This window comes from Streptomyces sp. NBC_01288, assembly GCF_035982055.1.
Lineage (GTDB): Bacteria > Actinomycetota > Actinomycetes > Streptomycetales > Streptomycetaceae > Streptomyces.
Genome location: NZ_CP108427.1, coordinates 10393403 through 10451073, shown reverse-complemented (window position 1 = coordinate 10451073; position 57671 = coordinate 10393403). Strand labels below are relative to the sequence as shown.

The window sequence follows — 57671 nt, the reverse complement described above, 5'->3', positions numbered from 1 at the left end:
CCGTCACCACCGCCGCGTTGTTCGCCGGGCTGCCCGTCCTCGGCGAGAAGCCGATCGCCGACACCCTGGCCCAGGCCCTGTCCCTCGCCGCCGCGGCCGAGGTCAGCGGCGAGCTGTTCATGGTGAGCCAGTCACGGCGCTGGAACCCCCAACTCTTCGCTCTGCGCGGGATGTTGGGGGAACTCGGCGCGATCGGCACACTGACGACCGAGTTCTTCAAGGCGCCGCACATGGGCGGTTTCCGCGAGGAGATGGCGTATCCGCTGCTGATCGACATGGCGATCCACGCCTTCGACTCGGCGCGCTTCCTGCTCGGCGCGGACCCGGTCTCCGCCTACTGCCAGGCGTACAACCCACCGTGGAGCTGGTACGACGGCGACGCCGCCGCGAGCGCCGTCTTCGAGATGGAGGGCGGAACACGCTATGCCTACAACGGCAGTTGGTGCAGTCCGGGCGCCGAGACCTCGTGGAACGGCATTTGGCGGGCGAGCGGCGAGAAGGGCTCGGCGCAGTGGGACGGCGACACCGAGCCCGTGCTCGGCGCCGACGTAGAACCCGCCGAGCGGCCCCGCTCGCCGTACTCCGACATCGCAGGAGCGCTGCGGATCTTCGTCGACTCGCTGCGCACCGGCAGCACGCCCATGGGCGAGGTGCACGAGAACGCCATGAGCCTGGCGATGGTCGAGGCCGCGGTGGAATCGGCCCGGAGCGGGCAGCGCGTGCTCGTCGACGACGTGCTCGACCAGGCATACCGGGCGGCCCTGCGGGACGAGAAACGCCCCGCCGTCCGTGCCGCTCTTACCAGTTGGCCGTCGGTCCGCGGTGCCCTCGCCCCGCACCGGACACCACCCGCCGCCGCGTCCGCCTGACGCGCTACCGCTACGGAGACCCCGTGCCCCGCCCTTCGCCCGACCCCGTTTCCGGCCGCCCCCGCCTCGGGGTGGCGATGATCGGCCACTCGTTCATGGGAGCCGTGCACTCCCAGGCCTGGCGCACCGCGCCTCGGGTGTTCGACCTGCCCTTCGACGTCGACATGACCGTGGTCTGCGGCCGTGACCCGAAGGGCGTGGCACGGGCCGCCGAGCGGCTGGGGTGGGGCGACTGGGCGGCCGACTGGCAGGAGGTGGTACGCCGCGACGACGTGGACGTCGTAGACATCTGCACACCCGGCGACTCCCACGCCGACATCGCGATCGCGGCCCTGGCCGCCGGCAAACACGTGCTGTGCGAGAAGCCCCTCGCCAACACCGTCGAGGAGGCCGAACGGATGGCTGCGGCCGCGCAGGTCGCGGGCGAGTCCGGCGTCCGGTCGATGGTCGGCTTCAACAACCGGCGTGTGCCCGCCCTGGCACACGCCAGGCGCCTGATCGCCGAGGGCCGGATCGGCGAGGTGCGGCACGTCAGGGCCCAGTACCTCCAGGACTGGATCGTCGACCCCGAGTTCCCGCTGGTGTGGCGGCTGCGCAAGGAACGGGCCGGTACCGGCGCGCTCGGGGACCTCGGCTCGCACGTCATCGACCTGCTCCAGCACCTGACCGGAGAACGCCTCACCGGGGTGTCGGCGACGCAGGCCACGTTCGTCACCGAGCGCCCTCTGCCGACGGAGTCCAGCGGGCTCTCGGCGCAGGCCGGGGAGCAGCGCGGGCAGGTGACCGTCGATGACGCGACCGCGTTCACCGGCCGGCTGGAAGGGGGCGCACTCGTCGTGGTCGAGGCGACGCGCTTCGCCACGGGGCGCAAGAACGCGCTGCGGATCGAGGTCAACGGCTCACGCGGGTCGGTCGCCTTCGACTTCGAGTCGATGAACGAGCTTCTGCTGTACGACGCCGACGACCCGGAGACGGAGGCGGGATTCCGTCGGATCCTGGTCACCGAGCCCGGGCACCCCTACCTGGGCGCCTGGTGGCCGCCCGGTCACGGTCTGGGCTACGAGCACGCGTTCGTCCACCAGGTCCACGACTTCCTGACCGCGGTGGCGGAGGACGGGTGCGACCCGCGGCCGTCGTTCGCCGATGGCCTCCAGGTCCAGTACGTCCTGCGGGCCGTCGAACGCAGCGCCGCCGACTCCTCTCGCTGGACGAGCATCGGCTGACCACACGTCACCGCAAGGCAACCGTCACCACCACGCGCCCGCCCGGCCGATTCGACGCGTCCAGGGCCCACAAGGCACTCCCGTGATACTCCGTCACACGCTTCACACTCACAACATCCGAGGTCAGAGCGTTGCAGTGCTCTTCACCAGGGAGTTCACCGGAAGTCCTGCGCGCGGTCCGCCACCCGCATAGCGTGCGATGACCCGGACCATTCCCCGCCTTCTCGCGGTCCGCACCTCTTGGGGCCCACGACCCACTAGGAGATCTTGGAATGTCTTCCGACAGCTCCGAGTTACAGCCGCTCCAGTACCGGCCCGGACGGCATGCCTCCACCACCACGCCCACGTGGGCCTCGGCCCCGCAGGACGGCCGCCGACCGGCGGCCCTGCCCCGTTCGGCGACCGGACCGCACCGCGATCTGCGTCTCCTGCGCCGGGCCTGCCGCTGGCAGCGGCGCGTCGCCGCGTTCGCGGCGCTCGGCTACTTCGCCGCCTTCCTCACTCTCACCGTCGAATTCCCCTCGGTGATGGCCCGCCCCGCCCCGGGCGGCCTGCCCACCGGACTGTTCCTGGCCCTGGTGCAACTCCCCGTCACCTGGCTGGCCGTGCTCTTCTACGAGGGAATCGCGCGTCGGTACGTCGACCCCCTCGCCCGCAGGGTGCGTCGGGCCCATCACGCCCGCGACGGGGAGGTGCGGCCGTGACGGACTTCAAGGGCGCCGCGCAGTCCTGGTCGCTCGTGGCGTTCTTCAGTGTCGTGACCCTCACGCTGCTGCTGTGCGTGGTCACCGGCCCCGACCGTGACGACCTCGACGAGTTCTACACCGGCTACCGGTTGCTGTCGCCCCTGCGCAACGGCCTGGCCATCGCCGGCGACTACATCTCCGCGGCCACCGTCCTCACGGTCGGTGGCATCATCGCGTTATGCGGCTACGACGGTGTCGTGCTGGCCCTGAGCACCCTGCTCTCGCTGCTGCTCCTGATGTTCGTGCTGGCGGAACCCCTGCATCACACCGGCCGGTTCACGATGGGCGACGTGCTGGCCCGCCGTATGCCCGGCCGTGCGGTGCGGATCACCGCGTGCGCGGTCACCCTCGCGGCGCTGGTGCCCATGATGGTCGTACAACTCGCCGGTGTGGGACAGCTGTTGGCGTTCGTCCTCGGCTTCTCCGACAGCACGATGCGCACCGGCTGCGTCGTCGGGGCCGGAGGGCTGATGATCACGTACGCGGCCATCGGGGGTATGCGCGGCACCGCCCTGATCCAGATCCTCAAGACGGTCATCCTCCTCGGCTCCGGGCTCGTCGTGGCCGCGATCATCCTGCACACCTTCGGCTGGAGCCCGCAGACCCTGTTCCAGTCCGCCGCACAGAACAGCGGGGCAGGTCCGAACTACCTGCGCTACGGCCTGCAGTTCGCGGGCGGACAGCACCCCGCCCTGGACATGGTGAGCACCCAGTGCGCGATCGTGCTGGGCGGCGCCTGCCTGCCGCACGTCACCATGCGCATGTACACCGCAGGCAGCACCCGTCAGGTGCGCCGCGCGATGTCCTGGGCGGTCTCGGCGGTCGCCCTGTTCATCGCGGTCATCACCGTCGTCGCCGTCGGCGCCACCGCCCTCATCGGCGGCAAGACGATCGCCGCCGCGGACCCGCACGGCAGCACCGCGTATCTGCTCGGGGCGCGCGCCGCGTTCGGACCGAACCTCTCCCGCCCGGAGAGCCTGCTGTTCACCACCGTCACCACCGCCATCTTCCTGACCCTGCTGGCATCGGTCGCCAGCATGACGCTGGCCTGCGCCAACTCCCTGGCCCACGACGTCCTCGCCCGCTCGAACACACCGCCCCTGCGCGAGATGGCGCTGGCCCGCCTGGCCGCGCTGGCCGTGGGAGTACCGGTGATCGCACTGGCCGTACTCGCCCAGCACCGCAGTCTCCAACCGCTGGCCATCGTCTCCTTCTGTCTGGGTGCCTCGGCCATCGCCCCCGCGCTCGTCCTCGGCCTCTTCTGGCGGCGCTACACCCGTGCCGGTCTGCTGTGCACGCTCATCGGCGGCAGCCTCAGCGTCCTCGTCCTGATGACCGGCACCAACCTCGTCTCCGGCTCCCCCCAATCCGCCTTCCCCGACGCCGACTTCAACTGGTTCCCCTTCACGACCACCGCCCTGGTCTCGGTCCCGGCCGGCTTCCTCTTCGGGATCCTCGGCACTGTCCTGTCGGGCCGAAAGGCCACCGCACGCGAACGCCACCGCTACGAGGCGGTCGAACCCGTGCTGCTGGCCGGACCGCCGCATCCCAGAAGCGGATGACCTCGTAGCCCTCGGGCGGGAGGTGGCGGAGAAGCGCTGACGGCAGGCGCGCTGTGTTGGTCAGTTCCGCGCCGCAGTGGTCGAGCGGGCGTAGTCGGTCGGCGTCCGGCCGTAGCGCTTCTTGAAGGCCCGGATGAAGTGGCTGCTGTCCGCGAACTGCCAGTGGGCGGCGAGTTCCGAGACGCTCAGTCGGCCGGAGGGTGCCGTGAGGGCGAGTTGGGCTTCTTCCAGGCGCCGTTGGCGGATGTAGGCGGTGACCGACTCTCCCGCAGCGGCGAACGCCCGTTGCAGGCTGCGCACGGAGACATTGAGTTCGCGGGCCAGCATCGTGCCGGAGAGTTCGGGGTCGGTCAGGTGGTTGTCCGCGAGGTCCTTCGCGGCCTGGGCCAGCGCCAGGGCCAGTTGGGGTTCCGCGTCGTCGACGCGGCGTCTCGCCACCGCCTTCGCCAGCTCGATCAGCGCGCTGTGCGCGGCCTGTACTCCGGCCGGGCCGAGGTCTGCGGCCGTTTCGTAGATCATGTTGGAGTGGGCCACCAGGAGGCGCACCTCGGCGGAGTCCGCCGGTCCGCTGACGCTCTGCCGCTCGCCGAGCAGTGGTATGAGCGTGGCGGCGGGCAGGACGAGGACCTTCGCCCTCGTGTCGGGCACCGTCTCGAAGTGCAGGGGCCGGCCGATGTGACGGATGAGGAACTGCCCTGCCGGCACGGTCTGTTCGTCGCGGGCGAGCGGGGCGCCGAGGGACCAGGAGCCACTCCGTACGACGTACATCCGCACCTGGTCCTCGACCCCGTCGAGGGGGCCCTCGGTCCGGATGGCCGACGCACCGTGGAGGTCGGTGACAGCCACGTCGCCCACTTTGGTGGCGCGGCTCCTGACCCGGAAATCACGCATCGTGGCCGGACTGAACGTCGGCAACGGGAAACCGTCGCCGATCTCCGTCTCCCAGCCGTCGCGGAAGGCGTCGAACGCTCCCGGCCCGGCATCCGAAGAGCCGGGGTCCGTGGAGGGCACCGGGACCAAACCGTCGACTTCCACTCCAGTGCGGTCCATCTGCGGTCGTCCCCAGCCTTCGTCGCTCCGGCGCCATCTGGCGCGGATGTTCTGCCGGGATGGCGCTCTGGTTCAAGCCTGTGCTGCGGCGATCTTCCTAGGCTTCCTCGACAGAGACAACCCCCGGATCGGGCCCGGCAGTTGCGTAGGAGGAGCTGCCCCCTCCCGTAACACCGCCTGGTTCAGGGGTTGTTCACGGACCCTCGCACTGCCTCCGTCCGTACACATCCATTCAATGCATCTCAATACATGAGGAGTTGAAGTTCCCCGATGGCTGAGAACACATTCACCGGCAAGGTCGTCATCGTCACCGGCGGCGGATCGGGCATCGGCGCGGCCACCGCTCACCGGTTCGCCGCCGAGGGCGCCACGGTGGTGATCATCGGCCGTACGCAGGCCACGCTGGACAAGGTGGTGTCCGAGGCGCCGACCGGCTCGACACTGATCGCCCGGGTCGGCGACGTCTCCGACGAGGAGAACATCACCAGGCTGGTGAACGCCGTCGCCCACGACCACGGCAGACTGGACACGCTGGTCAACAATGCCGCGACCGTCGAGCCGTTGGGCACCGTGTCCGACATCGACGCGGCGGGCTGGCGACGCGTCATGTCCACCGACCTCGACGGAGTCTTCTACGCCTCCAGGGCCGCACTCCCCCACCTGCGCGCGGTGGGCGGCAGCATCGTCAACGTCGGTTCGGCGTCCGGGCTCGGCGGTGACTGGGGCCTGGCCGCCTACGACGCCGCCAAGGGCGCGGTGACCAACCTGACCAACGCGATGGCGCTCGACCACGGCGCGGAAGGCGTGCGGGTCAACGCCGTCCACCCCAGCATGATCACCACCGACATGACCGCGGGATTCCTGCAGAGCGAGGAGATCGCCGCCGCCGCACTCAACCGCGTACCGATGCGACGCTTCGGCGAGCCCGCCGAGGCGGCCTCCGTCATCGCGTTTCTGGCCGGTCCGGCGGCGAGTTACGTGAACGGGGCCCATATCCGCGTCGACGGAGGCCTCGGCGCGTCGAACGGCAATCCCCACATCGCCTGACACCACCCAACCACCCGAACGGCAACTCTCATCATGAGAGTTAACTTGCATAAAGAGGTCGACTCACCTACATTCATGAGAGTCAACCCCAACGAACACAGCTCGCTCTCTCAAACGGAGGCTCAGATGACAGACGTCTCGGTCGTCGGTCCGGACGCCGGTGAGTCGATCCAGCTCGGCCCCACCCGGATGCGGATCCTGGAGGACGGCACCACAACCGATCACCGCCTCGGCATCGGGGAGATCACGCTCGCCCCACACACCGACGGTCCGCCGCAGCACCGGCACGCCCGGCACGACGAGGGCTTCTACGTCGTGTCCGGCGCGGCCCGGTTCACCGTCGGCGAGACCGTGCACGACGCGCCCGCCGGAACGCTGGTCATGATCCCGCCCGGCGCCCCGCACACCTTCGCCAACCCGACCGACGGCACAACAGTCCTGCTCAACACGTTCACCCCGGACCTGTACGTCGACTACTTCCGGGACCTGCGCGACATGATCGCCGCCGGCCGCCCCCTGACACCCGAGGCGACGATCGAGGCCATGAGCCGGTACGCCACCGAGCCGTCCACCGACTTCGCCTGAACACCCGCGCCCAAAACCCGTCGGTCCGTCAGCCCACCCAACATCCGCCCCCATCAAGGAGAAGCCCATGACAACCACCACTCACCACACCGTCAGCCTCGACGGAGTCGACCCGGTCGAGGTGTCCGTGGCCGGATTCGGTGACGGACAGCCGTTCCTGCTGCTGCACGGCGGAGCCGGCCCGCAGTCGGTGACGGGGTTCGCCGAGAAGTTCGCCGCCGCTCACGGCGTGCGCGTACTGGTCCCGACCCACCCCGGCTTCGGCGGCACCGAGCGCCCCGAGGCACTGACCACCGTGTCCGGCCTGGCCATGCTCTACGGCGCGCTCCTGGACCAGTTGGCGCTGACCGACGTCACCGTCGTCGGCAACTCGATCGGCGGCTGGATCACCGCCGAGATCGCGCTGCTGAAGTCGCCGCGCGTCAGCGGCATCGTCCTGATCGACGCGGTCGGGATCGAGGTGCCCGGCCATCCGGTGGCCGACTTCTTCTCCCTGACCATGGATCAGGTCTTCGGGCTCACCTTCCACAACCCGGAGCCGTTCCGCGTCGACCCCACGACCCTGCCCCCGGCGGCCCAGGCGATCGCCGCGGGCAACCGGGCCGCGATCGCCGTCTACGCGGGCTCCGCCATGGCCGACCCCACCCTCGTCGGGCGTCTCGGGTCCCTGGAGATCCCCACCCTCGTGCTCTGGGGCGAGAGCGACGGGATCGTCGACGTCGACTACGGACGCGCCTACGCCGCCGCGATCCCCCTGGCCCAGTTCCAACTGCTCCCCGAGACCGGCCACTCCCCCCAACTGGAGACCCCCGACCAGGTCATCCACGCGATCTGGGACAGCGCCGACACGGACTTCACCGCCTTCGCCCGCTGAGCCTCGACCACCTCTCACTGCCCCTCGCCATCCACGGAGCCCCGACCATGCCCAAGACCGCGGTCACCCGCATCACCCACAGCTGCCACCTCATAGAAATCGGCGGCCGCACCTTCCTGACCGACCCCTGGTTCAGCACCCGCCCCGGGTACTACCAGGGCGAGCCGATCGCCGTCGGCATCCCCGACCTGCCACGGCTCGACGGCGTACTGATCAGCCACGAGCACTACGACCACTGCGACTTGGAGGCCTTCGCCGCCTACCGCGACCGCGACGTCCCGCTGTTCGTCGCCGAGACCGTCGTCGAAGCGGCACGCAAGCACGGCTTCACGAACGTCACGGCCCTCGCGCCATGGCAGGAGGCCGAGGTCTGCGGCGTCACCATCACCGCCACGCCCGCCAAGCACGGCGTCTACGAGGTCACCTTCGTCCTGCGCGCCGGCACCGACGCGGTGTACTTCGCCGGGGACACCATGCTCATCCCCGAACTCGCCGACATTCCCAAGCGGTTGGGGCACATCTCACTCGCCCTGCTCCCCACCAACGGCCTGCACATCCGACCGGCCGGCAACAAGCAGGTCGTCATGAACGCCGACGAGGCCGCAGAACTGACCGCCCTCCTCAAGCCCGAACTGGCCGTCCCGCACCACTACGCCTTCACCAAGGGCTTCCTGGGCGACCGGCTCATCACCCACAGCGACAAAAACCCGCTGCACTACCGGGACGCCTCCCGCGACCTGGCTCCGGAGACCAGCGTCCGCATCGTCGAACCCGGCATCAGGATCGAGCTCTGACGCGTGCCCCATGATCGCCGTCCTGGACGCCAGGCCCGGCCATGAGGACGTCTTCCGCACCGAGCACGTCCACCGCTTGATCCGGCTCAGGCAACCCGCCACCGCCACAGCGTCACCCCGCCGAAGTACGAGCGAGCGTCGGCCGGCCCGCCTCCCCGCGCCGCCTTCCGGCCCATTCCGCAACCCGGTGACCGCCACGAAGCACCGACTCCCACGCCACACCGCGCCGTTGACGACCCGGACCGCCGGACACGCCGTACGCCAGCAACGCGGAACGCACCACCCCTGACCGAGGAGAACGAACATGCCGACGCACACACCCCTCCCCGACGACACCCGTCGGCGGGCAGGGCTCGTCCTCGCGGTGTGCTGTCTGAGTCTGCTGATCACCGCCCTGGACACCACCGCCGTGAACGTGGCCCTCCCCGCAGTAGGCCACGAACTGCACGCCCCGGTGAGCGGACTGCAGTGGACCGTCGACGGCTACACCCTCGCCGTCGCCGCGTTCATGATGCTCGCCGGATCCACCGCCGACCGGATCGGACGGCGCCGGGTGTTCCAGGCCGGACTGGCCCTCTTCACCGTCGGCTCGCTTGCCTGCTCCCTCGCTCCGAGCCTCGGCTGGTTGATCGCCTTCCGGGTCGCCCAGGGCCTGGGCGCCAGCATGCTCAACCCGGTCGCCCTGTCGATCATCACGCACGCCTTCCCCGACCCTCGCGAGCGCGCCCGCGCGATCGGCCTGTGGGGCACCACGGTCGGCCTGTCCCTCGCCGCCGGCCCGGTGGTGGGCGGCCTACTCGTCGCCTCGGCCGGCTGGCGCTCGATCTTCTGGATCAACATCCCGATCGGGATGGCCGCCCTGGTGCTCGCCGCGTTGTTCGTCCCCGAATCCAGAGCCACCGCGCCCCGACGCCCGGACCCGGTCGGCCAGATCCTCGTCGTCACGATGCTGACCTCCCTGATCTTCGCGATCATCGAGGGCTCCCATCAGGGTTACGGCAGCACCCTCATCATCGCCCTGTTCACCCTGGCCGCCGCAGCTGCCGTAGCGCTGCCCGTCTACGAGCGGCGTCGCCAACAGCCGCTGGTGGACCCGGTGTTCTTCCGCTCGATCCCGTTCACCGGCTCCTTCGTCGCCGCTGTCACGGCGTTCGTCGTGCTGTCCGGGTTCCTGTTCCTCAACACCCTCTACCTGCAAGACGTACGCGGTTGCAGCGCGCTGCAAGCCGGTCTGCTGACCGTGCCGATGGCCGCCGGCACCGCGCTCGCCTCGCCGCTGTCCGGACGCCTCACCGCCACGCACGGCCCACGCCCTCCGCTGGTCGCCGCGGGCCTGCTGATCGCCGTCGCCGCACTGACGCTGACCACGCTCACCCCGACCACGCCGTGGGCGACCCTGCTCGCCGCCTACGTCCTCCTCGGCATCGGATTCGGCCTGGTCAACGCCCCGATCACCAGCACCGCCGTGGCCGGTATGCCGCGCGCCCAGGCCGGGGTCTCCGCCGCGATCACCACCACCGGCCGCCAGATCGGCAACAACCTCGGCGTCGCGGTCCTCGGCTCGATCGTCACCGCCCGCACCCGCGCCCCTGGCGGACCCGGCCTCGCCACCGCCAGCCACCCGGGGTGGTGGATCCTCGCCACCGGCGGACTCGTCATCACGGCGATCGGCATAGCGACCACCACAGCCCGCGCCACCGCCACCGCAGGCCGGGTCGCCGCACGCTTTCCGGCCGAGACGACCGTCACAGCCGTGAGTGCCGTGCCCGCCGTACACGGCAGCGCCCAGACCTGACACAACATCAGTGCTGCGCTACGGCGTCCAGGGCGGCCCCTGGCTCCTGGCTCCTGGCTCCTGGCCACGCCGGCCACAGCAAGGTGCCGAACACCAACGCGCCTACCGCAGCGCGGAGTTCGGCGCCAGGGAAGTCCACGCCGTTTCCTTCCCGCCCAGGAACCCGCCCCGGTGAACCGATACGCACAGGAACCCTCAGCCGCGAGGGTTGACAACGATGTCGGCCAGGAGCAGATTCCACCAGGCGCAAACGGGAAACGGCACACCTCCACCACGGGCCCACGTGGCCCCACTCCAGGACGGAGCTGCCCGTGAGAAGACGATCGGCGTCACGCACCACACACACCCCGCGAAGACACATCACGGTCCTCGCCCTCATCAGCACCCTGGCCGCCATGCTCGTGACCGGCACCGGAGCGGCCTCGGCGCATGTCGCGACCAACCATCGCACCGCGTCGGTGACTTCGGGCAATGCCCGCTTCCAGGTACTGTCCCCGACCCTGATCCGCACGGAGTACGCGCAGGACGGAAAGTTCACCGACAGCGCGACGTTCAACGCGATCGGCCGCACCGCGTTCACTCCGCCCCCGTACACATCGAGTACGTCCAACGGCTGGCTGACCATCACCACGAGCGCGGTCACGCTCAAGTACCAGGTGGATTCAGGGCCGTTCGACGCGCAGAACCTCTCCGTGCACCTGTCGGCCGGCGGGTCGGCGGTCGACGCCAGCCCCTGGCACCGGCTCACCTGCGGCCTGGGCGCCCTGTGCGAGGCCGAGCAACTGCCCCACAGCGGGGCCGGTGTCGCCACGGACCACACCGGCTTCACCGGGTCCGGGTTCCTCGCCGGTTTCGAGGGGACGGGCGACTCCGTGTCGGCCGACGTCGACGTCAGCGCGGCGGGAACGTACACGCTCGACGCGCGCTACGCCAACTCCGTCGGCGGGGACGGCCAGAACACCAGCCGCACCCTCACGCTGACGGTGGACGGCGGCGCGAGCCGGACAGTGAGCCTGCCGACCACCGCCAACTGGGACACCTGGGGCCTGGCGAGCAGCGCGGTCCAACTCGGCGCCGGGCACCACACGTTGACGCTGACGAGGACCGCCACCGACTCCGGCGACGTCAACCTCGACAGCGTCGCCCTGGTGAACCAGGGCAGCGGCTTCCCGTCCACCTCCACGACCGCGATCACGAGTTGCGGATACGGCGTCACCTGCGAGGCCGAGGCCGGTCGCGTCTCGGGTACGGCGATCACCGCCACCGATCACGCCGGGTACTCAGGCAGCGGTTTTCTCGCCGAACTGAACCAGGGCGCAAGCGCGTTGACCCACGTTGTCGGCGTACCGGCCGACGGCACCTACGCGTTGCAGGTCCGCTACGCCAACGCCACCGGCCGCGACGGGCTCTACCAGACCCGTACGGCGACGGTGTCCTCCGGCGGCACCACGCAGACGCTGTCGTTGCCCGTCACCGGCACCTGGGACACCTGGAGCACCGCCTCCGTCCCCGTCACTCTCAAGGCCGGGGCGAACGACATCACCGTCGGCTGCCCGGACGCCGCGAGCTGCCATGTCAACCTCGACACGGTCTCCGTCACGGCGGCCAACTCCCCTGCCCCGCAACCGCACTTGGCGCTCGGCGGCTACCGTCGCAGCCTCGACGGCGTCGACGGCAACAACGGGGCGCCGGCCACCACGCCCGGCCTGCTGTACAAGGACGGCTGGTACCTCCTCGACGACACCGCCTCGGCCTTGTACGACACAGGCACCCACCAGGTCACCCAACGCCCCTCCCGCGGCGGGGCGCCGTACCAGGACGGCTATGTCTTCGGATACGGCCACGACTACCAGCGGGCGCTGACCGACCTGGCCACCCTCACCGGTCCACCCGAACTGCTTCCCCAATGGGCGTACGGCGTCTGGTACTCGGAGTACATCGACCGAACCGCCGCCGACTACGAGAACAGGATCCTGCCCGCGTTCCGCGCCGAAGGCGTGCCGCTCGACGTGCTCGTCACCGACACGGACTTCAAGTCGCCCAACACATGGAGCGGTTGGGAGATCGACCAGTCCAAGTTCCCTGATCCGAAGGGGTTCTTCGACTGGGCCGCGTCCCAGGGGCTGCACAACACGCTCAACATCCATCCGAGCATCCTGAGCAGCGACCCGCAGTTCGCGCAGGCCCAGGCGACCGCCAAGGGCAAGCTGCACAAGGGGGGTTGCGCGCCCGCCGCGAGCAGTGGTGCCGGTGACTGCTACACCTTCGACTGGGGCGACCCCGACCAGCTCAAGGCGTACATGGACCTGCATCAGACCATGGACCAGCAGGGCAACGACTTCTGGTGGCTGGACTGGTGCTGCGACGCCTCCCAGTCCTCGCTGCCCGGTGTCACCCCGGACGCGTGGATCAACCAGCAGTACGCGACGGACGCCGACAAGACGATCGGCCGGGGCTTCGCCGTCTCCCGTGCCTACGGCTCGCTCCAGGCGGGCGGTTACAGCGGCCAGCAGGGGCTGCCCACCGGACCGTGGGCCGACAAGCGCACCACCGTCCATTTCACCGGCGACACCTCCTCCACGTGGGGCACCCTGAAGGCCGAGGTCGGCTACACGCCCGGTGAGGCGGCCGCCACCGGCATGTCGGCGATCAGCCATGACATCGGCGGCCACAACGACACGACGAACCTGACCGGTTCGGAGACCTACACCGCCGACGGCACGACCCACACCACGCACAAGCTCCCCGACGACATGTACGCCCGCTGGGTCCAGCTCGGCACCTTCCAGCCCATCGACCGCCTGCACAGCAACCACAGCGACCGCCTGCCCTGGCAGTACGGCACGGCGGCCCGCGCCTCGGCCGACAAGTTCCTCAACCTCCGCGAGAACCTGGTGCCTTACACCTACTCCCTCGCGCAGCAGGCGAACACGACCGGCGTCCCGGTCACCCGCCCGATGTACCTCCAGTACCCCAACGAGCCGCAGGCGTACGCCACTTCGGGCAGCGAGTACTTCTACGGCCCAGACATGCTCGTCGCCCCGGTCACCACGCCCGGCACGACGGCGACGACCTCGGTATGGTTCCCGCCGGGCAGCCAGTGGACCGACTACTTCACCGGGCAGACCTACGCCGGCGGCACCACCCAGAACATCACCAACGGCCTCGACACCATGCCGGTGTTCGTCAGGGCGGGCGCCGTCATCCCGACCCGCACGCACGACGTCACCAGCAACGACAAGGACCCGCTGACCAAGGTCACGCTCACCGTCGCGGCGGGCGCCTCCGGTTCCTCCACCCTCTACGAGGACGACGGGACCACCGGCACCGGGCGCGGCCACAGCGCCGTCACGAAGATCCGGTACCGGGAGAACGGCACCCGGTACACGGTGACGATCACCCCTCCGACCGGAACCTTCCACGGCCAGGTGAAGACGCGGCAGTGGACCGTCTCCCTCATCGGCGCCACCGCCCCGAGCACCGTCCGAGTGGGAGGGGCTCAACTCCCCGCCCACGCCTACCACTTCGACAGTTCGACCCGCACCTTGACCGTCACGCTCCCGGCGCGGAGCGCGCACACACCGATCACCGTGACGTGCGGTTGACCGGCTCCGGCAAGTCCCCATGACCCCGTGGGCATGACGTTGAACCCCGGCGAGTTCCTCTCGCCGGGGTTCAACGCATCGGTGTCAGCCTTGCGTTGAGGACTCGGTCAGGCTCTCCGGCACCGCGCGCCCCGGCCCTGAACCCGAAGCCGAAATGCCCGCGCCGGGAAGAACGCTCGGCCGGTCCCGGTCTCCGGGCTCGATCGACGCCAGGCGCTTGAGCAGCGTCGGAGTCAGTCGTCTGTAGGCGGCCGGATCGACCGGGCCGAGCCAATGGGCCGCGCGGACCAGCGGGTTGACGTTGAGATCCAGGTCGCCGAGCACCTCGTCGGCGTTGTGCATGGAGAACGGGATGATCTTGGTGCCACGGCAGTGATGGGTGTCGGTGGCGATGTCCATGAAGGCCAGTTGCTCGACGACCGCTCGGCGCATGGTCTCGGTGTCGGGTGTCTCCACCGCGCCGGCGAGGTCGGCGGCGATCCACAGGGCGGCGATCTCGGCGTTGAGCGGGCTGAAGAAGGAGGAGTTGTAGCCGTTGAAGTACAGGCCGGGGATCCCGAGGGGCAGGATCTGGCGGTAGAGCATGAAGTTGCCGCGCTCGTCTAGCAGTTGCTCGCGCACCTTCTCGGGCAGGAACGGGACGCCCTGGGTGAAGCCGGTGGCGCAGACCACCAGGTCCGCGGGCAGCACGGTGCCGTCGGAGAGGCGGGCGGAGGGCTTGCCGTCCACGACGAGGAGTTGCTCGATGGTGCGGTCCCGGTGGACGGTGATGTCGCCCGCGGTGACGGCCTCGAAGAATCCCTCGGTCGCGAGGCCGATGGCGCCGCGCACGATGTCCTCCATCGTTCCCCGGGGCACGAGATCGAGCCGCTTCAGGCCGAGTTGACGTATCGACACGGTGCCGATGGAGTTGATCATCCGGCGGCGCAGGCCGTTGCCGGGGCCGTGCAGGAAGCGTTCGAGGCCGCTCCGCCGGATGTAGCGGAACAGCGCCTCGCCGAGCCGGGTGAGCAGCAGCATCTTGAAGTTCAGCCGGCCGCCGATCTTCCGCGGGACCTTCCACAGCAGCTGGCGCGCGATGACGTCGGTGCGGGCGGCGACGGCGCTGATCGGGACGGCCACGTCGCAGGCCGACTTGCCGTAGCCGACGACGAGGACGTTGCGGTCGCGGGCCTGTTCGGCGTCGTGGAACTCCGTGCCCGCGCACACCTGGCCGCCGGCCGCGGTGAACTCCGCCAGGCCGTCGAACCTCGGCACCGCCGGTTCGCAGAACACTCCATTGGCGACGACGAGTCGGTCGTAGGACTCCGTGCTGTGGGTGCCCGCGGAGTCGCGGTACTCGACGCTCCACGTGCCGTCGGCGGTCGGGCGGGCCGAGAGCACCTCGGTGCTCAGGCGCAGGACCGGTTCGAGTCCGAAGTGGGCGGTGTAGTCGGCGAGGTAGGACTGGATCCGGGCGCCGTCGGGCCACTCGGGGAAGTCCGCGGGCATGGGGAAGTCGGAGAAGGAGTACTGCGCCTTCGGGCTCTGTGTGGTGACGCCCGGGTAGCGGCGGGTGCGGCTCCACACGCCGCCGACGTCGGGGGTCTTGTCGAACACGTCCGTCCCGTGTCCGGCCTGGGTGAGCACCTTCGCGGTGACCAGGCCCGCGACACCGGCACCGATGATGGCGATCCTCATGATCAGGCGACCTCGGGCGGCAGTTGGAGCTCGATGCCGAAGTCGGCCATGATCTTCTTCATCAGCCCGATGTCCTTCGGGCCGGGCGGCATGTCCGCGAGCGTCTGGTAGTACGCCTCCAGGCCGGCCGGCGAGACGACGGAGATGACGCGCGACTCCTCCTGGTACGGGTTGCGGAAGGCGTGGATCACATCGCGCGGCAGATAGAGGTAGTCGCCGTGTTCGAGGACGAAGTCCTTGCCGCCGAGGTGCACGTCGAGCCGTCCGGCCAGACAGATGAAGGACTCGTCCTCACGGGTGTGCAGGTGCGGCGGCGGTCCGTCGGTCTCCGGCGGGACCGTGTACTCGAACAGCGAGTACGCGTCGTGTGTCGCGGCACCGTCCGCCTTGAGGGTGATGCCCAGCCCGATCGCCGCGATCTTGTGTCCGTCGCGGGAGGGCAGCATGTAGCCACCGCCTAGAGTCACCGTCGTCTCCTTCCGGTCGCCACCGTGGCCGACCGGCCACGGCGCTGGTCTGCTGCGCCCAGCGTGGGTTCGGCGCGGTCGGTGCGCAATCAAACGTCCCACCGGCTGGGACGATTTCAGCGGCGGGTGCTGTAGGCCCGGGAGGCGGCCGCGGCGGCGAGCCGTACGGCGGGCCCGGCCCGGTCGGCGCGGACCAGGGCGGTGGGCCCGGTGACGGACAGGGCCGCGGCGACGTCGCCGGACGGGCCGAAGATCGGGGCGGCGACGCAGCTCACGCCGATGTTGCCCTCCTCGCGCTCCACCGCCCAGCCCCTGGCAGGGACGGCGGTCAGCTCGCGGATCACGGCTTCCTTGGTGGTCAGCGTGCGCGGGTTGCGCGGCGGCGTTCCGGCATCGAGTACGGCGTCGATGGTCGCGGTCTCGCTGTAGGCGAGGATGGCCCGGCCCAGCGCCGAGCAGTACGCCGGGATGATTCCGCCGACCTGGGAGAGCATCGGCATGGGACGGTGGCCGGTGATCTTCTCGACGACCAGGATCTGCGCGCCCTCCAGGACACCGAGCTGCACGGTGGTCCTGGTCGCGCTGTGCAGGTCCTGGAGGTAGGGCAGGACGGCCTCGCGCAGTTCGAGGCGGATCGGGGCCAGGCTCGCGATCTCGAAGAGCCGGTTGCCGATCCGGTAGTGGCCCTGGGGTTTGTCCAGCCAGCCGAGCCGGATCATCCGGTCCGCGGTGCGGTGGGTGGTCGACCGGGGCAGCCCGCAGCGGGCCACGAGCGCGGAGAGCGTCAGCTCGCGGTGCGCCGCGTCGAAGGCGCCGAGGATCGCCGCCGCGCGCTCCAGACCGAAGGTCTCGGCCTTGCCGTCCCGCGCAGTGGGACTCGTCCCTTGTTCCCCGGGGGTCATGCCGGTCACGCTAAGGCTGTCCCTGCCCGGCGGACAAGGGGAAGGCTCGGCTGCCCCTGCCGGCGGGCGTGGGGAGGACTCGGGAGGATGCCAACATCATGCGGACAGCATTGGTCGGCGGCGGTGCGAGCGGTATCGGTCACGCGGTCGCGGAGCGCCTGGCGGGTTCGGGCGACCGGGTGGTGATCACCGGCCGGCGCGCCGAGGCCCTCGAAGCCGCGGCCGCCCGGCTCAGCCACGCCACGGGCGACGGCCCGGCGCGTGAGGTGCACGCCCTGGTGAGCGACATGGCCGATCCGTCCTCGGCCGTGGCGGCGATGGAAGAGGTCGACGACCGGTACGGCGGCCTCGACGTGCTGGTGCTCAATGCCGGTGGTCCGCCGCCCGGCGGGATCCTCGACCTCGACGACGCACGGTGGCGGGAGGCGTCCGAGCTGCTGTTGCTCGGCCCACTGCGGCTGGCGCGCCTCGCGATGCCGGGTATGGCGAAGCGGGGCTTCGGGCGGGTGGTTTTCGTGACGTCCACGGCGGTACGGCAGCCGCAGCCCGACCTGGCCGCGTCCGTGGTGCTGCGGTCGGCGGTGACGGCGGCGGCCAAGCTGCTCTCCCGTGAGTTCGCGGCCGAGGGCGTGACCGTCAACTGCGTTGCCCCCGGCGCCACTTCGACCGAGCGGCGGACGCAGATCCTGACCAACCGGGCACGCGCCGCACACCTCGGGTTCGACGAACTCGACGCGCAGGACCTGGCGCACATTCCGGCCGGGCGGGCCGCGCGACCGGCGGAGATCGCGTCGGCCGTGGCGTTCCTGGCCTCCGACGAGGCGGCGTACATCAACGGGACCGTGCTCACGGTCGACGGCGGAAGGACGGAGACGATCTGATGGCTGAATCGGGACCTCGCTTCACCATGGCCGATTTCCTCGGCTCGATCCAGGACACCGTGCGGCCCGGGACGGCGCGGCCGGTCGTCGTGCACGCCGACGAACTCGCGCCCCTGCCGGCCGACCAGGTGCACAACCCGACCGTGCTGGCGATCGCCGGGCTGCTGCCGACGGCCTCCTTCGAACTCTTCCGGCAGACCATCCCGGCGGGTCTCAGCTCGGACATGCAGCGCCACCATCACGAGACGGTGCACTTCGTCATCAGCGGGCGCGGCCACAGCGACATCGAGGACGACACCGAGCCCTGGGCCACCGGCGACTTCATCTACACCCCGCCCTGGACCTGGCACCGCCACTACAACGACTCCGACACCGAGCCGGTCGAGTTCCTCACCATCGAGAACTCCCGTCTGCTGAACCTGCTCGGCGTCGGCCGCCGGCAGAGCGCGGGCCTGGTCACGGTCGCGGAAGCCCGCGCACGATTCAAGGAGGAGCAGGCATGAGCCCGTTGCCCACCCACATCGGCATCTGGGGCGAACTGTCCGACGTGGAGCATGAGTTGAGCTTCGTCGATGTCGCCGGTGTCCGTACGCGGGTCCTACGCGCGGGGTCCGGCCCCGAGCTGATCCTGCTGCACGGCACCGGCGGACATCTGGAGGCCTACGCCCGGGACATCGCCGGGCTCGCCGCCGACTTCCGTGTCACGGCCTACGACATGGTCGGCCACGGTTGGTCCGACCTCCCGGACCGGCCGTACACGATCGACGTGCTCTCCGATCATCTCCTGGGCCTGATGGACGCGTCGGGGATCGAGTCGGCGCACCTGTCCGGCGAATCGCTCGGCGGCTGGGTGACCGCGTGGACCGCCGCGTACCACCCCGAGCGCGTCGAACGGCTCGTGCTCAACACCCCCGGGAACATCGCCAACAAGCCCGAGGTGATGGTCCGGATGCGCGACAGCACCCTGGCCGCCGTCAGGGACCCCAGCGACGAAACCGTGCGCCGCCGCGTCGAGTTCCTCTTCCACGACACCTCGATGGTCACCGACGAACTGGTGAACCTGCGCCGCGCGGTCTACGGCCGCCCCGGCTTCCTGCGCGCGATCGAGAACACATTGGTGCTCCAAGACCCCGACGTACGCAAGGACTTCGCCTGGGACCCGGCCTGGGTCGGCCACATCACCGCGCCCACGCTGCTGTTGTGGACCGACCACGACCCGACCGGCGGACTCGACGAGGCGGCGATGCTCCAGAGCTGGCTGCCTGACGCCCGCCTGCATGTCATCGCGGACGCGGGCCACTGGCCGCAGTGGGAGAAACCCGCTGAATTCCTGCGCGCCCACCGGGACTTCCTCCTGCTCGAAAAGGACCCGGCATGAGCGAGATCCTCGGCCTGGTCGCCATGTCCCACTCCCCGTTCGCCACCCTGCTGCCGCCCGACGGCCCCGAGCAGCCCGGCGGCCGGTTCCTCGCCGAGGCGGCCCGGCTCTCCCGGACGGTCGCACGGTTCGCGCCCGACGCGGTCGTGGTCATCGGCCCCGATCACTTCCACGCGAACTTCTACGACGCGATGCCGCCGTTCCTCATCGGCGTCGAACACGCCGTCGGATTCGGCGACTTCGGCAGTCGGCCCGGTCCCCTGCCGGTCGCCGGTGAACTGGCCTGGTCCGCGTACGACGGGCTCACTCGCGCGGGCTTCGACCTGTCGCTGTCGTACTCGCTGACCGTCGACCACGGGCTCGTGCAGAGTTACGAGATGGTGTGCGGCGGCACCGACATCCCGATGGTGCCGCTCGTCGTGAACACCGCCGCTCCCCCGCTGCCGACCATGGAACGCTGCATCGACTTCGGCCGGGCGCTCGGCGACACCCTGCGCGGCGACGGCGCCGCCGGCCGGGTCCTGGTCATCGCGAGCGGCGGGCTCTCCCACTGGCTGCCGACGAACGACCCGCGCGATCCGGCGATGGCCGAGGACCGCCGGCACTCGGTGATCCACGGCCGCGAGGACGCCCAAGCCTTCGCGGCCGCACGTGAGCCCCGGGTCCGGGCGATGGGCGGCGACCCGCACGCGCACGTCAACAGCGTGTGGGACCGCTGGTTCCTCAAGCAGTTGGGGACGGGAGAGGCCGAGCCGGTCGCGGCCCTCGGCGACGCGGGTCTTGAGGAGCAGGCGGGCAGCGGCGGGCACGAGATCCGTACGTGGCTGATCGGGCAGGCGGCGGTACGGGCGCCGCTGGTGTGGAGCGCGTACGAGCCGGTTCCGGAGTGGATCACCGGGATGGGGATCGGGGCGACGTTCGAGGTGGAGTGAGGGGCGTGGTCGTCGCGTGGTCGAGTGGGAAGGTGCGGGAACTGCCCGCCGGTCAGCGGAAGACGGAGGAATCACGCTCCGAAAATCCGTGCCCGCATCCGCACGTCTCAGCGACTGCCGGGCCGTTCCGCCTTGCGCAACAGCCCGTTGTCGAAGGTCCCCGAGCGCCCGCCGAATCGATACACCCGCCACAGCACTTCACTCCGCCGGCCACGGCACCCGACCGATCGAATAGTTGCCAACTCCGATCACTTGTGACCGTTTTCAAGGAGAGGGTTTAGCCCCTCGTCCGGGCCGTGCAGGATGGGACCGTGTCAGGCAACCTCCCAGTGATGACGACCAGCTTTGTCGGCCGCGACAGCGAACTCGACACAGTCAAAACGGCGTTGGCGCAGCGGCGATGCGTCACGCTCACCGGTGGTGGCGGGGTCGGGAAGAGCCGGCTGGCGCTGCGCGTCGCGGAGCAGATCCGGGGGCAGTACGCCGACGGGGTCTGGTGGATCGACCTGTCCAACCTCTACGACGACAGGTTGTTCACCGCGACCGTCTGTGACGCGGTCGATCTCCTGGACCACAATCCGCGCGCCCCGGTCGAGGCACTGTGCGAGTGGCTGACCGGCCGGCAGATCCTGCTCGTCTTCGACTGCTGCGAGCGCGTGCTGGCCTCCTGTCTGCTTCTGATGAGCGAACTCCTGGCCGCAGCACCGCAGTTGACCATCCTCGCCACCAGCAGGCAGGCCATCGGGGTGCGGATCGAGCACCGTATCGAGGTGGCTCCGCTCTCCATGGACGACGGTGACGACGGTGGAAACGGCGACGCCGTACGGCTGTTCCGCGAACGCTGCGCCACGAACGCGCCCGCGCTGTCCCTGGACTCCCCCGGCTCGGCCGAAGCCGTCTCCGTCATCTGCCACCGCCTGGAGGGAATCCCGCTCGCGGTCGAACTCGCCTGCGCGCGGCTGCGGGAGAGCAGCCTCACGGAGATCGCCGAGCGTCTCGGATCACGGCTCGACACACTCGTGGACGAGACGGTGTGGCCCAGGCGGCACCGGGCGCTTCGTACGGCGATCGGCTGGAGTCATGAACTGTGCTCTCCGCTGGAGCGGTTGCTGTGGGCCAGGCTGTCCGTCTTCCGCGGTCCCCTGGACCTGGCCGACGCGCAGTCCGTCTGCGCGGGCGGCCCGCTCAGCGCCGACGACATCCCGTGGCTGATGGAGCGGCTGGTCGACCAGTCGGTCCTCCAACAGGCAGGCGACCGCTACCGGATGCTCGACACGCTGTGCGAGTACGGTGCCATGTGGCTCGCGGAACTCGGTGAGAAGGACACCCTCGCCCGGCTCCATGCCGAGCACTTCGCCGCCATGCTGGCCGAGGCGGAGGCCGGTTGGCTCAGTGACCGGCAGGTCGCCTGGTACGCGCGGATCTCGGCGACCCACGCCGACGTACGCGCCGCGCTCGACCACCTCATCGAGGCGGATCCCGACGCCGCCGTCGAGATGGCCGGCCGCACCGGCCTGTTCTGGCCCTGTTGCGGGCATCTCCACGAGTCCCGCGACTACCTCGAACGCGTCCTTGCCCTCGACACGCCCAGGGGCCCGTCCCGCACCCGCGCGCTGTGGGCCCTGGGGATCACGCTGGCCCTCCAGGGCGACCACCCGACCGCCCTGCGTATCGGCGAGGAGTGCACCGAGGCGGCGCGCGAGGACGGCACCCCGCAGTCCGAGCTCTTCGCCGCCCACACCCTCGGCCTGACCCACCTCATGGCGGGCCGTCCCGAGCTCGCGTACGACGTGTGCGACCGGGCGCTGATCGGCCACGGCACGTCGCCGCCGTCGGGAGCGCCGCAGCTGTGCTGCATGGTGATCCGGACCTTCGCCCACTCCGCGCTGGGCCGGCTGGCGGAGGCCTACGAGGCGGCCATAGCCCTGCGCCGGCTCAGCGTCCGGTACGGCGAGCACTGGGCGCGGTCGTACGCGTTCCACCAACTCGCCTTCATAGACCTTCTCCAGGGCCGCGCGCACGACGCCGAACTCCATGCCCGGGCCATGCTCACCAGCAAGCACAACCTCAACGACAACCTCGGCATCGCCCTCGCGCTCGACCTCCTCACCGGGGCGAACGCGGTTCAGGGCAATGGCATCGCGGCCGCGCGGACCTCCGGCACGGGGAACACGTTCTGGCGCATGCTGGGCCACCCGAACCACGGGACCCCGGAACTCTCCGAGGTCCGCGACCAGTGGGAGTCGCAGGCCCGCAAGTCGGTCGGCGACGACGCCTACGACAAGGCCTTCACCAACGCCCTGAACGACGACGCGGAACAGGGCCTCGCCCTGGTGATGCAGGGGCCGCTTCCGTCCTGACCCGCGCCAGAGGCTCAGGAGGGGGTTTCAAGGGGGCCGTCTCCCTGGTCCCCGGGCGGCGCGGAAGAGGACCTGAAGGCGTCGGCGATCGTCGCGTACTGGGTGGCGAGGTGCAGGTCGGGGCCGCCAAGGGTGTCCGCGCTCTTGTAGCGGAACACGCCGATGGCGTCCTCGGTCTGGGGCAGATCAGCGGCCCCGCCCGGCTGTCGCGATCGCTCCCGAGGCCGTTTGTCCTGTGCCATGCGGACCCCCCTTCCGCGGAACATCATGGCGGGACGGAAACGGCCTCGGGAATTGCGGCCCCCTGAATACGGGTCAGGCGTAGCAGTGCGGGCCGGTGTCGATACGGATGCCGGTCACGTTGCCGTAGCCCCGGTGGTACAGGGAGGCCTGGCGTCCCGGTTCGGCGCAGCTGGTGTAGCCGCTGCTGTAGAGGAAGTACACGGCGCCATGGTGCCGGGCGTTGTAGACGTAGGTGACGTCGGAGCGACTGAAGGTCTGCCAGTAGGGCGTGACGTCTTTGTAGGCGCCCACCATGACCTGGTGGGGTTCGTACACGCAGACGTACGGATTCCTGCATCCGTCGAGCGATGACGGCGAGGCGTGAGCTGCCGTTCCGGCGGCCAGGGTCGACCCGATGACCAGAGTGGCCGACGCGCAGAGCACGGCGAGCCGTTGCACAAGACGATGACGCATGTTCTTCTCCCCCTTGTTGGACGAACGACGAGCACATCAGTGACCGGTCGCCAACAGGAGGGCGTGCGGGGGTGGTTCGGAGGTGTGCGTTCGGGGTGCGGCCGCCCCCGCGCCCTTCTGCACGCCCGTGCCGTGCGGAAGGTGTTGACGGTTCGTCACGCCTGCGACTGGTCCGTCGCCAGCAGCAGGGCCAGCATGCCGAGCGCGGATCCCGTGACGTACCGCTGTACCCGCAGCCAGGCGGGTCGCGCGGCGAGGAACTCCGACAGGGTGCCCGCGGCCATGATGATGACCAGGTTCGCACACACGCTCACGGCGACCTGGATGCCGCCGAAGGCGAAGCCCTGGAGGAGGACGTGGCCCGCCCGGGTGTCCACGAACTGCGGGATCAGCGAGAGGTACAGCAGGGCGATCTTGGGGTTGAGGAGGTTCGTGACCAGCCCCATGGTGAAGAGCCGACGGGTGGAGGTGTCCGCCAGCTCGCGCGGGGCGAAGACGGATGCGCCGTCCGAGCTGAAGGCCTGCCAGGCCAGCCAGCCCAGATAGGCGGCGCCCGCGATCTTGAAGGACGTGTACAGCGCGGGGACGGTTCGCAGCACGGCCATCAGGCCGAGGTTCGTCACCACCACGAAGACCAGGGCGCCGACCGCGACCCCGAGCAGCGACACCACCCCGGCGCGGCGGCCCTGGGCGATGCTCCGCGAGACCATGTACATCATGTTCGGCCCGGGTGTGATCACGACGCCGAGGGATATGGCGGCCACGCTGATCCCGTTGTCCAGGTTCATCGCGGGTGCTCCGCGCCGGTGTCGGAAGGCCGTGTTCCACCCCGGCGAACGGGCTTCCAGGCGAGTTTCCCGGAGTCCTGCACGACCGCGTTGCCGGTGATGTGAGCGGCCGTCGAGGGAAAGTCCTCGCGGTGGTGCGCCCCGCGCGACTCCTCGCGGAGCAGCGCGGACTCGACGATCAGCCGCGAGGCCAGCAGGAGGTTCTCCAGGTCCAGACACGTCTGCACCTGGCCCGCCGCCCGAGGCCCGGAGGCGATGTCCAGCTTCTCCCGGCGCTCGTCCAGCGTCGCGATCGTCTCGGTCATCGCCAGGAGATCGCGGGCCGTACGGATCGGGCCGGCCTTCAAGTACATCTCCCGCCGCAGGAGTTGGAGCAGGGCCTCGGGGCAGGCGCCGTCCGGGGAGACGTCCATGCGGTAGGGCCCGGTGACCCGGATGTGCTCTTCCTTCAACCCCGTACCGGCGCCGAGGGTCGCCGCATGCCGACCGGCGATGCGGCCGAAGACGAGGGCCTCCGACAGGCCGTTCCCGCCGAGGCGGTTGGCGCCGTGGACGCCGCCCGCGGTCTCGCCCGCGGCGTACAGGCCGGGAATCGTGGTGCGGGCCGTGCTGTCGGTCCGGACTCCGCCCATCAGGAAATGGGCGGTGGGACGTACGGCGAGTACCGACGCGTCCACCGATCCGAATCCCGGCCTGATCAGACAGAGACGTTCGTACAAGGCCGGATAGCGCTCCGGTATCAGATGCGCGCAGGCACCGAGATCGAGCTGGACCGTGCCGTCCGGGAAACCGCGCCCCTCCACGATCTCGCGGTAGGCACCCCGCGACACCTTGTCCCGGGTGGCCTGTTCGCCCAGCGGGTCGTACCGCAGCATGAACCGCTCGCCGTCACGGTTGAGCAGGGTCGCCCCGTCGAACCGTACGGCTTCCTCGACGGGCATTCCGTCGTACGTCGGTACGTCCGAGGCGAGCCCGGTGGGATGGAACTGGACGTACTCCATGTCGACGGCCTCGGCTCCGGCCCGCAGGCCGAGGGCGAGACCGTCGCAGGTCTTGTCCGTGGAGGCGGCCGACGGTGCGTACATCGAGGTGCCGCCGCCGTCCGCGAGGATCACGGCGTCCGCGGCGATCTCCAGGACTTCGAGGCTCTCGACGGACAGCGCCTCAAGCCCGCGTACGGTTCCGTCGGCGTCGAGCAGGATGTCCGTGGCCCGCAGCCCGGAATGGACCTCGACGTGGCCTTCCTGGACGAGTCGTGCGAGTCGTTCGCCGAGCACGCGCTGGATGTGGAAGCCGAGCCGGTCCTCCAGGTGGACGGCGCGGGGCGCGCCGTTGCCGCCGAACGGGCGGGTGGCGAACCGGCCGTCATTGCTCTTCTCGAAGCGCAGCCCGAGGCCTTCCAGCCATTCCACCAGGCCCAACGCGCCCTCGCAGAGCGTCCGTACGATGTCCTCGTCGCCCGCGTACGCGCCACCCGCCAGGGTGTCCTCGATGTGGGCCGCGACGCTGTCGTCCGGCGCGACGGCCGCGTTGAAGGCATGGGTCTTCCAGGTGCAGCCGCCGGCCGAGGCCCAGCGGTGCCGGGCGTGCTCGTAGACGGCCTTCGTGACGAGGACGACGTGGGCGCCCTCGGCGGCGGCCTCGACGGCGGCGGCCAGGCCCGCGCCGCCGGCGCCGACGACGATCACACGAGGGGCCCACGCTGCGGGTACGCACGTCGTCCGAGCCGTACTCACGGGCGTATGCGCGGTCGTATTCGCGGTCATGTTCACTGCCTTCTCCACCGGTGTCGTCGCCCTCTTGAGCCCGTCGCCGGTGTCAGAGCTGGGCGCAGATCTCGTCGAGCAGTCGTCGTTCGGCCGCCTCGTCGTCGTCGACTCCGCCGAGCATGTAGCCGCCGAACTTCATGTGTCCGCGCTCCCGGCCGAGGGCGATGACGCCCCGGCCGACATCGGCGATCGCGGCTTCCACGTCGGCGAGTTCGACCTCGGTGTTCTCGTGGACGTACAGCTCGGTGAGGCGCCGGGCCTGAATGATCTCGCCGTGCGCGGCGCGCACTTCGGGGTGGGAGCGGAAGCTCTCCCAGTACATGCGCGAGCCCGGGATCACACCGGGCGCCGCGACCGAGACCGTGGTGATGGTGTCCCGATAGGTCTCCGCGAGGGAGAGCCAGGAGTCGACCTCTTCGTGGAGTTGCTTGCGGGTGGTACCGGGCAGGCCGAGGATTCCCGAGGCGTAGATCTTGTAGTCCAGTTCCTGGGCCAGTTCGAGTGCCTCGTAAACCCGGTCGGGTCCTTTGTTGATGCCCTTGGAGTCGCCCTTGAGGAGTTTGGGGTCGAATGCCTCCAGGCCGACGTTCCACGTGCGGACGAAGCCCTGGCACAGCTTGGCCGACTGGAGGAACTCGAAGACCAGGCCGTAGGCGAGGAGGAACCGGTGGTCGCGGAGTACCGGTGAGGCGGCGCAGCGTTCTGCGAGTTCGTCGAGGTAGCCGATGTCGCCGGACCACTGTGCGCGGGAGAACCCGAGGGTGGAGTCACCGGCGGCGTAGACATTGGCGCCGAGGCCGCCGACCGCCTTTTCGAGTGCGGGAACGATCGTGTCCATCCGGGCGAACTTCGGGGTGAGCCCCTGGATCGAGCAGTGTTTGCACCGGCGTCCCGGGCGCGTTCCCCAGGTGCAGCCCGCGTCCAGGGGGAGAGTGACCATGCGCTTCAGGTCGTAGTGGTGCGCGTACCAGACGTCGAACGCCTTGTCGTAGTACCGCTCCAGTTGGTCTTCGATGAGTGTGTAGTCGGGGAGCCTGCGGCGGTCGAGTGGGTAGGTGGGAGCGGGCTGGTTCACGACCCCGAGGTGTTCGCGATAGGCGAGGGACGGGACGCGTTTCAGGTCGAGTTGGCCGCGTAGCGCGTACAGGAGGCCGAGCATGGTGAAGGGGCCGTTGTTGCCGGTGCTGACGAAATCGACGAGCCGGTGGCCGTAGTGGCCGGTGAGTATTTCGCGATGGAGGATTCCCGCGTGGTCGTTGCCGAACACGACGACCGCGTCCGGGTTCACGCGCTTGATCTCCGCGGCGACGATGAAAGCCCACAGTGCGGTGGCGGTGTAGACGGTGAACGCGGCCACGTCCGGGGGGTCCGCGGCGATGGCGGCGCGTACGTCGTCCCACGGGACATGGCTCAAGTCGAGGTATTTCCAGGAGAGTTCGGGGAGGTACCGCTCCTGGTAGGTGATCATCTCGACCAGGCCGGAGTGGGGGTAGACCGTCCCCTCGTTCCGGTACCGCTCCTGGCCGTCGACGCCGTCCACGAGGGCACCGCCGCCGGAGTGGCCGCCGCGGTGGGCGGAGGTGAGCGGCAGGGCGAAGTACCAGACGGACAGGGCGGCGGAGCCGGAACCCGGACCGGGTTCGGGGCCGGTACCGCCCGGCGGCGGGAACTCCCACTGGAACCGACCATCGATGCCGACGACTTCCTCCGCCGGTTCCAAGCTCATCTCCACGACGTCTCCCACCACAGTCGGTACCAGGAGCGCCCCAGCGTCATCGCCCTCTGGCGGCCCTGTCACCCGCGGTTCCGCTGAGCGGACCGGCCACGGCGGGGTTGCCCGGCCCGCGCATCGGGCCCGCCACTGGTACCTTCGACAGCGGGGAACGGCACCGCTCGTAAAGGCCCCGGGCCCACAACTCCCGCTGCGGATCGTGCCCTTGTGGGTTTGCGGCCCGGCGCCAGGCGCCGTGACGTCAGTCGTTCTCGCATGCCTTGGCTTTGAACTCCGCCACGGGGACGGTGACAGCGGATTCGTCGCCGTTGTCCGAGACGTCGTCGTAGCGGACCGTTCCGGGCGTGAGCCGGTCTCTGTCGGTCAGAGTGAAGGAGACGTTGCCCGATGACCATGAGTTGTCCTCGGTCCAGCCGTAGAGGTCATAGGTGGTCCCGGCAGTGAGCGGTTCGAGAGGTCTGGTCGCGGTCCAGCCGGCGGAAGGAGAGTCGAGGGTCCAGGTGGCGAAACCGGCCGTGAGGGAGCGGTCGGCGGTCCACGAACCGACCGTCACCTCTTTGTCGACGTCGGTGCTGTCCACGTAGAGGGTCGCGCCGTCGATGTGATGCCCGCAGACCATCATGATGCCGAGCAGATGGCCGTCGCCGGTCACGGAGATACCGGCCACGGCATCGACGGGCACCGTGCATCCGGAGGTTGCGGCCAGGGCCACTCCGATCGCGAAGGCGCTGCCGATGCGCCGGAACACCGGCCACGAAACGTTCCACCGCACAAGGCCCCCTCGGATCTGCCCCACCGTCACAGCACAGGAAGGTCGCCCGGGCTCACCAAGCCGCTCCGGTAGGCGAGGACGACCAGTTGGGCGCGGTCGCGGGCGCCCAGTCTCATCATCGCCCGGTTGATGCGGGTCTTGGCGGTCAGTGGAGAGACGTACAACCGCTCCCCTGTCTCGTCGTTGGAGAGCCCGGCGGCGACGAGGGCCATGATCTCGCGCTCCCGCTCGGTGAGTGCGTCGAGCTGGACCGGGCTGGGCAGCGGGCCCGGGTTCGGCTGGGAGAGGAAGCGGGCGATGAGGCCGCGGGTGGCCTTGGGCGACAGCAGTGCCTCCCCTCGGGCGACGACACGCACGGCTTCCTGGAGGTCGGCCGGTTCGACCGTGGCGGCTGCGGCACGGCGGGTTCCGGGCGTCCGGATGGCGGTCGTGGCCCCGCCCGGGCGGGACGGCGTCACGGAGGTCGTCGTCATACCCACCCGCGAGACGGTGGACAACACCAGCGTGGCGGTGGTGAGTTCGGTCCGGAACGCGACGAAGGACCTGCCCGGATACGTCGGCGTGACGGGCCGGGTGCCATCGTCCTCGACTACCAGCGGGCGGTCTTCGACGACTTCCCGTACATCCTCGGTCTGATCGCGCTGGTCACCTCCGTGCTGCTGGTCCGCACGTTCCGCTCCCTGCTGCTGCCGCTGAAGGCGGTGCTGCTGAACCTGGTCAGCGTGGCCGCGGTGTTCGGGATGATCACCTGGTTCCGGCAGGACGGACACGGCTCGAACGCGGTGTTCGGGATCGCGGCGACCGGTGCGCTGACGTTCTGGCTGCCGGTCCTGATCTTCGCGTTCCTGTTCGGACTGTCCATGGACTACGAGGTGTTCATCCTGGCCCGGATGCGCGAGGAGTACGACCGCACCGGTTCCACCGCGTACGCCGTGGAGCACGGCCTGGGCCGCACCGGGCGGCTGGTCACGTCGGCCGCGCTGATCCTGTTCTTCGCCTTCGCCGCGCTGGCGTCCGCCCCGGGCACCGACATCAAGGTCCTCGCCACCGCGCTCGGCGCCGACATCCTGCTGGACGCCACCGTCGTACGGGCACTACTGGTGCCGGCGATGGTCTCCCTGTTCGGCAGGTACAACTGGTGGCTGCCCGCCGGGATCGCCCGGCTGCTGCGCGTCGAACCGTCACCGCTGGTCCCCGACGCCGTCCTTCCCGCCGGATACGAGGCCGACCCGCACCCGCCGACCCAGCCCACGGCCGACCGCGAACCGCTCCTCCCCGAGGCGCGTCCGTGACCCGAGCGGGGTGGTGCACACGACGCGCACGACCGGTCAGCCGAGAGACGCGAGGTACTCCTGAGCCCGCCCGAGCGGCCACACCTCGCCGATCTTGTGCCTGATGTCGAAGAGATTCGCCGCGTGGATGTCCGGGTCCCGGTCGCCCACGGCCTCCTCGACCACGATCGGTACGAATCCGTGCTGCATGGCGTCCAGCGCGGTGGCCCGGACGCAGCCGCTCGTCGACAGTCCGCCGATGAGCAGGGTGTCGATGCCGTCGGCCGTGAGGTGGGCGGCCAGTTCCGTGCCGAAGAAGGCGCTCGGGCACTGCTTCGTCACCGTCAGGTCGTGCGGCGCCGGGGCCAGGCCGTCGATGAACTCGCCGAACGGGTTGCCCTCCGCGAACACCCCCAGGACCGGCACCTTGCGTAAGAAGAGGCCGCCGTCGCTGCCGTCCGCCCGCAGCAGCACCCGCGTGACGATCACCGGGATCCCGGCCCGGCGGGCGTCGGCAAGGAGGAGCCTCATCGCGTCGACCGCCGGTTCGACACCGGCGTAGAGCGGGCAGTCCGGGTCGACGTAGGCGCGGGCGGGGTCCACCAGGATCAGGGCCGGGGACGTGCCGGGGGTGAGTTGTCCGTCGAACCCGGCACGTTCGTAGTCCTCCTGCGCGGAAGCGGAACCGGTCATGATGTCGTCCTTCGTGAAGTGGCGGACTCCGGTGGGGTGTTGACGACGGCGGCGTCAGCGGTACGGGGTGCCCGCAGCGATGTGGGAAAGGCCAGGCAGATCACTCCCCCGACCGCGACGATGCCGGTGAGGACGAACCCCGTGGCGCGGATGTTGGCGACGAAGCGGTCCAACTCGCCGGACGCGAGCACGTTCAGGGTGTTCAGTGTCCCGTCGTACGCGGCCTGGCGGGCCGGTTCGCTCAGCCCGGTCGTCGTGAACGCGAGGGCGAGGGCCGTACTGAGGAGGTAGCCCACGTTCTGTGTGGTGGACCGCAGGCCGTTGGCCATACCGCGCCGGTCGGCCGGCGCGGACAGCATCAGCGCGCCCGTGCTCGGTGTCATGAACAGCCCGGTACCGGCCCCGACGAGGAAGAGGAACGGGGCGACGGCCAGGAAGGGCACGGTCGTCGTCGAGAGGGTCAGCGAGAAGCCCAGCAGTCCGCAGGCCGTGACCGCCATGCCCGTTGTCGTCAGCGTGCGCGGGGTGAAGCGGTCGAACAGGGAACCCGCGGCGGCCGAGGCGATCAGCGTGCCGGCCGCGACCGGTGTCACCAGCACCCCCGCCTCCAGGGACGTGGCGCCGCCGACCGCCTGCTCGTGCAGGGACGCCAGGAGGACGACGGCGTAGCTGCCGACCGCGTTGGCGAGGACGGCCGCGAGCACGAGGGCGATCGCCCGGGTGCGCAGCAGCGCCACGTCGACCAGGGGGTGCGAGCGGCGGGTCTGGACGGCGACGAAGGCCGTGAACAGTGCCAGGGTCGCGGCGCCGCAGGCCCACGGCAGCCAGTCGGCGACGGTGGATGTGACGCCGGGTGTCAGGGTGAGGACGAGTGCGGTCAGCATCGCCGTGGACAGCAGCGCGCCCGGCAGGTCGAACGGTTCGCGGGCCCGGCCGACCCGCGTTCCGCTCGCCGGGACGGCCAGGACCGACGCGCCGATCGCGACCAGCCCGATCGGCACGCAGACGACGAACAGCCCACGCCAGCCGAGGAGTTGGGTCGCCGCGCCGCCGACGACCGGTCCGGCGACCTGGGCCGTGGCGGCCACGGTGACGTTCCAGCCGAGGGCCCGGCCCAGTGTCCGTGCGGGGAACACGTCGGTGAGCAGGGCGGTGTTGTTGGTGATCACGGCGGCGGCACCGACGCCCTGTACGACCCGGGCCGCGATCAGGAACCCGGCCGACGGGGAGAGCGCCGCGAGCCCGGTCCCGGCGGTGAGGACGACGAGCCCGGCGAGATACAGGCTGCGTCGGCCGACGATGTCGGCCAGCCGGCCGAAGACGAGGATCAGGGCGGTGGTGACCAGCATGTAGCCGAGCAGGATCCAGTCGGCCTGCCCGGGGTCGGCCCCGAGCTCCCGGGTGATGGTGGGCAGCGCGACGGCGAGACCGCTCATGTTGAGGAACACGGCCACCACCCCCACGGCGGTGGCCGCGAACACCCGCCACGGACCGCGGCCGACGGTCACGACCGCGGGCCCGGTCCGTCCGGAGCGACGGTCACTCGGCGAGCGACCGTGACTTCATCAACGGCTGGATGCGGGTGCCGAAGTTCTCCAGGCCCACGAGGAAGTCGTCGAAGACGAGCATGATGCCCTTGGTGCCCTCGACCTCGGCGACCTCGTCGAGCATCTTCGCGACGGTCTCGTACGACCCGACCAGCGTGCCCATGTTGAAGTTGACCGCGCCCTCGGGCAGCACGATGGTGCGGGCGGTTGAGGTGTCGTCGGCGGTGGTGTCGGTGGCGGATTCGCCGGCCATGTACGCCAGCGCCGCGTGGTCGGCGTTGTCGTGGTAGTCCTGCCACTTCGCCCGGGCTGCCTCGTCGGTCTCATCGGCGATGATCATGAAGAGGGAGAGCGCGCCGACGTCCCGGCCCGTCCCCTCGGCCGCGTCCACGAGCGAGGCCGTGGTGTCCGACAGGGCGAGGGGGGTGTTGACCCCACTGCCCAGGATGAAGTTGTACTCGGCGTGCTCGGCGGCGAACCGGATGCCCGTGGGGCTCTGTCCGGCCGCGACGATGTCGATGTGCCCGTCCGCCGGGCGCGGCGAGAGCACGCAGTCGTCCATCTCGTAGAACTCGCCCTTGAAGTTGCTGACGCCCTCGCTCCACAGCTCCTTCATCACGGTGACGTACTCGGCGGCGCGCGCGTAACGGTTGCCGAAGTGTTCGTCGCCGGGCCACAGGTCCATCTGGGAGTACTCGCCGGGTGCCCAGCCGGTGACGATGTTGATGCCGAAGCGGCCAGGGGCGATGGAGTCGATCGTGGTGGCCATGCGCGCGACGATCGCCGGGGGCAGGACAAGGATCGGGGTGGAGGCGTACAGCTTGATGCGTTCCGTCACGGCGGCCAGGCCCGCCATCAGCGTGAACGACTCCAGGTTGTGGTCCCAGAACTCGGTCTCGCCGCCGAAGCCCTTGAGTTTGATCATCGACAGCGCGAAGTCGAGGCCGTGCTCCTCGGCCTTCCGCACGATGGCCTTGTTCAGCTCGAAGCTCGGCAGGTACTGGGGTGAACTCTTCGATATGAGCCAGCCATTGTTGCCGATGGGGATGAATACGCCGATGTCCATGCCGCTCCTGTGTGACGGGTGGGCGGGGGTGAGCCTGACGGGGTGACAACGTCCGGACATGATCAAGGGGTTCCTTACCCCGTTCAGGACGCCCCCGTTCCCCCGGATGCCGAGTATTGTCACCCGAGCGAACGCGGGTGGAACGCCGGGGCAACTCGGTCTGGAGCGCTGCCTGTTGAGAGCCGTGTGCGAGAGCGGGAGTCAAAGGTGAGAGTCCTGCGCAGCACCGCGTTATGTGAGGCGGGAACGGTAAAATTTACGGTATGAACGCACGTCTGGCTCTGCTCGGCACCGTGGACCCCGGCGTCACCGAGAGCGAAGTGTTCCGGCTGGCACTGCAACACGCGGTGGGCGAGCTGGGCGCGCTCGGGGGAGCGATTCACCTGCGCGGGCCGATGTCCGCGCTGCGGCTGGTGTCGTCGACCGGTCTGCCGCCCGCCCTCACCCGCCCGTGGGAGATCATCGACCAGGAGGGGCCGACGGCCCCGGCCCGGGCCCTGCACCGGGGCAGTGGTGTGTGGGTGCCCGTGTCGGCCGCGCCCACGGTTCAGGATCTGACCTGGCCCGGCACCGGTCTGGCCGCCGTACCGGTGTCCGGCGGGGACCGCAGCATCGGCACGCTCACGGTCCTCATGGGTGACCAGGGCGAGCCCACCCCGCGACAGTGGGACTTCCTCCGGGACCTGGTCGCCTGGACCGAGGAGCGCATGCGCCAGGCACCCCCGCCCTCGCGGCCCTCCCAGCCGGAGCTCAGCGGCCACCGTGACCGGCTGCGGCAGGCTCTGAAGGAGGTCAGCGTCGGCTCGTGGGACTGGGACATCCAGGGCGGCGAGCTGATCTGGGACGAGGCGGCCCTGGAGCTCTACGGCACCAGACCCGAGGACTACACCGCCAGGGTCGAGAACTGGATGGCCTGCGTCCACCCCGACGACCTGGCGCCGACACTGGACGCGGTGGACCGGGCGATCCGCGAGCACGGCGTGTTCGAGGCCGAGTACCGGGTGCGGCGCCTGGACGGCACGTACGGCTGGACGCAGGCCCGCGGCCGGGCGACCTACGACGAGCACGGCGAGCCGCACCGGATGATCGGCGTGGGCTGGGAGAGCAACGAGTCCCGGTCGGCCCGGGACGCGCTGAGCCGGGCCCTGCGCCACATGAGCGACGGGTTCCTCGCGGTGGACGAGGAGTGGCGGATCACCTTCGCCAACCTGGAGGCGGAGCGCACGCTGGGCCTCTCCGAGGAGGAGCTGTTCGGGCGCCTCCTGTGGGAGCTGCCCGCGGTACGGAACGTCCCCGGCCTGGAGGACCGCTGCCGCAAGGCCGCGGCCGAGGAGACGCCCGTCGGCTTCGACGCCCAACTGGAAGGCACCGGCCGCCGTCACCACCTGCGGCTGGTCCCGGGTCCCGACGGAGTCACCCTCTACCTCACCGACGTGACCGAGAAGCGTCAGCACGAGGAGGAGCGCCGGGCGTCCGAGCTGGCGGTGGCCCGACGCGCGGTCCGGATGGGCGAGCTGACGGCCGCTCTCGCCAAGGCGACGACCTCGCAGGACGTGGTGGCCGCGGTCGCCCGCCGGGTGCTGCCGCCGTTCGCCGCGGCCGGCCTCCTGGTGCAGGCCGTCGAGGGCGACCGGCTGCACACCGTGGGCGCGGACGGCTACCCGGACGACTTCCTGTCCACCGTCGACGGCCGCGTCCGGACGCCCGGTGAGCCGGGCTGGGACGTGATCGCGTCCGGTCTGCCGATGTTCCTCTCCTCGACCGAGGAGTACGCGGCCCAGTACCCCGAGCTGGCCGCCAGACCGGAACGGGCGGGGAAGGAGGCGTGGGCGTTCCTCCCGCTGACCGCGTCCGGCAACACCTTCGGCGTCTGCGTCGTCGCCTTCGACCGGGCCCGCCGGCTCACCGACGAGGAACGCACCCTGCTGACCACGATCAGCGCCCTCGTCGCCCAGGCCCTGGAACGGGCCCGGCTCTACGACGCCGAGCACACCCGTTCCCGCGAACTCCAGCGGAGCCTGCTCCCCCGGGCCCTGCCCGAGCTGCCGGCGTGCACCGCGGCCGCCCGCTACCTTCCCGCGGGCCAGGGCATGGACGTGGGCGGCGACTGGTACGACATCATCCCGCTCTCCGGCGGCCAGGTGGCCCTCGTGGTGGGCGACGTCATGGGCCACGGCCTCCCGGAGGCGGCGACGATGGGCCGGCTGCGCACCGCGCTGCACACCCTCGCCGACCTTGAGCTGCCGCCCGACGAGATCATGAGCCACCTCAACGAACTCGTCGCCGGCATGGGCGAGGAGTCGTACGTGACGTGTCTGTACGCGCTCTACGACTCGACGACCCAGATCTGTTCCATCGCCGGGGCCGGTCATCCGCCACCGGCCGTGGTCCACCCGGACGGCACCGTGCACTTCCCGGAGCTGTCGGCCGACCCGCCCCTCGGCGCGGCGGAACCGCCGTTCGAGACAGTCGAGTTGAAGGTCCCGGAGGGAAGCCTCCTCGTGCTCTACACCGACGGCCTGGTCGAGTCGTCGAAGCGCGAGATGGACGAGGGCATGGCGGACCTGGCCCGCCTCCTGAGTACGGCGATCCGGACCGAGTCCGGTGCGGAGGCGGACCTGGAGGACCTCTGCGACACCCTCACGGCGGGCCTGCTCCCCGCCGAACACCCGACGGCCGACGACGCCGCCCTCCTCGTCGCCCGCCTGCACGCCCTGACCAGCGACAAGATCGCCTCCTGGCCGCTCCCCCAGGACCCACGTGCGGCCGGCCAGGCCCGCCGTCATGTCCGGGAGCAGCTGCGCACCTGGGGCCTGGAGGACCTGACCCCGACCACGGAGCTGCTGGCCAGCGAGCTGGTCGGCAACGTCGTACGCCATGCCAAGGGCCCGGTCAGTCTGCGCCTGCTGCACGGCGCCGAGCTGATCTGCGAGGTCTTCGACGGCAGCCTGACCATGCCCCGTATCCGCCGCGCCACGGAGACGGACGAAGGCGGTCGCGGTCTGCAACTGGTCACCGCCCTCTCCCAGCGCTGGGGCACGCGCTACACGCCGACGGGCAAATGCATCTGGACGGAGCAGACACTGGGCACCCCCGGGGCTCCGCAGGAACTCCCCGACGACGCCTTGGAGTTGATGTTCCCGACGGCGGTGGACTTCACCGGGGATCTCGACGCGCTGCCGTTCGGGGACGAGGACTGAGCACCGAGTCGCGAACTCAGCACGGTTCCATGGCGGTTGGCTCCCTGACGTAGCCCTTCTCCTTGTCGACCACGTTCCGCAGCGGCCGACCCTCCGCCCTGCGGGTGAGATTCTCCAGGAACAGGTTCGCCAACTCGGCCCGCCAGCCGGTCACTTCGCCCGCCGTGTGCGGGGAGACGATCACGCCGGGCATGTCCCACAGCGGTGAGACGGCGGGCAGCGGCTCCTGCGCGAAGACGTCCAGGGCGGCTCCGGCCAGGCGCCCGTCCGCGAGGTGTTTGACGAGTGCCTCTTCGTCCACGAGGCCTCCCCGTCCGACGTTGACCAGCCGGGCTCCGGGTTTCATCGCGCCGAGGACGGACGCGTCGACCATGCAGCGGGTGGCCGGGGTGAGCGGGGCCGCGAGGATCACGTAGTCCGCGTCGGCCAGCGCCGCCCGCAGGCTCGCGCCCTCGTGCACCGTGCCGAAGTCCGGGTCGTCGGCGCGTGCGGTGCGGCCGGCGCCGGACACCCGCATGCCGACGGCGCGCAGCATGCGGGCGACGGCGCGGCCGATGGGCCCGGTCCCCCACACCAGTGCCGTACGGCCGCCGATGCGTTCGCTGTCGCGAGGGCGCCACTCGCGGCGCCGTTGGTGCTCCCAGCTGCCGGGGAAGTCCTTGGCGAGGGCGAGGATCAGGCCGAGGACGTACTCGGCGATGGCCCGGTCGTACACGCCCCGCGAGTTGGTCAGCACCACGTCCCGGTGGTCGACCAGCGCCGGGAAGAGCAGCGAGTCCACTCCGGCGGCGGCCACGTGGACCCAGCCGGGGGCCAGGGCCGGGTCCTTCGGCCAACTCGCCGCGACCGCAGGGGTGATGGAGTGCCAGCAGAGGAGCAGGTCCGCGCCGGGGAGGAGGAGCGGGAGTTCCTCCTCGGTGGCGTACACCGTGTCCGCGAGCGCTTCGATGTGCTCGGCGTTCGGTGGCAGGGTGCCCTGGTGCAGGACGACGAGCCGGTCAGCCACGGCCGTCCGCCGTCGCGGAAACCACGGGAATGGCAAGGTACTTGTACTCCAGGAACTCGTCGATGCCGACCCGTCCGCCCTCGCGTCCCAACCCCGACTGCTTGACGCCGCCGAAGGGCGCGGCCGGGTTGGAGACAAGGCCGGTGTTGATGCCGACCATGCCGGTCTCCAGCCGCTCCCCCACGCGCAGGGCGCGGTCGAGGTCGCGGGTGAACAGGTAGCCGACCAGGCCCCATTCGGTGTCGTTGGCGGCGCGGACGACCTCGTCCTCGGTGTCGAAGGTGAGGATCGCGGCGACCGGGCCGAAGATCTCCGCGCGCATCAGGTCCGAGTCCGCGCGGACCTCGGTGATCACGGTCGGCGGGTAGAAGTGGCCGGGCCCGTCCGGGACTTCGCCGCCGGTCAGCACCTTCGCGCCACGTGTCACGGCGTCCTGGACGAGACCGTCGGCCTTGGCGCGTCCGGCGGCGTCGATCAACGGGCCCACCTGGGAGCCGGGTTGGGTGCCGGGGCCGACGGCGAGCGCCGACATCCGCTCCGCGAGACGCGCGGCGAACGCGTCCGCGGCCTCGCGGTGTACGAAGAAGCGGTTGGCGGCGGTGCACGCCTCGCCCATGTTCCGCATCTTCGCGACCATGGCGCCCTCGACGGCCCGGTCGAGGTCGGCGTCCTCGAAGACGATGAAGGGCGCGTTGCCGCCCAACTCCATGGAGGTGCGGACGACGGTGTCGGCGCACTGGGCCAGGAGCAGCCGCCCGACCTGGGTCGACCCGGTGAAGGAGAGTTTGCGCACGCCTCCGCCGCGCAGCAGGGGTTCGATCACTCCGGCGGCGTCGGTCGTCGTCACGACGTTGAGCACGCCCTCGGGCAGGCCCGCCTCGGTGAGGATCCCGGCGAGGGCCAGGCTGGAGAGGGGGGTCTGCGGGGCGGGCTTGAGGACCATGGTGCAGCCCGCCGCGATCGCGGGTCCGATCTTGCGGGTGCCCATGGCAAGGGGGAAGTTCCACGGGGTGATGAGGAGACAGGGGCCCACAGGCTGGCGCATGACCAGGACCCGGTTGGCTCCGTCGGGGGTCCGGGTGAACCCGCCCTCGATCCGTACGGCCTCCTCGGAGAACCAGCGGAAGAACTCAGCCGCGTAACCGACCTCGCCGCGCGCCTCCGCGAGGGGCTTGCCCATCTCCAGGGTCATCAACAGGGCGAGTTCCTCACGCCGTTCGAGGATGATCTCGTAGGCGCGGCGCAGGATCTCGCTGCGGGCGCGGGGTGCAGTCGCCGCCCAGGCATCCTGTGCCGACACGGCGGCATCCAGGGCGCGTCGGCCGTCGGCCGGTGTGGCGTCGGCGACCTCGCACAGCCGCTCGCCGGTCGCCGGGTCGTCCACCGCGAAGTGGCCGCCGTCGGCCGCGTCCTGCCAACTCCCGTCGATGAACAGCTGCTTGGGAACGTTCTCGACGACGGACACGGTGCCGACGGCGGACGTGGACGTGGTGGTGGTCATCAGCGGGTGCCTCCGGGCGGGTTCGGGTCGAGCAGTTGGGCCAGGTGCCGGGCCTGCGGTCCGTCGGGGCCGGTCAGATGGGCCGCCTGGGTACGACAACTGAAGCCGTCGGCAAGGACGGTGGCGTTCGTGTCGAGCGCGGCGAGCTTCGGTCCGAGGGAGAGGGCACCGACAGCCATCGACGTGTCGTAGTGCTCCGTCTCGAAGCCGAAGTTGCCGGCCAGGCCGCAGCAGCCGTTGGCCTCGTCGACCAGTCCGACGCCGAGGCGGCGCAGCAGTGTGCTCTGGGTGGTCTCGCCGAAGACGGCGTACTCGTGGCAGTGGGTCTGGAGGGTGACGCGGTCGGGGACGGCCTCGGGTTTCCAGTCGGGGTCGGCGAGTTCGGTCAGCGCGCCGGAGAAGGTGTGGACGCGGGCGGCGACCCGGCGGGCGGTGTCCGTACCGAGGAGCGCGGGTGCGTCGTGGCGGAGTGCGGCGGCGCAGCTCGGTTCGGGGACCACGATGGGCAACTCGCCCGAGCCCTCGGCGTCGAGTCGTTCGACGGTACGGGTCAACACGCGGCGGGCGATGCCCAGTTGGCCGGTGCTGATCCAGGTGAGACCGCAGCACAGCCCGTCGCGCGCGGTCGCGGGGACCCCGGCGTCGGCCAGGACGCGGGCGGCGGCTCCGGCGACGTCGGGGCGGAAGGCGCGGGTGAAGGAGTCAACGAGCAGGACGGCGGCCGGAGTTGTCGGTTGCGGAGGCAGATGTGCTGAGAGGTCACGGCGTCGGGCGAAGCGGGGCAGGGCGCGCTCGGTGGTCACTCCGCCGAGCCGTGCCACCAACCGACCCAACGGCCCACCGAGCACGGCGTTCACTGGACGGGCGATCCAGCGGGCCAGCGCCGCCCACCAGGGCAGCCAGCCCAGGCTGTAGTGGCTGAGCGGGCGCAGGCGGCGGCGGTAATGCCGGTGCAGGAACTCCGACTTGTACGTCGCCATGTCGACACCGACCGGGCAGTCGGCGGCGCAGGCCTTGCAGGACAGGCACAGGTCGAGGGCGTCGCGCACTTCCGTCGAGCGGCTGCCGTCGGTGATGACCGTGCCGGGGCCGTCGCGCAACATCTCCTGCAACAGCCGGGCGCGGCCTCGCGTGGAGTCGCGTTCGTCGTGGGTGGCGCGGTAGCTGGGGCACATGGCTCCGCCGGTGTCGCTGCGGCAACGCCCCACGCCGATGCATCGACTCGCGCCTTCGGCGAGGCCGCCCGGGTCGTCGGGGAAGGTGAAACCCCCTCGCCGCTCAGGGGAGTTGATCAGCGCACGGGACGTGATCGGGTACAGCGCGAGGTCGGCGTCGACGGCCGCCGGATCGACGATCACCCCCGGATTGAGGATGCCGTCGGGGTCGTACAACCGCTTGTAGGAGGCGAACGCGGCCCGCATGCGTGGGCTGTACATGGCGGCGAGGAGTTCGCTGCGGGCGCGGCCGTCGCCGTGTTCGCCGGACAGGGTGCCGCCGTGCGCGACGACCAGTGCGGCGGCCTCCGTCAGGAAGGCGCGCATGGCGGCTGCGCCCTCCGGCGTCGCCGGGTCGAAGTCGATGCGGACGTGGACGCAGCCCGCGCCGAAGTGGCCGTAGAGCACGCCGGTGAAGTCGTGCTTGGTGAGGAGGGTACGGAAGTCGCGCAGGTAGTCGGCGAGTTGGTGAGGGTCCACGGCCGCGTCCTCCCAGCCGGGCCAGGACGTGCCGCCGTCGACGAGGCGGGCGGCGAGGCCGGCGCCGTCCTCGCGCACGCGCCACAGGGAGCGGCGTTCGGCGGGGTCGTCGATGACGCGGCCCGCCACCATCCGTTCGCCGGCGCGGAGTTCGGCGAGGACGTCGGCGGCTCGTGCGTCGGCGTCGGTCTGGTCGGTGCCGTCGAGTTCGACGTACAGCCAGGCGGCGCCCTCGGGCAGACCGGTGACGGCGTGCGGGCCGCGTCGGTGGCGGAGGGTCGCGACGATGGCCTCGTCCATGCCCTCGACGGCGGTGGGCCGGTGCCGCAGGATCGCCGGGACGTCCGACGCCGCGTCCACCACATCCGCGTAGCCGAGTGCGAGCAGTGTGGTGGCCGCGGGCACGGGGTGCAGTCGTACGGTCGCGCGGGTGACGATCGCGCAGGTGCCCTCGGTGCCGACCAGGGCGCGGGCGGTGTGCCGGCCGTGTTCGGGGAGGAGGTGGTGGAGCTGGTAGCCGGAGACCTGGCGGGGGATGCGGCCGAGTTCGGTGCGCAGGGCGGCGAGGTTGGCGTCGACGAGCCGGGTCAACTCGCTGTCCAGGGCGGCGATTTCGGCCGCATCCTCGCTCTCGACCGCGCGTAGTCCCCCGGCTCCGGCCACCGCGCGCACGCCCGTCGCCGTCACGATCTCCAGTTCCTCGACGTGCTCGACCGTCCGGCCGTAGCGCACCGAGTGGTTGCCGCAGGCGTCGTTCCCGATCATGCCGCCGAGGGTGCAGCGGCTGTGGGACGAGGGGTCGGGGCCGAAGAACAGGCCGTGCGGTGCGGCGGCACGCTGAAGGTCGTCGAGGACGACGCCGGGTTCGACGACGGCGGTGCGGGTGTCGGGGTCGACGGCGATGACCTTGTTCAGGTGGCGGGAGAAGTCGAGGACCACGCCGGGTCCGATCGCGTTGCCGGCCATGCTGGTGCCCGCTCCGCGCGCGGTGAGCGGGACGCGCAGGTCGCGGCAGGCCCGTACGAGCGCGGCCACGTCCTCGGTGGAGCGCGGGAGGGCGACGGCGAGGGGCGGCACGCGGTAGTTGGACGCGTCGTACGCGTACGCGGCGCGCCGCCCCTCCCCCGTGTCGACCTCCAGGCCCGGAGCGGTCCGGGCCAGCAGGTCGACCAGGGAGCGGACGTCGGTCATCCGGCGGTGCCCACCGCGACGGCGGCCGACCAGGCGCGCAGCCCCTCGTCGATGGCGCCCGCGTCGACGATCAGCGGCGGGATCATGCGGACCACGTTCCCCCACGGGCCACAGGGCAGCAGGAGCATCCCCTCGTCAACGGCCGCCCTCATCACGCGAGTTGCCGTCCCGGGGTCGGGCTCTCCGTCCGCCGTCACGAACTCGCTCGCCAGCATCAGGCCGAGCCCGCGCACGTCACCGATCGCGGGGTTCTTCGCGGCGACCTCGTCGAGGCCCGCGCGCAGCCGGGCACCCATGGCGGCAGCGTTCGCGACCAGGTTCTCCTCCTCGACGACGTCGAGTGTGGCGACGGCAGCCGCGCAGGCGACCGCGTTCCCGCCGTACGTACCGCCCTGCGAACCCGGTCGTGCCTTCCGCATCAGCTCCTCGGAGGCGGCGATGCCGGACAGCGGGAAGCCGCTGGCCAGGCCCTTGGCCGTGATGAGGATGTCGGGGCGGACGTCGAAGTGGTCGTGGCCCCAGAAGCGGCCGGTGCGGCCGACGCCGGTCTGGATCTCGTCGAGGACCAGGAGGATGCCGTGGCGGTCGGCGCGTTCCCGAAGGCCTTGCAGGAAGGCCGAGTTGGCGGGGACGTAGCCGCCCTCGCCGAGGACCGGTTCGACGAAGATCGCGGCGGTGTCGTCGGGATCGGAGACGGTCTGGAGGAGCTGGTCGAACTCGCGCAGCGCGAACCGGGTCGCCGTCTCCTCGTCCCAGCCGTAGTGGAACGCGTGCGGGAACGGGGTGACGACGACCCCGCCCATGAGCGGGCCGAACCCGGTGCGCACCTTGGCGCCGGAGGTGGTCATCGACGCGGCGGCGACCGTACGGCCGTGGAAGCCGCCGTGGCAGACGACGACGTTGGGGCGGCCGGTGGCCTGGCGGGCGAGCCGCAGCGCGGCCTCGACTGCCTCGCTGCCGGAGTTGGCGAAGAACAGGCTGTCGAGCCCCTCGGGCAGGACCTGGCCGAGCCGCTCGACGAGACGCTGGAGCGGCTGGTGCATGACCGTCGTGTACTGGCCGTGGATCAGCGTGGCGACCTGCTCCTGCGCGGCGGCGACCACCTTCGGGTGGCAGTGGCCGGTGCTGGTGACGCCGATGCCGGCGGTGAAGTCCAGATAGCGGCGGCCGTCCGTCCCGAAGAGATGCACCCCCTCGCCGCGTTCGACGACGACCGGTATGGCCTGGCGCAGGTGCTCTGACAGGTGTGTCATACGGCGGTTCTCCCACGACGTGAGGAGGTGCGGGGGACATCTCTCACCCTGTGGGCGGTGCGCCTGGAGGGGCAACGGTCAACGTGTTCGCACGGGCCGCCCGGTGTGGACGGTCTGTCAACCGGGCGGTGTCCGCGGAACACACTGTCCACCCGGCGGTGGCGAAGCGAACACGGTGTTCATTGACGGTGACCGCGCACTGAACCAAGGTGTTGGCCAACCCCGGACCGCCTCACCGTCACCCTTCTCCCCTCGGTGATCTGCTCTCACCTCGGTGATCCGTCGGTCTCTCCGGCGTACAGCGGCGTACGCATTCGAATGCTTGACGCACGACCTCCTCCGCCCCGCGTCCCCAGGAGCCTCAAGCATGTCCGTGACCTCGTCCTCCACCACCCAAGGGGGCTCGTCGCTCGACGACGCGCCCGTCAGTTCCTTCCACCGCCGGATCATGGCGGTCGCCATGGGCGGCCCGTTCTGCGACGGCTATCTGCTCGGCGTGATGGGTGTCGCCCTCGGCCTCATCACCCCGGCACTCGCCCTCGACACCCTGTGGACCGGCCTGGTCGCCGCGTCCGTCCTGATCGGCGTGTTCATCGGCGGTGTCGTCTTCGGCCCGATCACCGACCGGGTCGGCCGCCATCTGATGTACGTCCTCAACCTGGCCGCGTTCGTGGTCTTCTCGGCGCTCCAGTTCTTCGTCGCGGAGGCCTGGCAGCTCGTGGTGCTGCGGCTGCTCATCGGTGTCGCGATCGGCGCCGACTACCCCATCGCCTCCGCCCTCACCACCGAGCTGGTCCCCCGCCGACTGCGCGGCCCGGCCCTGTCCGGCCTGGTGCTGGCCTGGTGGATCGGCTACGGCGTGAGCTACTGGGTCGGCTGGGCGCTGACCGGTCTCGGCGACGACGCCTGGCGCTGGATGCTGGTCTCCGGCGCGGTCCCGGCACTGGTCTTCCTCGTCTTCCGGGCCGGCATCCCGGAGTCCCCGCGCTGGCTGGCCTCGCGCGGCCGGATGGACGAGGCGCGGGCCGTCGTGAGCAAACACCTGGGCCCCGACATCGACGCCGACGAGCTTCTCGCCGAACCCCGGCGGGAACAGCGCGGCGGCTCGGGTCTCGGCAATCTCGTCGAGATCTTCAAACGCGGGTACGCGGTCCCGGTCGTCTTCTGTTCCGTGTTCTGGATCTGTCAGGTCGCACCGGCGTTCGCGGTGCGCTCCTTCCAGCCGCAGATGCTGTCGGCCTTCGGCGTGGAGAGCACGTACGGCGCGAGCGCGCTGATCACCACGCTGGCGGTCGCGGGCATCGCCCTCGGCCTCGTGGTCGTCAACCGGATCGGCCGCCGGCCGCTGCTGATCAGCACGTTCGCGTGCATCACGGTCTCGTTGCTCGCGCTGGCCGTGCTGCCGCTGCACTGGGCGTTCCTGGTGGTGACCCTGTTCGCCGCGTTCCAGTTCTTCGAGGCGGCGGGCAGCGGGCTCCAGTTCGTCTACCCGAGCGAGTTGTTCCCGACCGACCTGCGGGCCACGGGAGTCGGCATCGCGACCGCGATGAGCCGGGTCGGCTCGGCCACCTCGACGTTCCTTCTCCCCATCGCCGCCGACGACCTGGGCGTGCGCGGCACGCTCGGCATCGCGGTGGTGATCACGCTGGTGGGGCTCGTCGTGTCGTACTTCCTCGCCCCCGAGACCAAGGACCTGGCCCTGAAGGACGTGGGTCTGGCCAAGGCCGTCAGCGGTTCCTGAAAACAGCGGAATCACCGAAGTCTCTGAACACCCCTCCCCCATAAAGGAGTTCACCGCATGCGCAAGGTCGTCAGCTTCGACTGCTACCGCACCCTCATCAACTTCGACACCCGCGCCGCCACGCACGAGATCGTCAAGGACCGGCTCGCCGAACTCGACGTCGACCCGGACCAGTTCCACCACGACGCGTACGTGATGCGCTTCCAGGGCGTCGTCGACGCGTACCGTCCCTACCGCGAGATCGTCCGCGGCACCCTGCGCAACGTCATGCTGCTGCACGGCCTGGAGTACCGGGACGAGGACGGCGAGGCGCTGGTCGAGGCCATCACGAAGTTCAAGCCGTTCCATGAAGTCCCGGACGCGCTGCGGCGGTTGAAGAGCGAGTACGACATCGCCATTCTCTCCAACAGCGAGGACGACCTCATCTCGTACGCCGTCGACGAGCTGGGCGTCGAGTGGGACTACGTGCTCACCGCCGAGCAGGCCGGGGCGTACAAGCCGCTGCCGCAGGCCTTCGAGTACCTGATGAAGACGACCGGGCGCGGCCCGGAGGACATCATCCACACCGCCCAGGGCTGGGAGTACGACATCATGCCGACCAAGCGGTACCCGGGCATGCGGCGGATCTGGGTGAACCGGTACGGCTTCCCGGGCTCGGCGGCGTTCCAGCCGTACGAGGAGATCAAGGACCTGTCCGAGCTGCCCGGCCTGCTCGGCGTCTGATCCTCCCGGCACCCGCACCCGCCCGCCGCTTCGAAAGGAACATCCCGTGAGCGCGACCACGCTCGGCCGGCCCGGACCGGTCAACGGCCGGATCTCCCACTGGTTCAGTGAACTCCCCACCCCCCGACCGGCGTTGCCCGGCGACCGCGACGCCGATGTGTGCATCGTGGGCGCCGGTCTCACCGGGTTGTGGACCGCGTACTACCTGAAACTGGCCGACCCGACGCTGCGCATCACCGTCCTGGAGGCCGAGTTCGCCGGGTTCGGCGCCTCCGGGCGCAACGGCGGCTGGGCCTCGGGACTGGTTCCCGGGGCGCGTGACCGGCTCGCCGAGCAGTACGGGCGGGACGCGGTGCTCGACTATCAGCGCGCGATGAACGAGGCCGTCGACGAGATCATCGCCGTCGCGGAACGGGAGGGCATCGACGCCGACATCGTCAAGGGCGGCACCCTGCGCGTGGCCCGGACCCCGGCCCAGGCGACCCGGCTGCGGCACAAGACCGAGGCCGACCATGAGTGGGGTGTCACGGACTCGGTGATGCTGACGCCGGCGGAGGCCGGCGAACGTATCCGCGTCGAGGGGATGACGGCGGCGGCCTGGACGCCGCACTGCGCCCGGTTGCAGCCGGCGGCTCTGGTGCGGGGACTCGCCGATGTGGTCGTACGGCTTGGTGTGAACCTGTACGAGAAGTCGCCGGTCAGCGTTGTCGAGCCGGGGCGGGCGGTCACCGTGCACGGTTCGGTGCGCGCGCCTGTCGTCCTGCGGGCGACGGAGGGATTCACCGCGTCGTTGAAGGGGCTGCGGCGTGCCTGGTTGCCGATGAACAGCTCGATGATCGTGACCGAACCGCTGGCGGAGGGGGTGTGGGACGAGATCGGGTGGGCCGGGCGCGAGACCTTGGGCGACACCGCGCACGGGCATCTGTACGCCCAGCGCACTCCGGACGATCGGATCGCGATCGGGGGGCGTGGGGTGCCGTATAGGTTCGGGTCTCGGACCGACTCCGACGGGCGGGTGGCCGACCGGACGATCGGCGAGCTGACCGAGACCCTGTACAAGGTGCTGCCGCAGACCGCCGGCGCCCGGGTCGACCATGCGTGGTGCGGGGTGCTCGCGGTGCCGCGTGACTGGTCGGCGACGGTGGGGCTCGACCGGGTGACCGGGCTCGGCTGGGCCGGGGGGTACGTCGGGCACGGGGTGACCTCCACGAACCTGGCCGCCCGGACGCTGACCGATCTGGTGTTGGGGCGGGAGTCCCGGCTGACCCGGTTGCCGTGGACCGGGCATCGGCCTGGCACGTGGGAGCCGGAGCCGTTGCGGTGGCTCGGGGTGCGGGGGCTTTACGTGGCGTATCGGATGGCGGATCGGCATGAGGCGGGTGGGCGGGGGCGGACTTCGCCCATCGCTACGGTTGCAGATCTAATCGCACGCCGGCCCTAACCCCGCCAGGGGCGCGGGGCAGCGCCCCTATGCGGCTCCGCCGCGTGGGCGCGACCAGCCACAACAAACCCGCACCCGCCAACGCGACAGACGCTCTACGGCGAACAGGCGCACCCCTCCGAGGAGCTTGCACAAGCCTCGCCCCACCCCGCAGAGTGTTCCGGAACCACACCGCCACACCTCCGGAGGAACCCGCGCCCATGCCGTTTCTCACGGTCGCCGACGTACTGCGCCTGCCCGTCATCGCGGCCGGGCTGCCCCGAGTCGCGGCCGGTGAGGGGCAGTTGGGGCGCACGGTTCGGTGGGTCCACGTCACCGAGCTTCTTGATCCCGCCTCGTTCCTGGAGGGTGGGGAACTGGTCCTGACCACCGGCATGCCGCACCCCTCGGATCCGACCCAACTGCGCGGCTACGTCGACCAGTTGGCGGACGTCGGAGTGGCGGGGCTGGTCGTGGAGCTGGGGCGCCGGTATCAGCAGGCGCCCCCGGATCTCGTCACCGCGTGCAGGGAGCGGGATCTGCCGCTGATCGTGCTGGCGCGCGGGGTGCGGTTCATCGAGGTCACGCAGACCGTGCACGCGCTGATCCTGGACGCGCAGGGCGAGTTGCTGCGCCGCGCCCAGCACGTGCACGAACTGTTCACGACGCTCACTCTGCGCGGAGCCGAACCGGAGGAGTTCGTACAGACCGCTTCGGACCTCTCCGGGTGTCCGGTCGTGCTGGAGAACCTGATCCACCACGCGGTGAGTTGGGCCGTGGCCGGGCGTGCGGACGGGCCGGTCCTGGATGCCTGGCCGCGTCGTTCGCGCGCCGCCGAGACGCCGGACCGGGCGACGGTCAGCGGGCCCGAGGGGTGGCTCGTGGCGCCGGTCGAGGAGCGGAGCAGCCGGTGGGGGCGACTGGTGATGCTGCCCCTCACGGGCGGACCGCCCTTCGGTCCTGAACACACAATGATCCTCGAACAGGCCGCCACCGCCCTCACGTTGGCCCGGCTGACCGGCGCTCCGGAGTGGGATCGGCGGGCGCACAGTTCCGTCCTGCTCGATCTGCTGCACTGGCGGTATCGCAGCCGTACCGAGGCTCGGTTGCGGGCCGAGGCGCTGGGGCTCCCGACGACCGGGCATCGCCTCCTGCCGGTCGTCGTGGACCACGCGGGGGCGCGGGTCGGCGACACCACGGTGAGCGCTCACCTCGCCGAAGGGCTCCTCACCTCCGGCGTCAAGGCCCTGGTGGGAGACCTGTCCGGGCGGCGTACCGGACTGCTCATGGCGCTGGCCCGCGCGAGCGCCTGGCAGCCCGTCGTGGAACGCATCGCCCTCGATCTGCGGGCCACGCTCGGGGAGGACGCCGTCGTCGCGGTCGGCCCGGGCGTCACCGAACTCAGCCAGGTCACGCGATCGTTCCGCGAGGCCGAGGAGGTCGCCGACGCCATCGGGCCGGCCTCCCGCGGCCGCCCCTTCTACGTCGCCTCCGACGTCGGTCTCCCGGAACTGCTCTACTCCCTGCGCGACGACGTCCGGGTCCAGAAGTACGTGGAACACCGACTCGGGCGCCTGGTCCAGCACGACGCCCGGCACGGCAGCGACCTGCTCTCCACCCTGCGCGAGTACCTCGACGCAGCCGGCAACAAGTCGATCGCCGCCAAGCGCGTCGGGCTCTCCCGGCAGGCCTTCTACCAGCGCCTGCACACCATCGAACGCCTCCTCGGCACCGACCTGGAGGCCGGCGCCGAGCGCACCCAACTACACGTCGCCGTAACCGCGTTGGAGGTTCTGCACGGGAAGCCGACGGACTCATCGGACTGATCGACGGCTTCGTCTCCGCCGGGGGGACGGTGGCTTGGAGTGCGTCAGGCGGGGCGCCCTGCGGACTTCCGGTCGGCGCCGTGTGACTTCAGCGCCGCTAGGAACCCCTCGGCGAGACGCCTCACAATGGTCAAGTCGCCCCGCTCTGTCGAGGCCCGGACGACGGCCCGGAGTTGGGCGTCCGGATACGTGTCGGCGTACACCTCGCACCCGTCGATCGCGTACGCCTGTGCCAGCGCAGCGCCGAGTGCCTCCGCGTGGGCCTCGGCGCAGGCGCGCGCGTTCGCGTCGCTGCTCAGCCGCGCGTACTCGTGGCCGTATCCGTCGGCCTCGGTCGCGGAGAAACCGTTGGCCAGCGCGTAGTCACGGGCGCCCGTGTGGGCCTCGGTGTACGCGCTCGTCCGGTCGTACGCGGCGTCGTAGAGGCGCAGGAGCGCCGGGGTGAGCGCCGTGCGCCAGGTGTCGTGGTCCGCCCTCCCGCCCTGTGCCGCGTCTCGGTGCAGGTCTCCGAGGGCGGCGAAGGCAGCGATGTCCCCGTCATGCTCCGCCTCGGCGAGGAGCGGCAGGATCGTGTCGGCGTGCCAGCTGTGGACGGCGCGCAGGCCGCTCGTGTCCGGGCCACTGCGGAGAAGGGGGTGCAGACGGGCCGCCCAGGCCTCCCGCATGTCCGGCGGCAACTCCTCATACAGGGTTGTGGCGACGGGCCACAGCCAACCCGGCCCCGCCTCCGGAGGCGGATCGGAGGCGGGATTCCGTAGCGCGGCGAGGAACGCCGCAAGGGCAGTGGTCGTGGGCACGGGGCACCGTCGCTTCCGTCGCTTCCGTCGGGGAACCGGGTCAGGCGTGTAGGCGGCTGCCGTTGACGGCGACGCGGCGGCCCTCGCGGGTGTACGGGAAGTAGTCCCAGACGGCGTGGTGTTGGACGCTGCGGTTGTCCCAGAGGACGAGGGTGCGCTCCTGCCAGCGGACCCGGCAGTGCAGCAACGGGGTGCGGGCTATGTGCGCGTACAGCATCTCCAGCAGGGCGTCGCTCTCGACGCGGGACAGCTGAGGGATGTGCGAGGTGTAGGGGGCGTTGACGAACAGGAGTTTGCGGTCGGTCTCCGGGTGGCGGGCCACGACCGGCTGTTCGGTGCGCGGTACTTCGTACTCGGGCGGCGGGGTCTGTCCGGCGGCGGTCCAGGGCAGGGCTCCGTCGTGGACGGCGGTGAGGCTTTCGAGGAAGCTGCACATCGCCGGGGAGAGCAGTTCGTAGGCGAGGTGCATGTTGGCGAAGACGGTGTCACCGCCGCTGCCGCCCTCGGGGATGGTGGTGATGTACAGCAGCGAACCGAGGGAGGGTTCGGCGTCGGCGGTGCCGTCGGCGTGCCAGCCGTTGCCGGCCACGGCCTTGGACTCCTTGGTCGCCTTGATCTCCAGGATGTACGGGTCGGATCCCTCGGGCGCGAGGGCCACGGGGTGCAGTTCACCGAAGACGCCCGCGAATCGCTTGTGTTCCTCCGGAGTGATGTCCTGGTCGCGGAAGACGAGGACGTGGTGGGTCTGGAACGCGTGCTTGAGTTCCTTCTCCTGCTGGGGTGTCAGTTCCTGGGACAGGTCGAGGCCGGTGACCTCGGCACCCAGCAGCGGGGTGATCGGGGCGACGGACAGAGTGTCGTAGGGCTCGGCGGGGCGGGTGGTGAGCCGCTCGACGGCCTTGAGTGCGTAGTCCTCCATGAGGGACCTCCGTGGCATTGGTCGTAAGAGAAGGGGGGAAGAGAGGGCCTACAACTACAGGCCTCGGTCGAGGAGTTCGGATACGACGAGACGCCCGAAGGCGAGGTTGCCGTGGATCGTGTCGTCCGCCTGGGAGAAGGCGGGGCGTTGCAGGCCGGTGGTGTCGGTGACGCGGGCGCGCAGGTCGACCAACTCGACGTCGCGAGCGCTGAGTTCGGTGACGAGGATGTCCTGCGCGGCGAAGAAGACGTTCGGGTCGGACATGCCGGGGACGCGCTGGGGCGGGAGGGGCGCCAGCACCCGTAGGCCCAGGGCGACGGCGTGGTCGTAGAAAGTGAGGGCGCCTCGGACGGTCGCGCGGACCAGGTCGGCGAAGAGGCGGCTGCGGAGGAAGGTGTCCGGGACGGTGCCGTGTCGGTCGCGGTAGAGGTCCCAGTTCTGGCGGGTGGCCACCGTGTGGGCGCTCAGGCCGAAGGTGCACACCAGCGGCACCGGCAGTTCGTCGAGTGCGGTCACGTCGAGGGTGTCGAGGTGTTCGCGGTAGAGCCGCTGCGTCTCGGTCTGCCGGAAGGTGAGGTCGGTGGCGTCGGTGTCGGTGTCTGCGTCGAAGAAGGGGCCCAGGAAGTCGCGCCCGGAGCCTAACGGGCCGCCCGCGAAGGGCAGTTCGGCGGCCTGGGCGGCGCGTCCGACACAGCCTGCGTGGGAGTCACCCAGCAGAAGGAATCGGGCGGGGGTTGTAGTAGTCGAGCACGGCGTCGTCACACCAGTGGTCCTCTCCGCCTGCGGTGGGGGTTTTGGCGGTGATGGGTCCGGGCGCGGGGTGCGCCGTAGCGGAGGGGCCCTGGAGGGCCTGGAAGAAGTGCCGCATCACGAAGGCCACGCCGTCAGGGGTGACCGTGCGGAGGTTGGGTTCGTAGAAGGCCGCCCGGTACGGGAAGCCGGTGATGATCTCGTACGACGGGAAGTAGTCGACGTCGTCCGTCTCGTCCGCCAACTGCCCTGCCGCCGCGCGCAGTACGGACTTCGAGTAGGTGGTGGCGACGAGGGCGTGGCGGCCGGTCGCGGTGGCCGTCAGAGGCACCGGGGAGACGGTGAGGACCATGCGCAGCCGGGAGTTGACCCCGCGAGCCAGGGCGAGCACGGCCGTCAGGTCGCTGTGCACCTGCGCCACCGTGTGGTTGCGCAGGACGTGCCGGGCGGGGTCGAAGGTGCCGCGTACCGTCCCCGGGCACATCGGCAGCACCGTGCCGGTCACGGTGTCGTGCCAGGCCTCGGTCAGGCCGAGAGTGAAGACGAGGACGTCGGCCTTGGTGAGGGCGGTGCGGATGGCGGCGAGGGTGACCTCGCGGGAGCGGAGCAGGTCGTCGGGTGAGGCGAAGCCGGCCGGTTCGACGGTGGGCCGGTAGGGGTCGTGGAAAGTCTCGTGGGAGGTGCCGCAGGTGATGCCGTCTGAGGTCCCCTCCTCCGCCCAGACCTCCTCGGGCGGTTTCTCCTCGTCGAGCGCCCAGGCGATCCATTGGCGTAGCGCGGCGGCCGTGTAGATGTTCCCGGTACGGAAGGAGAAACGGCGGTAGCCGCGTGCGGACTGTTCGGCGCGAGTGAGGCCCGAGGGCGGCAGTTCGGCGTCGTACCAGTGCATGCCCTCTTCCAGGAGGGCCCGTCCGATGTGTGCGGCGAAGCACGAACCGGCGGTGACGACGGGAGCGTCCTGGCCGATCGTGAACTTCGGCGTCCACAGGTCGGTGATGTCGAGCGCGTCGGGTTCGGCGACCGCGGTACGCCAGAAGGACCGCTCGGGGAGGCGGGTGTAGGGGTGCTGCACGGTGACCTCCTCAGGATCTTCCGGCGGGGTGGGGCAGGGCGGCAACGGGGGCTTGCGTGTGGAGTGGGGCCGCTGCGAGCGCGGCCGCGATCGCTTCTACGTGGGGTTCCGCGACGAGTTCGTAGTGCGTGGCGTCGACGTGATGGAGACGGAAGGGGCGGGGCAGATGGGCGTCCCAAGCGCCGGGTTCGGTCGGCTCTGGTCCCAACACCCCTTCCTCTACGGTGCGTTCAGCCAGCCATACGACGGCGGGCGTCCGGCGTAGGCGCGGCAACTGGTGGTCGGCCATGGCCGCGAGGTTGGTCCGGCAGCAGTCCGCGAGGCGTTCGGCGTAGGCGCGGCCGGAATCCGACAACCGTCCGCCACCACTGCCACTGCCACTGCTACCGCCGTTGCCGCTCAATTCGCGGGCGAACACCGCGTCCACCTGTTGTTCGTCGTACGCCGCGAGTCGTTGTCCGGCGCCGGGTGGCGGTGGATCGAGGAGGTGGACGGCGTCGAACGGTCGGCCGTCCGCCTCGGCAAGTGCCGCCATGGACAAGGCGGTCCAGGCACCGAACGACCAACCTGCCAGGCGCAGGCGGCGGTTCGGATCCGGAAACGCGGCCCGGACTGCATCCAGATAGTGCGCCGCACGATCGGCGATCGACCGGGCAGGCAGCGACGGGTCACGCAGTTTCGGGTCGGCGATCAGACAGACCGTCAACTCGTCGGGCAGGGCCGCCACAAGAGGTCGGTAAGCCTGGATATCGCCGCCGACCGGATGCACCAGGCACAGCACGTCCGGACCCGGTCCGCGCTGCCACACCTCGACGTCCACCGCAGCGGCCGAGGCGCGCGTGCCGGTGTCGATGTGGCCCAGGTGCCCGAGGATCTCGGTGAGGCTCACCCGGTGACTCAGTCGGGACAGGTCGATGTCGGTGCCGTAGCGGCGTTTCACCTCGTCGATGAGTTCCAGCAGGGTGAGCGAGTCGGCGCCGAGGTCGTACAGCGCGGCCTCCGGGTCGACGGTGTCCACGCCGAGCAAGTCGACCAGGATCTCGGTGAGTTCGGCCGTGGCATCGCCCTGCGCGGGTTGCTCGGAGGAGACCGGCTCGTATCGGGAGTCGGGGTCCGCCTCGTAGAAGAAGCGAGCCTCCGCCAAGGGCGTGGTGTTGACCATCAGATGGGGCAGTTGAAGGTACAGGGCGCGTTCGAAGACAGCCGCGCCGTCCTCGGGGGTGAGCGCCACCTTGAGATGTTCCTGGTGGCGGGCGTCGGCGGTGAGGGCATTCTGCGCCATGCCGACGTCCCGCCAGGCGTCCCAGCCGATGCTCATACGGACGGTGGTGGCATCGTCGCCGGGCGGCGAATGGTGGGCGTAGGCGTCGAGGCAGGCGTTGGCCGCCGCGTAGTCGAACTGTCCAACTCCCCCGAACCTGGACGCCATTGACGAGCAGTAGGCCGCGTAGTCGGGGTCGTGGTCGGCGATGAGCTGTTCGACGAGCAGGGCGCCGCGCAGTTTCGCGGCCGTGGCGCGGCGGCCGACGGCGGGGTCCCGGCGGGCGAGGAGTCCCCCGGCGGCCGTTCCCGCGGCGTGGACGATACCGGCGAGGCCGTCGAGGTGCGGGGCCAGGCGGTCCGCGATCGCGCCCAGGTCGTCCTCGGCGAGGTCGGCCGGGACCAGGGTGACGCGGTCCCGGTACGGCCGTAGCGCGGGCGGTGTCTCGGTCCCCCGGGCGACGAGGACCACGTGGTTGCCGGGGTGTTCCAGGAGGCGGGCGGCCAGGGTGGCGCCGATGCCTCCGGTGCCGCCGAGCACCAGGTGGGTTCCGGGGGCGGCCGAACGGATGGCTCTTGGCGGGGAGTTGAGGGCCGGTACCGGTTGGAGTGTGCGCTGCCACCAGAAGCCGTCGCGCAGGGCGATCGCCGGTTCGGTGATCGTGTCGTCCAGGAGGAGGTCGGGCAAGTGTGCCGCCCAGTCGGCCGGGCGGGGTCCGGGCAGGTCCAACCAGCGCAGGATCACGCCCAGTTCCTGCCGGGGCACTTCGAGGGCGGCGGCGAGCAGGCCCGCCTCAGGGGTGCGGACGGGGCCGGTGACCGGTTGCGCCCCGTGGGACAGCAGCCAGGCGCGTGGCCGTACGGCATCCGGGACGTCGGCCAGAGTGCGGGCGAGTGCCGCGACGGTGTCGAGGCAGGCCAACTGGGCGGCCTCCAGGGCGTGTTCATCAAGGCTGCCGTCGAGAGCCAGCGGCAACGCGTGCAGCCAGTCGACCCCGGGTCCGTCGGGCCGGGTGACCCGCTTCAGCACGGTGGCCAGTTGTCCGGAGTCAGCGGGATCGGCCTCGTAACGGTCATCGTCGAGGCGGGCGAAGGCCTTCCCCGCGCACACGGTCACGACCCGGGCGTAGTGCCGTTCAAGGAATCGCCACGACTCGCTGCCCGCTTGCGTGACCACCACGGCGGTGCGCCGCGGTTCGTGAACGCCGGTGCGGGCGCGGCGCGACCGTGTCCACTGCGGCTGGTGCAACCACTGGTCGGCGGGTAGCCGTTGCGGTCCGGCCGACGGCGCGGACACACCGGCCGGGGCCGCTACGGGCGTACGCGCGAAGTCGTACTCCTCCGTCTCGAAGGCGGGCGGCGGGAAGTCCCAGGGCGCGGAGGCCGGACCCTCGGGCCATACGAGGATGTGCCCGGCCGTCCATGCCTCGGCGAGGGCATGGGGGTCCCGGTCCTGGTTCGGGCTGCCGGCCTGCGGCCGCGGCGCCGTGATGTCGGAGAGCGCTTCGAGCCCTTCGAGCCACGCGACGGCGGAGCCGGCGTCCGGACAGACGGCCGCCGCCCGGTGGCCGAGCGCGGGCCGTCCTGCCTGGAGGTGGCGCAGGACCTGCGGATAGGTGTCGGGGTTTGCCCTCAGGTAGGCGGCGATACGACGCCCATCCGCGCGCACGGCTGCCTCGGAACTGCCGGACAGCACCAGGCACGGCACCAACTCGTTCGCGGCGTGCGCAACTTGGACCGCATCCGGCTGTTCGAGCAGCAGGTGGGCGTTGGTCCCGCCGATGCCGAAGCTGCTGACGGCGGCGACTCGCGGCCCGTCCTGCGGCCAAGGTTCGGCCGCGACCGATATGCGGAACGGGCCGTCGTCGATCTCGGGGTTGAGCCGGTCGAAGTCCGCCGTGGGCGGGACGATCCCGTGGTGCACGGCGAGCACGGCCCGCACCATTCCCACAACGCCCGCGGCGGCGCCCAGGTGTCCGATCTGACTCTTCACCGAGGACAGCGCCACGCGCGCGTCGTCCGCCAGGCCGTACGCCTGGCGCAACGCGGCCGCCTCCACCGGGTCTCCGAGGCGAGTGCCGGTGCCGTGCGCCTCCACATAGCCGAGGTCGGTGCCGCTACGGCCGCTGCGGTGCAGGGCGGTGCGGATCGCGGCGCGTTGCCCGGCGAGGGCGGGGGCGCTGTAACTGAGCTTGTCCGAACCGTCGTTGTTGATACCCGAGCCGGTGATGACGGCGTAGACGGTGTCCCCGTCCCGGCGCGCGGCGGCGAGGGGCTTGAGGACGACGACGCCGGTTCCGCTGGCACCGACAGTGCCGGCGGCGTCCGCGCTGAAGGGTCGGCAGTGGCCGTCCGGGGAGAAGATGTGCTGCGGTCGGTAGGTGTAGCCGTCGGTCAGTTCGGTGTCGACGAGGACCCCGCCGACGAGCATCACGTCCGCGTCGCCCTGCCGCAGCATCCCGGCGGCGACATGCACGCCGACGAGCGAACTGGAGCACGCCGACTGCACGGTGAAGGCGGGCCCTGTCAGGCCGAGGTGGTAGGCGGCCTTGGTGGCCAGGAAGTCCTTCTCGTGGTGCAGCGCGAGCCGGAAGGTGTCGGGCAGTTCGGCGGGGTCCGCCTCGCGCAGCATGCGCTGGAAGTAGGTGTTCTCCCCGCAGGCGGCGAGGAGTCCGACCCGGTGGGCCGTCGGGTCGCCGATGCCGGCGTGGGCGAGCGCCTCGACGCAGTTCATCAGGAACTGCCGCTGCTGGGGGTCCATCAGCCGCGCCTCGTGCGGGCTGATCGTGAAGCGGCCCGGGTCGAAGTCGAACATCCCTGCCAACTGGCTGCGAGCGCCGACCCGGCCGTCCGTCGTCGGGAAGTCCTCGATGCCCCGGCGGCCGGAGACCACCAGGTCCCAGAAGGCGGCCAGGTCAGGGGCACCAGGCAGTCGTACGGCCATCCCGATGACGGCGATGGGTTCCTCGGCCCGCTCCCCCGGAGGCCGTGGGGCATCGGAGATGACGGCGGTCGCAACGGCGCCCTCCGATGCGCGTCCCTCCACCAGGCGGGCCAGCGCACGGAGGCTGACGTACTCGAACAACTCCGGGACGGTGAAGGCGAGTTCGGCCTCGCCCGCGCAGCGGAGCTGGAAGCGCATCAGGTCCAGGCTGGTGGCGCCCGCGTCGAAGAACCGCTGCTCCACGCCGATGGCCTTGCCGGTCACCGTCTCGAACAGCGCGGCCAGCCGTCCTTCGAGCGGTGAGACGGCCGGGGCGGTCACGTCGACGGAGCGCAGGTCCCGACCTGGGGCGGTGTATGCCGCCCGGCGGTCCAGCTTCCCGCTCGGCGTGCGCGGCAGCTCCGTCAGGCGGCGGAAGCGGCTGATGCGCACGTAAGCCGGCAGTAACCCGGCCAGATGGTCCGCGAGTTCGGCCGGATCGGGGTCGCCGCCCCGGCATTGCAGACAGGCCACCAGCCGACCGCCCTCCACCGCCACGACCGCGTGGGTCACACCGGGATATTGCAGCAAGGCGGCCTCGACCTGCCCCAACTCCAGCCGGAACCCGCCGAGTTTGACCTGGCTGTCGTCGCGGCCCGCGTAGTGCAGCAGACCCTGCTCGTCGAACCGGGCCAGGTCGCCGGTGCGGTAGAAGGTCCCGAGGTCGGGGTGGTCGGTGAAGCGGTCGCGGTTCGGCGTGTCGTCGCCGATGCCGACACCGACGTAGCAGCGGATGGCCATGACACCGCCGATCAGCAACTCGCCGGTGACACCGGGCGGGACGGGGAGACCGCCCGCGTCGACGACACGCAGGACGGCGTTCGCCACCGGGCGCCCGATCGCCGGGCGCAGCGGCCAGCCGGCGGGGTCTCCGTCGAGGCAGAGGCCACTGACGACGTGGGTCTCGGTGGGCCCGTAGTGGTTGAACAGCCGGGCGCCCGGCAGACCGGCGAACCAGCGGCGGATCGCGTCGGTGCACACCAACTGTTCTCCGGCGGTGACGACTTCGCGCAGCCGGGACGGGAACTGTCCGGTGCGCACGCCGTGTTCGGCGAGGAGTTGCAGAGCGACATACGGCAGGAAGATCCGCTCCGCTCCCCCGGTCTCCAACTCCCGGAGCAGGGACGGGACATCGTGCCGCCAGCCGGGTTCCACCAGGCGCAGCAGGCCGCCGGAGCACAAGGTGGTGAGGATCTCCTGGAAGGAGACGTCGAAGGACAGCATGGAGAACTGCTGGGTGACTGCCGACCC

At 70.7% G+C, this 57671-nt stretch carries 44 protein-coding genes and 1 pseudogene (2 of these 45 running past the window's edge); 21 read left to right on the top strand and 24 right to left on the bottom strand.

The features are described from left to right. The 4 genes from OG194_RS47075 to OG194_RS47060 form a co-directional block, all read left to right on the top strand. Window positions 1-869, top strand: partial view of a Gfo/Idh/MocA family protein gene (locus tag OG194_RS47075; protein WP_327406883.1) — the 3' portion only. Its footprint begins 274 nt before the window's first position; only the last 869 of its 1143 coding nucleotides appear in the window; its start codon lies off the left edge, out of view; its stop codon occupies window positions 867-869. 77 nt (window positions 870-946) lie between these two features. Beyond that, window positions 947-2092: a Gfo/Idh/MocA family protein gene (locus tag OG194_RS47070; RefSeq protein ID WP_327407425.1), complete on the top strand. Its 1146-nt coding sequence runs from the start codon at window positions 947-949 to the stop codon at window positions 2090-2092. 272 nt (window positions 2093-2364) lie between these two features. Next, window positions 2365-2796: a DUF485 domain-containing protein gene (locus OG194_RS47065; RefSeq protein ID WP_327406882.1), complete on the top strand. Its 432-nt coding sequence runs from the start codon at window positions 2365-2367 to the stop codon at window positions 2794-2796. Further along, entirely contained in the window at window positions 2793-4400 is a 1608-nt protein-coding gene (locus OG194_RS47060) for a sodium/solute symporter (protein WP_327406881.1), read from the top strand. Before OG194_RS47065 ends, OG194_RS47060 begins: the two co-directional genes overlap by 4 nt. 60 nt (window positions 4401-4460) lie before the next feature. On the opposite strand, the gene OG194_RS47055 is transcribed toward OG194_RS47060, so the two are convergent. Continuing rightward, window positions 4461-5450: a helix-turn-helix domain-containing protein gene (locus OG194_RS47055; protein WP_327406880.1), complete on the bottom strand. Its 990-nt coding sequence runs from the start codon at window positions 5448-5450 to the stop codon at window positions 4461-4463. Between the two features lie 270 nt (window positions 5451-5720). Between OG194_RS47055 and OG194_RS47050 the strand changes: the two genes are divergently transcribed. The 6 genes from OG194_RS47050 to OG194_RS47025 all read left to right on the top strand — a co-directional run bounded on the left by OG194_RS47050 (window position 5721) and on the right by OG194_RS47025 (window position 14150). Continuing rightward, complete coding sequence (locus OG194_RS47050; protein WP_327406879.1) at window positions 5721-6497, top strand: SDR family NAD(P)-dependent oxidoreductase; 777 nt, start codon at window positions 5721-5723, stop codon at window positions 6495-6497. Window positions 6498-6623: 126 nt separating this feature from the next. Then, complete coding sequence (locus tag OG194_RS47045; RefSeq protein ID WP_327406878.1) at window positions 6624-7082, top strand: cupin domain-containing protein; 459 nt, start codon at window positions 6624-6626, stop codon at window positions 7080-7082. Between the two features lie 67 nt (window positions 7083-7149). Beyond that, window positions 7150-7956: an alpha/beta fold hydrolase gene (locus OG194_RS47040; RefSeq protein WP_327406877.1), complete on the top strand. Its 807-nt coding sequence runs from the start codon at window positions 7150-7152 to the stop codon at window positions 7954-7956. 47 nt (window positions 7957-8003) lie between these two features. Beyond that, the gene (locus tag OG194_RS47035) at window positions 8004-8750 is read left to right on the top strand and encodes an MBL fold metallo-hydrolase (protein ID WP_327406876.1); all 747 of its coding nucleotides are present in this window, start codon (window positions 8004-8006) and stop codon (window positions 8748-8750) included. 304 nt (window positions 8751-9054) lie between these two features. Further along, window positions 9055-10545, top strand: a complete 1491-nt coding sequence (locus OG194_RS47030) for an MFS transporter (protein ID WP_327406875.1) — start codon at window positions 9055-9057, stop codon at window positions 10543-10545. Window positions 10546-10940: 395 nt separating this feature from the next. After that, complete coding sequence (locus OG194_RS47025) at window positions 10941-14150, top strand: TIM-barrel domain-containing protein (RefSeq protein WP_327407424.1); 3210 nt, start codon at window positions 10941-10943, stop codon at window positions 14148-14150. 84 nt (window positions 14151-14234) lie between these two features. Here the strand turns inward: OG194_RS47025 and OG194_RS47020 are convergent, their stop codons facing one another. From OG194_RS47020 to OG194_RS47010, 3 genes are all read right to left on the bottom strand, one after another. Continuing rightward, the gene (locus tag OG194_RS47020; RefSeq protein WP_327406874.1) at window positions 14235-15830 is read right to left on the bottom strand and encodes a flavin-containing monooxygenase; all 1596 of its coding nucleotides are present in this window, start codon (window positions 15828-15830) and stop codon (window positions 14235-14237) included. A gap of 2 nt (window positions 15831-15832) precedes the next feature. Next, window positions 15833-16297, bottom strand: coding sequence for a cupin domain-containing protein (locus OG194_RS47015; protein WP_327406873.1), 465 nt, complete (start codon window positions 16295-16297; stop codon window positions 15833-15835). Between the two features lie 116 nt (window positions 16298-16413). Then, a complete protein-coding gene (locus tag OG194_RS47010; RefSeq protein WP_327406872.1) occupies window positions 16414-17199 on the bottom strand; it encodes an IclR family transcriptional regulator in 786 nt (261 codons plus the stop codon). Window positions 17200-17297: 98 nt separating this feature from the next. Here OG194_RS47010 and OG194_RS47005 point away from each other — a divergent pair, with 98 nt between their 5' ends. From OG194_RS47005 to OG194_RS46985, 5 genes are all read left to right on the top strand, one after another. After that, window positions 17298-18080: an SDR family oxidoreductase gene (locus tag OG194_RS47005; protein WP_327406871.1), complete on the top strand. Its 783-nt coding sequence runs from the start codon at window positions 17298-17300 to the stop codon at window positions 18078-18080. Continuing rightward, window positions 18080-18583 carry a cupin domain-containing protein gene (locus tag OG194_RS47000; protein WP_327406870.1) on the top strand — a complete coding sequence of 168 codons (504 nt, stop codon included), beginning with the start codon at window positions 18080-18082 and terminating at the stop codon, window positions 18581-18583. Before OG194_RS47005 ends, OG194_RS47000 begins: the two co-directional genes overlap by 1 nt. Next, window positions 18580-19458: an alpha/beta fold hydrolase gene (locus OG194_RS46995; protein ID WP_327406869.1), complete on the top strand. Its 879-nt coding sequence runs from the start codon at window positions 18580-18582 to the stop codon at window positions 19456-19458. The genes OG194_RS47000 and OG194_RS46995 overlap by 4 nt, the downstream gene beginning before the upstream one ends. Continuing rightward, window positions 19455-20390 (top strand): 2,3-dihydroxyphenylpropionate 1,2-dioxygenase, encoded by a 936-nt coding sequence (locus OG194_RS46990; RefSeq protein ID WP_327406868.1) that lies wholly within the window; start codon window positions 19455-19457, stop codon window positions 20388-20390. Before OG194_RS46995 ends, OG194_RS46990 begins: the two co-directional genes overlap by 4 nt. 332 nt (window positions 20391-20722) lie before the next feature. Continuing rightward, window positions 20723-22750, top strand: coding sequence for an ATP-binding protein (locus OG194_RS46985; RefSeq protein ID WP_327406867.1), 2028 nt, complete (start codon window positions 20723-20725; stop codon window positions 22748-22750). 14 nt (window positions 22751-22764) lie between these two features. Here OG194_RS46985 and OG194_RS46980 read toward each other — a convergent pair whose 3' ends face one another. The 8 genes and pseudogenes from OG194_RS46980 to OG194_RS46945 form a co-directional block, all read right to left on the bottom strand. Next, window positions 22765-22992: a hypothetical protein gene (locus OG194_RS46980; protein WP_327406866.1), complete on the bottom strand. Its 228-nt coding sequence runs from the start codon at window positions 22990-22992 to the stop codon at window positions 22765-22767. 73 nt (window positions 22993-23065) lie between these two features. Continuing rightward, window positions 23066-23446 carry a hypothetical protein gene (locus OG194_RS46975; protein WP_327406865.1) on the bottom strand — a complete coding sequence of 127 codons (381 nt, stop codon included), beginning with the start codon at window positions 23444-23446 and terminating at the stop codon, window positions 23066-23068. A gap of 36 nt (window positions 23447-23482) precedes the next feature. Further along, the gene (locus tag OG194_RS46970; protein WP_327406864.1) at window positions 23483-23605 is read right to left on the bottom strand and encodes a hypothetical protein; all 123 of its coding nucleotides are present in this window, start codon (window positions 23603-23605) and stop codon (window positions 23483-23485) included. Next, window positions 23602-24234 carry a LysE family translocator gene (locus OG194_RS46965; protein ID WP_327406863.1) on the bottom strand — a complete coding sequence of 211 codons (633 nt, stop codon included), beginning with the start codon at window positions 24232-24234 and terminating at the stop codon, window positions 23602-23604. Before OG194_RS46965 ends, OG194_RS46970 begins: the two co-directional genes overlap by 4 nt. After that, entirely contained in the window at window positions 24231-25922 is a 1692-nt protein-coding gene (locus tag OG194_RS46960) for an L-aspartate oxidase (RefSeq protein WP_327406862.1), read from the bottom strand. The genes OG194_RS46965 and OG194_RS46960 overlap by 4 nt, the downstream gene beginning before the upstream one ends. Before the next feature lie 130 nt (window positions 25923-26052). Next, on the bottom strand, window positions 26053-27729 hold the full coding sequence (locus tag OG194_RS46955; RefSeq protein ID WP_327406861.1) for a B12-binding domain-containing radical SAM protein: 1677 nt from the start codon (window positions 27727-27729) through the stop codon (window positions 26053-26055). Window positions 27730-27976: 247 nt separating this feature from the next. Further along, window positions 27977-28507 carry a hypothetical protein gene (locus tag OG194_RS46950; RefSeq protein ID WP_327406860.1) on the bottom strand — a complete coding sequence of 177 codons (531 nt, stop codon included), beginning with the start codon at window positions 28505-28507 and terminating at the stop codon, window positions 27977-27979. A gap of 26 nt (window positions 28508-28533) precedes the next feature. Further along, a pseudogene (locus tag OG194_RS46945) lies at window positions 28534-28887 on the bottom strand (helix-turn-helix domain-containing protein); the annotation flags it as partial. On the opposite strand from OG194_RS46945, the gene OG194_RS46940 reads away from it, so the two are divergent. Then, window positions 28786-29799, top strand: coding sequence for an MMPL family transporter (locus OG194_RS46940; RefSeq protein WP_327407423.1), 1014 nt, complete (start codon window positions 28786-28788; stop codon window positions 29797-29799). The pseudogene OG194_RS46945 and the gene OG194_RS46940 sit on opposite strands and share 102 nt — an antisense overlap. Window positions 29800-29835: 36 nt before the next feature. Here OG194_RS46940 and OG194_RS46935 read toward each other — a convergent pair whose 3' ends face one another. The 3 genes from OG194_RS46935 to rutA are packed head-to-tail and all read right to left on the bottom strand — an operon-like array spanning window position 29836 to window position 33084. Further along, a complete protein-coding gene (locus tag OG194_RS46935) occupies window positions 29836-30471 on the bottom strand; it encodes an isochorismatase family protein (RefSeq protein ID WP_327406859.1) in 636 nt (211 codons plus the stop codon). Continuing rightward, a complete protein-coding gene (locus OG194_RS46930) occupies window positions 30468-31979 on the bottom strand; it encodes an MFS transporter (protein ID WP_327406858.1) in 1512 nt (503 codons plus the stop codon). The genes OG194_RS46935 and OG194_RS46930 overlap by 4 nt, the downstream gene beginning before the upstream one ends. A gap of 31 nt (window positions 31980-32010) precedes the next feature. Further along, window positions 32011-33084, bottom strand: coding sequence for a pyrimidine utilization protein A (rutA, locus tag OG194_RS46925; RefSeq protein WP_327406857.1), 1074 nt, complete (start codon window positions 33082-33084; stop codon window positions 32011-32013). Window positions 33085-33347: 263 nt separating this feature from the next. Between rutA and OG194_RS46920 the strand changes: the two genes are divergently transcribed. Next, a complete protein-coding gene (locus OG194_RS46920) occupies window positions 33348-36284 on the top strand; it encodes a SpoIIE family protein phosphatase (protein WP_327406856.1) in 2937 nt (978 codons plus the stop codon). A 16-nt stretch (window positions 36285-36300) separates the two neighbouring features. On the opposite strand, the gene OG194_RS46915 is transcribed toward OG194_RS46920, so the two are convergent. The 4 genes from OG194_RS46915 to OG194_RS46900 are packed head-to-tail and all read right to left on the bottom strand — an operon-like array spanning window position 36301 to window position 42929. Continuing rightward, window positions 36301-37290 carry a D-2-hydroxyacid dehydrogenase gene (locus tag OG194_RS46915; RefSeq protein WP_327406855.1) on the bottom strand — a complete coding sequence of 330 codons (990 nt, stop codon included), beginning with the start codon at window positions 37288-37290 and terminating at the stop codon, window positions 36301-36303. Beyond that, window positions 37283-38791 carry an NAD-dependent succinate-semialdehyde dehydrogenase gene (locus tag OG194_RS46910; protein WP_327406854.1) on the bottom strand — a complete coding sequence of 503 codons (1509 nt, stop codon included), beginning with the start codon at window positions 38789-38791 and terminating at the stop codon, window positions 37283-37285. Before OG194_RS46910 ends, OG194_RS46915 begins: the two co-directional genes overlap by 8 nt. After that, complete coding sequence (locus OG194_RS46905) at window positions 38791-41676, bottom strand: FAD-binding and (Fe-S)-binding domain-containing protein (RefSeq protein ID WP_327406853.1); 2886 nt, start codon at window positions 41674-41676, stop codon at window positions 38791-38793. Before OG194_RS46905 ends, OG194_RS46910 begins: the two co-directional genes overlap by 1 nt. Next, on the bottom strand, window positions 41673-42929 hold the full coding sequence (locus OG194_RS46900) for an aspartate aminotransferase family protein (protein WP_327406852.1): 1257 nt from the start codon (window positions 42927-42929) through the stop codon (window positions 41673-41675). Before OG194_RS46900 ends, OG194_RS46905 begins: the two co-directional genes overlap by 4 nt. A 367-nt stretch (window positions 42930-43296) precedes the next feature. Between OG194_RS46900 and OG194_RS46895 the strand changes: the two genes are divergently transcribed. The 4 genes from OG194_RS46895 to OG194_RS46880 all read left to right on the top strand — a co-directional run bounded on the left by OG194_RS46895 (window position 43297) and on the right by OG194_RS46880 (window position 48639). After that, complete coding sequence (locus OG194_RS46895) at window positions 43297-44670, top strand: MFS transporter (RefSeq protein ID WP_327406851.1); 1374 nt, start codon at window positions 43297-43299, stop codon at window positions 44668-44670. A 57-nt stretch (window positions 44671-44727) separates the two neighbouring features. Continuing rightward, window positions 44728-45393, top strand: coding sequence for an HAD-IA family hydrolase (locus tag OG194_RS46890; protein WP_327406850.1), 666 nt, complete (start codon window positions 44728-44730; stop codon window positions 45391-45393). 46 nt (window positions 45394-45439) lie between these two features. Further along, window positions 45440-46834 carry an NAD(P)/FAD-dependent oxidoreductase gene (locus OG194_RS46885; protein WP_327406849.1) on the top strand — a complete coding sequence of 465 codons (1395 nt, stop codon included), beginning with the start codon at window positions 45440-45442 and terminating at the stop codon, window positions 46832-46834. A 200-nt stretch (window positions 46835-47034) separates the two neighbouring features. After that, on the top strand, window positions 47035-48639 hold the full coding sequence (locus tag OG194_RS46880; RefSeq protein ID WP_327406848.1) for a PucR family transcriptional regulator: 1605 nt from the start codon (window positions 47035-47037) through the stop codon (window positions 48637-48639). A gap of 44 nt (window positions 48640-48683) precedes the next feature. On the opposite strand, the gene OG194_RS46875 is transcribed toward OG194_RS46880, so the two are convergent. The 5 genes in view from OG194_RS46875 to OG194_RS46855 are tightly spaced (at most 54 nt apart) and all read right to left on the bottom strand, a layout consistent with a single transcriptional unit that may run on beyond the window. Continuing rightward, entirely contained in the window at window positions 48684-49436 is a 753-nt protein-coding gene (locus OG194_RS46875; RefSeq protein ID WP_327406847.1) for a hypothetical protein, read from the bottom strand. Window positions 49437-49476: 40 nt separating this feature from the next. Then, on the bottom strand, window positions 49477-50355 hold the full coding sequence (locus OG194_RS46870) for a TauD/TfdA dioxygenase family protein (protein ID WP_327406846.1): 879 nt from the start codon (window positions 50353-50355) through the stop codon (window positions 49477-49479). Between the two features lie 54 nt (window positions 50356-50409). Then, complete coding sequence (locus OG194_RS46865) at window positions 50410-51117, bottom strand: hypothetical protein (protein ID WP_327406845.1); 708 nt, start codon at window positions 51115-51117, stop codon at window positions 50410-50412. Then, the gene (locus OG194_RS46860; protein WP_327406844.1) at window positions 51062-52177 is read right to left on the bottom strand and encodes a GSCFA domain-containing protein; all 1116 of its coding nucleotides are present in this window, start codon (window positions 52175-52177) and stop codon (window positions 51062-51064) included. Before OG194_RS46860 ends, OG194_RS46865 begins: the two co-directional genes overlap by 56 nt. A gap of 10 nt (window positions 52178-52187) precedes the next feature. Next, a protein-coding gene (locus OG194_RS46855; RefSeq protein ID WP_327406843.1) for a non-ribosomal peptide synthetase crosses the window boundary here: on the bottom strand, window positions 52188-57671 show its 3' portion. 3708 nt of this gene lie beyond the right edge of the window; the window shows 5484 of its 9192 coding nt (coding positions 3709-9192); its start codon lies beyond the right edge, outside the window; its stop codon occupies window positions 52188-52190.

Bases quoted from the DNA above. Each gene is read 5' to 3' on its own strand.
- OG194_RS47035 (WP_327406876.1), top strand. From the start codon at position 8,004: ATGCCCAAGACCGCGGTCACCCGCATCACCCACAGCTGCCACCTCATA.
- rutA (WP_327406857.1), bottom strand. From the start codon at position 33,084: ATGGACATCGGCGTATTCATCCCCATCGGCAACAATGGCTGGCTCATA.
- OG194_RS47025 (WP_327407424.1), top strand. From the start codon at position 10,941: ATGCTCGTGACCGGCACCGGAGCGGCCTCGGCGCATGTCGCGACCAAC.
- OG194_RS47065 (WP_327406882.1), top strand. From the start codon at position 2,365: ATGTCTTCCGACAGCTCCGAGTTACAGCCGCTCCAGTACCGGCCCGGA.
- OG194_RS46955 (WP_327406861.1), bottom strand. From the start codon at position 27,729: ATGAGCTTGGAACCGGCGGAGGAAGTCGTCGGCATCGATGGTCGGTTC.
- OG194_RS46965 (WP_327406863.1), bottom strand. From the start codon at position 24,234: ATGAACCTGGACAACGGGATCAGCGTGGCCGCCATATCCCTCGGCGTC.
- OG194_RS46990 (WP_327406868.1), top strand. From the start codon at position 19,455: ATGAGCGAGATCCTCGGCCTGGTCGCCATGTCCCACTCCCCGTTCGCC.
- OG194_RS46920 (WP_327406856.1), top strand. From the start codon at position 33,348: ATGAACGCACGTCTGGCTCTGCTCGGCACCGTGGACCCCGGCGTCACC.
- OG194_RS47020 (WP_327406874.1), bottom strand. From the start codon at position 15,830: ATGAGGATCGCCATCATCGGTGCCGGTGTCGCGGGCCTGGTCACCGCG.
- OG194_RS46980 (WP_327406866.1), bottom strand. From the start codon at position 22,992: ATGGCACAGGACAAACGGCCTCGGGAGCGATCGCGACAGCCGGGCGGG.
- OG194_RS47000 (WP_327406870.1), top strand. From the start codon at position 18,080: ATGGCTGAATCGGGACCTCGCTTCACCATGGCCGATTTCCTCGGCTCG.
- OG194_RS47070 (WP_327407425.1), top strand. From the start codon at position 947: ATGATCGGCCACTCGTTCATGGGAGCCGTGCACTCCCAGGCCTGGCGC.
- OG194_RS47030 (WP_327406875.1), top strand. From the start codon at position 9,055: ATGCCGACGCACACACCCCTCCCCGACGACACCCGTCGGCGGGCAGGG.
- OG194_RS47005 (WP_327406871.1), top strand. From the start codon at position 17,298: ATGCGGACAGCATTGGTCGGCGGCGGTGCGAGCGGTATCGGTCACGCG.
- OG194_RS47050 (WP_327406879.1), top strand. From the start codon at position 5,721: ATGGCTGAGAACACATTCACCGGCAAGGTCGTCATCGTCACCGGCGGC.
- OG194_RS47055 (WP_327406880.1), bottom strand. From the start codon at position 5,450: ATGGACCGCACTGGAGTGGAAGTCGACGGTTTGGTCCCGGTGCCCTCC.
- OG194_RS46975 (WP_327406865.1), bottom strand. From the start codon at position 23,446: ATGCGTCATCGTCTTGTGCAACGGCTCGCCGTGCTCTGCGCGTCGGCC.
- OG194_RS46985 (WP_327406867.1), top strand. From the start codon at position 20,723: ATGACGACCAGCTTTGTCGGCCGCGACAGCGAACTCGACACAGTCAAA.
- OG194_RS47040 (WP_327406877.1), top strand. From the start codon at position 7,150: ATGACAACCACCACTCACCACACCGTCAGCCTCGACGGAGTCGACCCG.
- OG194_RS46870 (WP_327406846.1), bottom strand. From the start codon at position 50,355: ATGGAGGACTACGCACTCAAGGCCGTCGAGCGGCTCACCACCCGCCCC.
- OG194_RS46935 (WP_327406859.1), bottom strand. From the start codon at position 30,471: ATGACCGGTTCCGCTTCCGCGCAGGAGGACTACGAACGTGCCGGGTTC.
- OG194_RS46900 (WP_327406852.1), bottom strand. From the start codon at position 42,929: ATGACACACCTGTCAGAGCACCTGCGCCAGGCCATACCGGTCGTCGTC.
- OG194_RS46910 (WP_327406854.1), bottom strand. From the start codon at position 38,791: ATGACCACCACCACGTCCACGTCCGCCGTCGGCACCGTGTCCGTCGTC.
- OG194_RS46890 (WP_327406850.1), top strand. From the start codon at position 44,728: ATGCGCAAGGTCGTCAGCTTCGACTGCTACCGCACCCTCATCAACTTC.
- OG194_RS46905 (WP_327406853.1), bottom strand. From the start codon at position 41,676: ATGACCGACGTCCGCTCCCTGGTCGACCTGCTGGCCCGGACCGCTCCG.
- OG194_RS46895 (WP_327406851.1), top strand. From the start codon at position 43,297: ATGTCCGTGACCTCGTCCTCCACCACCCAAGGGGGCTCGTCGCTCGAC.
- OG194_RS47010 (WP_327406872.1), bottom strand. From the start codon at position 17,199: ATGACCCCCGGGGAACAAGGGACGAGTCCCACTGCGCGGGACGGCAAG.
- OG194_RS46880 (WP_327406848.1), top strand. From the start codon at position 47,035: ATGCCGTTTCTCACGGTCGCCGACGTACTGCGCCTGCCCGTCATCGCG.
- OG194_RS47045 (WP_327406878.1), top strand. From the start codon at position 6,624: ATGACAGACGTCTCGGTCGTCGGTCCGGACGCCGGTGAGTCGATCCAG.
- OG194_RS46995 (WP_327406869.1), top strand. From the start codon at position 18,580: ATGAGCCCGTTGCCCACCCACATCGGCATCTGGGGCGAACTGTCCGAC.